47 protein-coding genes (1 of these 47 cut by a window edge) are annotated in these 57,469 nt (G+C 67.2%); 33 read left to right on the plus strand and 14 right to left on the minus strand.

Annotation, left to right across the window (positions count from 1 at the left end):
- Positions 1–561: 561 nt before the first annotated feature.
- From G0A00_RS05420 to G0A00_RS05440, 5 genes are all read left to right on the plus strand, one after another.
- Entirely contained in the window at positions 562–1,347 is a 786-nt protein-coding gene (locus tag G0A00_RS05420; protein WP_164179157.1) for a class II aldolase/adducin family protein, read from the plus strand.
- Positions 1,348–1,538: 191 nt separating this feature from the next.
- The gene (locus tag G0A00_RS05425) at positions 1,539–2,369 is read left to right on the plus strand and encodes a MaoC family dehydratase N-terminal domain-containing protein (RefSeq protein ID WP_164179159.1); all 831 of its coding nucleotides are present in this window, start codon (positions 1,539–1,541) and stop codon (positions 2,367–2,369) included.
- Positions 2,370–2,495: 126 nt separating this feature from the next.
- Complete coding sequence (locus G0A00_RS05430) at positions 2,496–3,044, plus strand: PAS domain-containing protein (RefSeq protein WP_164179161.1); 549 nt, start codon at positions 2,496–2,498, stop codon at positions 3,042–3,044.
- A gap of 36 nt (positions 3,045–3,080) precedes the next feature.
- Positions 3,081–6,527: a chemotaxis protein CheB gene (locus tag G0A00_RS05435; RefSeq protein ID WP_164179163.1), complete on the plus strand. Its 3,447-nt coding sequence runs from the start codon at positions 3,081–3,083 to the stop codon at positions 6,525–6,527.
- Positions 6,508–6,939 (plus strand): response regulator, encoded by a 432-nt coding sequence (locus G0A00_RS05440; RefSeq protein WP_235952907.1) that lies wholly within the window; start codon positions 6,508–6,510, stop codon positions 6,937–6,939. The genes G0A00_RS05435 and G0A00_RS05440 overlap by 20 nt, the downstream gene beginning before the upstream one ends.
- Before the next feature lie 20 nt (positions 6,940–6,959).
- Here the strand turns inward: G0A00_RS05440 and G0A00_RS05445 are convergent, their stop codons facing one another.
- The 3 genes from G0A00_RS05445 to G0A00_RS05455 form a co-directional block, all read right to left on the minus strand.
- Complete coding sequence (locus G0A00_RS05445; RefSeq protein ID WP_164179165.1) at positions 6,960–7,553, minus strand: HupE/UreJ family protein; 594 nt, start codon at positions 7,551–7,553, stop codon at positions 6,960–6,962.
- Positions 7,550–8,149 (minus strand): HupE/UreJ family protein, encoded by a 600-nt coding sequence (locus G0A00_RS05450; RefSeq protein ID WP_164179167.1) that lies wholly within the window; start codon positions 8,147–8,149, stop codon positions 7,550–7,552. Before G0A00_RS05450 ends, G0A00_RS05445 begins: the two co-directional genes overlap by 4 nt.
- A 190-nt stretch (positions 8,150–8,339) precedes the next feature.
- Entirely contained in the window at positions 8,340–8,984 is a 645-nt protein-coding gene (locus G0A00_RS05455) for a GntR family transcriptional regulator (RefSeq protein WP_164179169.1), read from the minus strand.
- A gap of 220 nt (positions 8,985–9,204) precedes the next feature.
- On the opposite strand from G0A00_RS05455, the gene G0A00_RS05460 reads away from it, so the two are divergent.
- From G0A00_RS05460 to G0A00_RS05495, 8 genes are all read left to right on the plus strand, one after another.
- Positions 9,205–10,812 carry an ABC transporter substrate-binding protein gene (locus G0A00_RS05460; RefSeq protein ID WP_164179171.1) on the plus strand — a complete coding sequence of 536 codons (1,608 nt, stop codon included), beginning with the start codon at positions 9,205–9,207 and terminating at the stop codon, positions 10,810–10,812.
- On the plus strand, positions 10,812–11,765 hold the full coding sequence (locus G0A00_RS05465; RefSeq protein ID WP_203595290.1) for an ABC transporter permease: 954 nt from the start codon (positions 10,812–10,814) through the stop codon (positions 11,763–11,765). The genes G0A00_RS05460 and G0A00_RS05465 overlap by 1 nt, the downstream gene beginning before the upstream one ends.
- Positions 11,762–12,685 (plus strand): ABC transporter permease, encoded by a 924-nt coding sequence (locus G0A00_RS05470; protein ID WP_164179173.1) that lies wholly within the window; start codon positions 11,762–11,764, stop codon positions 12,683–12,685. Before G0A00_RS05465 ends, G0A00_RS05470 begins: the two co-directional genes overlap by 4 nt.
- Positions 12,682–13,662: an ABC transporter ATP-binding protein gene (locus G0A00_RS05475; RefSeq protein ID WP_164179175.1), complete on the plus strand. Its 981-nt coding sequence runs from the start codon at positions 12,682–12,684 to the stop codon at positions 13,660–13,662. The genes G0A00_RS05470 and G0A00_RS05475 overlap by 4 nt, the downstream gene beginning before the upstream one ends.
- Complete coding sequence (locus G0A00_RS05480; protein ID WP_164179177.1) at positions 13,659–14,675, plus strand: ABC transporter ATP-binding protein; 1,017 nt, start codon at positions 13,659–13,661, stop codon at positions 14,673–14,675. Before G0A00_RS05475 ends, G0A00_RS05480 begins: the two co-directional genes overlap by 4 nt.
- Before the next feature lie 75 nt (positions 14,676–14,750).
- Entirely contained in the window at positions 14,751–16,340 is a 1,590-nt protein-coding gene (ggt, locus tag G0A00_RS05485; RefSeq protein WP_164179179.1) for a gamma-glutamyltransferase, read from the plus strand.
- Positions 16,341–16,562: 222 nt separating this feature from the next.
- Positions 16,563–17,765 (plus strand): efflux RND transporter periplasmic adaptor subunit, encoded by a 1,203-nt coding sequence (locus G0A00_RS05490; RefSeq protein ID WP_164179181.1) that lies wholly within the window; start codon positions 16,563–16,565, stop codon positions 17,763–17,765.
- Positions 17,766–17,775: 10 nt separating this feature from the next.
- Positions 17,776–19,710: a MacB family efflux pump subunit gene (locus tag G0A00_RS05495; protein WP_164179183.1), complete on the plus strand. Its 1,935-nt coding sequence runs from the start codon at positions 17,776–17,778 to the stop codon at positions 19,708–19,710.
- A gap of 63 nt (positions 19,711–19,773) precedes the next feature.
- On the opposite strand, the gene G0A00_RS05500 is transcribed toward G0A00_RS05495, so the two are convergent.
- Positions 19,774–20,562, minus strand: coding sequence for a MurR/RpiR family transcriptional regulator (locus G0A00_RS05500; protein ID WP_164179185.1), 789 nt, complete (start codon positions 20,560–20,562; stop codon positions 19,774–19,776).
- Positions 20,563–20,791: 229 nt separating this feature from the next.
- On the opposite strand from G0A00_RS05500, the gene G0A00_RS05505 reads away from it, so the two are divergent.
- From G0A00_RS05505 to G0A00_RS05525, 5 genes are all read left to right on the plus strand, one after another.
- Positions 20,792–21,763: a TAXI family TRAP transporter solute-binding subunit gene (locus G0A00_RS05505; RefSeq protein ID WP_164179188.1), complete on the plus strand. Its 972-nt coding sequence runs from the start codon at positions 20,792–20,794 to the stop codon at positions 21,761–21,763.
- Between the two features lie 90 nt (positions 21,764–21,853).
- Positions 21,854–24,490 carry a TRAP transporter permease gene (locus tag G0A00_RS05510; protein WP_164179190.1) on the plus strand — a complete coding sequence of 879 codons (2,637 nt, stop codon included), beginning with the start codon at positions 21,854–21,856 and terminating at the stop codon, positions 24,488–24,490.
- 11 nt (positions 24,491–24,501) lie between these two features.
- Positions 24,502–24,930 carry a universal stress protein gene (locus G0A00_RS05515; RefSeq protein ID WP_066108145.1) on the plus strand — a complete coding sequence of 143 codons (429 nt, stop codon included), beginning with the start codon at positions 24,502–24,504 and terminating at the stop codon, positions 24,928–24,930.
- A 13-nt stretch (positions 24,931–24,943) separates the two neighbouring features.
- Positions 24,944–26,266 carry an aspartate aminotransferase family protein gene (locus G0A00_RS05520; protein ID WP_164179192.1) on the plus strand — a complete coding sequence of 441 codons (1,323 nt, stop codon included), beginning with the start codon at positions 24,944–24,946 and terminating at the stop codon, positions 26,264–26,266.
- Positions 26,263–27,054, plus strand: a complete 792-nt coding sequence (locus G0A00_RS05525; RefSeq protein ID WP_368667664.1) for a 3-keto-5-aminohexanoate cleavage protein — start codon at positions 26,263–26,265, stop codon at positions 27,052–27,054. Before G0A00_RS05520 ends, G0A00_RS05525 begins: the two co-directional genes overlap by 4 nt.
- A gap of 33 nt (positions 27,055–27,087) precedes the next feature.
- On the opposite strand, the gene G0A00_RS05530 is transcribed toward G0A00_RS05525, so the two are convergent.
- A complete protein-coding gene (locus G0A00_RS05530) occupies positions 27,088–28,329 on the minus strand; it encodes a multidrug effflux MFS transporter (protein ID WP_164179194.1) in 1,242 nt (413 codons plus the stop codon).
- Positions 28,330–28,466: 137 nt separating this feature from the next.
- Between G0A00_RS05530 and G0A00_RS05535 the strand changes: the two genes are divergently transcribed.
- The 4 genes from G0A00_RS05535 (at position 28,467) to G0A00_RS05550 (ending at position 32,083) form a co-directional block, all read left to right on the plus strand.
- Positions 28,467–29,045 carry a TetR-like C-terminal domain-containing protein gene (locus G0A00_RS05535; RefSeq protein WP_164179196.1) on the plus strand — a complete coding sequence of 193 codons (579 nt, stop codon included), beginning with the start codon at positions 28,467–28,469 and terminating at the stop codon, positions 29,043–29,045.
- Positions 29,046–29,223: 178 nt separating this feature from the next.
- Positions 29,224–29,802 carry a TRAP transporter small permease gene (locus G0A00_RS05540; protein ID WP_164179198.1) on the plus strand — a complete coding sequence of 193 codons (579 nt, stop codon included), beginning with the start codon at positions 29,224–29,226 and terminating at the stop codon, positions 29,800–29,802.
- The gene (locus G0A00_RS05545) at positions 29,799–31,088 is read left to right on the plus strand and encodes a TRAP transporter large permease (RefSeq protein WP_164179200.1); all 1,290 of its coding nucleotides are present in this window, start codon (positions 29,799–29,801) and stop codon (positions 31,086–31,088) included. The genes G0A00_RS05540 and G0A00_RS05545 overlap by 4 nt, the downstream gene beginning before the upstream one ends.
- A gap of 11 nt (positions 31,089–31,099) precedes the next feature.
- Entirely contained in the window at positions 31,100–32,083 is a 984-nt protein-coding gene (locus G0A00_RS05550) for a TRAP transporter substrate-binding protein (RefSeq protein ID WP_164179202.1), read from the plus strand.
- A 46-nt stretch (positions 32,084–32,129) separates the two neighbouring features.
- Here G0A00_RS05550 and G0A00_RS05555 read toward each other — a convergent pair whose 3' ends face one another.
- Genes G0A00_RS05555 through G0A00_RS05570 form a run of 4 tightly spaced genes read right to left on the minus strand, consistent with a single transcriptional unit; the run spans position 32,130 to position 35,584 of the window.
- Positions 32,130–32,672, minus strand: coding sequence for a cytochrome b (locus tag G0A00_RS05555; protein ID WP_164179204.1), 543 nt, complete (start codon positions 32,670–32,672; stop codon positions 32,130–32,132).
- 22 nt (positions 32,673–32,694) lie between these two features.
- Positions 32,695–33,480: an ABC transporter ATP-binding protein gene (locus G0A00_RS05560; RefSeq protein WP_164179205.1), complete on the minus strand. Its 786-nt coding sequence runs from the start codon at positions 33,478–33,480 to the stop codon at positions 32,695–32,697.
- Positions 33,477–34,520, minus strand: coding sequence for an iron ABC transporter permease (locus G0A00_RS05565; RefSeq protein ID WP_066108170.1), 1,044 nt, complete (start codon positions 34,518–34,520; stop codon positions 33,477–33,479). The genes G0A00_RS05560 and G0A00_RS05565 overlap by 4 nt, the downstream gene beginning before the upstream one ends.
- Positions 34,517–35,584: an ABC transporter substrate-binding protein gene (locus G0A00_RS05570; RefSeq protein WP_368667665.1), complete on the minus strand. Its 1,068-nt coding sequence runs from the start codon at positions 35,582–35,584 to the stop codon at positions 34,517–34,519. The genes G0A00_RS05565 and G0A00_RS05570 overlap by 4 nt, the downstream gene beginning before the upstream one ends.
- A gap of 166 nt (positions 35,585–35,750) precedes the next feature.
- Here G0A00_RS05570 and G0A00_RS05575 point away from each other — a divergent pair, with 166 nt between their 5' ends.
- The gene (locus tag G0A00_RS05575) at positions 35,751–36,629 is read left to right on the plus strand and encodes an alpha/beta hydrolase (protein WP_164179209.1); all 879 of its coding nucleotides are present in this window, start codon (positions 35,751–35,753) and stop codon (positions 36,627–36,629) included.
- Between the two features lie 2 nt (positions 36,630–36,631).
- On the opposite strand, the gene G0A00_RS05580 is transcribed toward G0A00_RS05575, so the two are convergent.
- The 4 genes from G0A00_RS05580 to G0A00_RS05595 all read right to left on the minus strand — a co-directional run bounded on the left by G0A00_RS05580 (position 36,632) and on the right by G0A00_RS05595 (position 43,459).
- Positions 36,632–40,513 (minus strand): non-ribosomal peptide synthetase, encoded by a 3,882-nt coding sequence (locus G0A00_RS05580; RefSeq protein WP_164179211.1) that lies wholly within the window; start codon positions 40,511–40,513, stop codon positions 36,632–36,634.
- A 1-nt stretch (position 40,514) separates the two neighbouring features.
- On the minus strand, positions 40,515–40,751 hold the full coding sequence (locus G0A00_RS05585) for a phosphopantetheine-binding protein (RefSeq protein WP_066108181.1): 237 nt from the start codon (positions 40,749–40,751) through the stop codon (positions 40,515–40,517).
- Complete coding sequence (locus G0A00_RS05590; RefSeq protein ID WP_164179213.1) at positions 40,748–42,376, minus strand: (2,3-dihydroxybenzoyl)adenylate synthase; 1,629 nt, start codon at positions 42,374–42,376, stop codon at positions 40,748–40,750. Before G0A00_RS05590 ends, G0A00_RS05585 begins: the two co-directional genes overlap by 4 nt.
- A gap of 168 nt (positions 42,377–42,544) precedes the next feature.
- The gene (locus tag G0A00_RS05595; protein ID WP_164179215.1) at positions 42,545–43,459 is read right to left on the minus strand and encodes a LysR family transcriptional regulator; all 915 of its coding nucleotides are present in this window, start codon (positions 43,457–43,459) and stop codon (positions 42,545–42,547) included.
- A gap of 158 nt (positions 43,460–43,617) precedes the next feature.
- Between G0A00_RS05595 and xdhA the strand changes: the two genes are divergently transcribed.
- From xdhA to G0A00_RS05625, 6 genes are all read left to right on the plus strand, one after another.
- Positions 43,618–45,069: a xanthine dehydrogenase small subunit gene (xdhA, locus tag G0A00_RS05600; protein WP_164179217.1), complete on the plus strand. Its 1,452-nt coding sequence runs from the start codon at positions 43,618–43,620 to the stop codon at positions 45,067–45,069.
- A gap of 12 nt (positions 45,070–45,081) precedes the next feature.
- The gene (gene xdhB, locus G0A00_RS05605; protein WP_164179219.1) at positions 45,082–47,406 is read left to right on the plus strand and encodes a xanthine dehydrogenase molybdopterin binding subunit; all 2,325 of its coding nucleotides are present in this window, start codon (positions 45,082–45,084) and stop codon (positions 47,404–47,406) included.
- Positions 47,403–48,230, plus strand: a complete 828-nt coding sequence (gene xdhC, locus G0A00_RS05610; RefSeq protein WP_164179221.1) for a xanthine dehydrogenase accessory protein XdhC — start codon at positions 47,403–47,405, stop codon at positions 48,228–48,230. Before xdhB ends, xdhC begins: the two co-directional genes overlap by 4 nt.
- Before the next feature lie 67 nt (positions 48,231–48,297).
- On the plus strand, positions 48,298–49,881 hold the full coding sequence (locus G0A00_RS05615) for a xanthine/uracil/vitamin C permease (protein WP_164179224.1): 1,584 nt from the start codon (positions 48,298–48,300) through the stop codon (positions 49,879–49,881).
- 83 nt (positions 49,882–49,964) lie between these two features.
- Complete coding sequence (gene guaD / locus G0A00_RS05620; RefSeq protein ID WP_164179226.1) at positions 49,965–51,302, plus strand: guanine deaminase; 1,338 nt, start codon at positions 49,965–49,967, stop codon at positions 51,300–51,302.
- 177 nt (positions 51,303–51,479) lie between these two features.
- Positions 51,480–52,355 (plus strand): bifunctional allantoicase/(S)-ureidoglycine aminohydrolase, encoded by an 876-nt coding sequence (locus G0A00_RS05625; RefSeq protein ID WP_164179228.1) that lies wholly within the window; start codon positions 51,480–51,482, stop codon positions 52,353–52,355.
- Here G0A00_RS05625 and bhcR read toward each other — a convergent pair.
- Positions 52,336–53,178, minus strand: a complete 843-nt coding sequence (bhcR, locus tag G0A00_RS05630; RefSeq protein ID WP_164179230.1) for an HTH-type transcriptional regulator BhcR — start codon at positions 53,176–53,178, stop codon at positions 52,336–52,338. The two genes, G0A00_RS05625 and bhcR, sit on opposite strands and share 20 nt — an antisense overlap.
- 168 nt (positions 53,179–53,346) lie before the next feature.
- On the opposite strand from bhcR, the gene bhcA reads away from it, so the two are divergent.
- From bhcA to bhcD, 4 genes are all read left to right on the plus strand, one after another.
- A complete protein-coding gene (gene bhcA, locus G0A00_RS05635; protein ID WP_164179232.1) occupies positions 53,347–54,546 on the plus strand; it encodes an L-aspartate--glyoxylate aminotransferase BhcA in 1,200 nt (399 codons plus the stop codon).
- Complete coding sequence (bhcB, locus tag G0A00_RS05640) at positions 54,546–55,517, plus strand: beta-hydroxyaspartate dehydratase BhcB (RefSeq protein WP_164179234.1); 972 nt, start codon at positions 54,546–54,548, stop codon at positions 55,515–55,517. The genes bhcA and bhcB overlap by 1 nt, the downstream gene beginning before the upstream one ends.
- 3 nt (positions 55,518–55,520) lie before the next feature.
- Entirely contained in the window at positions 55,521–56,684 is a 1,164-nt protein-coding gene (bhcC, locus tag G0A00_RS05645) for a 3-hydroxy-D-aspartate aldolase BhcC (RefSeq protein WP_164179236.1), read from the plus strand.
- Positions 56,685–56,793: 109 nt separating this feature from the next.
- A protein-coding gene (gene bhcD, locus G0A00_RS05650) for an iminosuccinate reductase BhcD (RefSeq protein WP_164179238.1) crosses the window boundary here: on the plus strand, positions 56,794–57,469 show its 5' portion. Its footprint extends 290 nt past the window's final position; 676 of the gene's 966 nt are visible here — the first part of the coding sequence; its start codon is at positions 56,794–56,796; the stop codon falls past the right edge of the window.

The raw sequence follows: 57,469 nt of genomic DNA on the forward strand, positions 1-57,469 counted from the left end.
CGCCGCCCCGTCTGGCGTCCCGTCTAGCACCTCAGCGCCGCCGGTGAGGGGCTTTTACGGATACCCACCGGGACCCGCAAGCGGTTTTTCGAAAGACCCGTGAAGTTTTTGCGAAATTCATGAGAACACGCATGAAAACAGAGACTTAGAGTGTGAATTTTTTGGCGGCACCCCTGCGCGGCGTAGGGTGCCGCAGGGTGAGGAACCCACCTCGGGGACCAGATATTGCGGCGTCCACAGAGTTATCAACAAGGAGGTGAAAAGCCGGGCCAGACTCGGGCCCGAGTCACGCCAGAGTCGCCCCAGACTCGCCGACTCCCGCAGGCACACTCCATGCACAACGTATGCACAACCCATGCGCATGATGTGCGTCGCATCAGACCGGGCGCCCCACGCAGCCCATAAACTCAGCAGCCCGGCAGGAAAGCCGCGCCCTAAGGTGGGGAATGCGGTGCGGCGGCTTGCGGTGCGGCGTGAAACCCGGCTTCGTCGCGGCGCGCCGGTCCGCTGCGCTCTTCTCCCCGGAGGGATGACACAGGCGGTGCCCGCAGAGACGGCGGCATGGCCGCATCCTTCTTGCCCAAGTGCAGGACCAGACGAAGAAAGACCAAGATGTCCCCCGAAGAGAAACAGACCCGCGAAGACCTGGCCGCCTGCTACCGGCTGGCCGCGCTGCACAAGTTCACCGACCTCATCTACACCCATATTACTGCGCGCGTGCCGGGCGAGGACGGGCATTTCCTGATCAACCCCTACGGCTGGCGCTGGGAAGAGATCACCGCCTCGTCGCTGGTGAAGATCGACGTGAACGGCAACAAGGTGGACGGCAGCCCGCATCGGGTGAACCCGGCGGGCTTCACCATCCATTCGGCGGTGCATATGAACCGGCACGACGCGGCGTGGATCATGCACACGCACACGCGCGCGGGCGTGGCGGTGTCGTGCATGGAAGAGGGGCTGCTGCCGCTCAACCAGATCTCACTGCAGTTCCACAACCGCATCGGCTATCATGACTTCGAGGGCATCGCGCTGGATCTGGAAGAGCGCGAGCGCATCGTCGCGGACCTTGGCGATCACCCGGTGCTGATGCTGCGCAACCACGGGCTCATCGCCACGGGCCGCAGCGCCGCCGAGATGTTCAACAACATGTTCTATCTGGAACGCTCGTGCGAGATTCAGATCGCCGCCACCTCCAGCGGCCAGCCGCTGCGGCTGGTGGAGGACGCGATTGCCGCGCGGGTCTATCAGCAAACCGTGCAGATGAACGAGGATGACGGCGATCTCGAGCTTGAGTGGCAGGCGCATCTGCGCTCGATCGAGGGCATCGGCGGCGACTACCGCGCCTGACTATTGGGCCGAACCACTGGGCCGAACCACTGAGCCTGAGACCGGGGAGCAAGACCCGGTACATATGACATGGCGTGGGGCCGATCCGCCCCGCGCCCGCCATTGCGCCCTTCGGGGCATCCTTGCCGCAGGATGGTGAGGCTGGGTGATGAGGCTGGACAGAGGCGCCGCGCGGGTATCCTATCGCGCGCATGACCCTAGACCTCGATCATCTGCGCGACTGGATCGGGCGCGAAGAGCGCCAGTCCGAACTTCTCACCGCGGCTCAGGTGCAGCGGTTCAATGCGACCTTCGACCGTGAAGGCCCGCTCGAGGACGGGGCCGAGGCGCCGCTGCTCATTCACCTGTGTCTGTGTCAGCCCGCCGTGCCCGGCGCGCAGCTTGGCCCGGACGGGCATCCGGCGCGCGGAGGCTTTCTGCCGCCGGTGCCCCTGCCCCGCCGCATGTGGGCGGGCGGCGCTTTTGAGTTTCATGACGCACCGCGCATCGGCGAGACGATCACCCGCCGCTCGGTGATCGAGGATGTGACCCTGAAACATGGGCGCAGCGGTGTGCTGTGTTTCGTGACCGTCACCCATCATATCAGCGCAGGCCCGCGCCGGCTGCTCACCGAGCGGCAAGACATCGTTTATCGCGAGGCCGGTGGGGCCGAGCCCCCTTCCATGCCGCCCGCGCCCGCCGGGGCCGCGCGGCGGATGCTGCCGCCCGATCCGGTTCTGCTGTTCCGCTACTCGGCGCTGAGCTTCAACGGCCACCGCATACATTATGATGCCCCCTATGCGACCGGCGAAGAGGGCTATCCCGGTCTGATCGTGCACGGCCCGCTGCAGGCCACGCTGCTGGCGCAATTCGCTGCCGATCTGCGCGGCGCGGTGCCCGCGCGCTTCAGCTTCCGCAGCCTTGCGCCGATCTTCGACACCCATGCCTTCTCGCTCAACGCCTGCGCCGAGGGCGACGGGCTGGGCCTGTGGACCGCTGCCGAGGATGGGCCGCTGGCGATGCATGCCGAAGCCGTGTGGTAGGCGGCGGTGCGTGATGCATTATCGTGCCGCAGGCAGCGGCGGGGCATGATTATCGCTCATCTTCCTTGCCTTGCACGCACTCCGATGCATCTTCTGCAATGTGTCCACCTTTAGCCCTACGCCGAGATGACAGCCCCAGAGACCCTGCCCCCGTCGCTTCGCGACTATATTCTAAAGTCCAACATCGCGCTTGCGGTGTCCCAGACCGAAGACGACGCGCCGCTCATCTTAGTAAATGACGCTTTCTGCAAACTGACCGGTTACAGCAATGAAGAGGTGGTCGGACACAACTGCCGCTTCTTGCAGGGCCCGGACACCAGCGAAGAGATGCGTCAGCCGCTGCATGATTTCGTGCATGGCGAGGGCCCGGACAATGGCCGCTTTCCGATCCTGAATTATCGCAAGGACGGCAGCAGCTTTCTCAACTTCGTCTTCATGACGCGGCTGCTTGGCGCGGAGCGCAAGCCGCGCTTTATTCTGGCCTCGCAGTTCGACATGACGACGGCGCTGCGCCGCTCGGGGCTGGCACAGAATGATGAGACGCTGCGCCGCGTTCTGAGCGATGTGGAGCAGATCGGGCGCGAGTTCGGGCTGGCGATGGTGGGCTCGGCACAATTGATTGCGGACTCGATCGCGATGATGGCAAAGCTGTCACTCGACGAAGACGAGCGCTGAGACGACAGGCGCGAACAGGCAGCGAGCGGACCCCAGATGAAAGACAAGGATCTCCAGCAGGGCGAGATGACCCGCGACGAGCGCGAGCGCCTCTGCATTGTCGGCATCGGCGCGTCTGCGGGCGGGCTCGAAGCGATCCGCGAGATGCTGGCGGAGGCGCGGGCCGAGAGCAATCTGGCCTATGTGGTGATCCAGCACCTCGATCCGAACCACGAAAGCCTGCTGGCCGAGCTTCTGGCGCGCCATACCGAGCTGCGTGTGCGGCAGGCCTCGGGCGGCGAGAAGATCGAGGTGGGCAACGTCTATATCATCCCGCCGGGGCATGGGCTGTCGGTGACGGATGGCGTGCTGAACCTGACCGAGTTCGCGCAGCCGCGCGGGCTGCGGCGACCGATTGACGATTTCTTTGAAAGCCTCGCGGTTGATCAGGGGCGCTTTGCCGCCTGCGTGATCCTGTCGGGCACCGGGGCGGACGGCAGCGCCGGGCTGCGGGCGATCAAAGAGCATGGCGGGCTGTGCCTCGTGCAGGAGCCGGGCACCGCGAAATATGACGGCATGCCGACCTCGGCGCAGAACACCGGGCTGGTGGATTTTGTGCGGCGTCCTGACCAGATCGTCGAGGCGATCGAGCAATTCTATGCGCATACGCTTGTTGATACCGCCGACCGGCAGCTGGCGAACACCGTCGAGGCGCATCTGGAAGACATCTGCTCGGTGGTGCGCAACTTCGTCGGGCATGACTTCTCGGGCTACAAGAAGTCGACGCTGATCCGCCGGGTGCAGCGGCGCATTCAGGTGCTCGACCTGCCCGACGCCAGCGCCTATCTCAAGCGGGTGCGGGCGGACTCGCGCGAGTGCGAGGTTCTGTTCCGCGAGTTGCTGATCAACGTCACCCGTTTCTTCCGCGATCCGGCGCATTTCGACCGGCTGCGCGAGACGGCGGTGAAGCCGCTGATCCGGGATGCGGGCAGCGATGACGAGATCCGCATCTGGGTGCCGGGCTGCTCCAGCGGCGAGGAAGCCTTTACCATCGCGATGATGTTCGCCGACGAGGCGCGGCAACAGCAGCGCACGGTCAATATCCAGCTTTTCGCCACCGACATCGACGAGCAGATGCTGCGCATCGCGCGCGAGGCGACCTATCCGCAGGCGGCGCTGGCCGACATCCCCGAGGCGATGCGCGACAGTTACACGATCGCGCTGGACGGGCGGTTCCGCATCTCGGCCAAGATCCGCGACATGATCCGTTTCTCGGTGCATTCCATCGTGCGCGATCCGCCGTTTTCGAACATCGACCTGCTGTCCTGTCGCAACCTGCTGATCTACTTCGGCGACACGCTGCAGTCCTCGGCGCTGCCGATCTTCCATTACGCGCTGAAGCCCGGCGCGACGCTGTTCCTTGGCCCGTCCGAGACCGTCGGGCGCTATGACCATATCTTCAAGCCGCTGGATCAGAGCGCGCGGATCTTTCAGCGCAACAACAGCAGGCCGGAATATCCGCTGCATCTGCGCAGCCCGCAGCGCACCCAAAGCGCGGGCCGCCGCCACGCGGAAACCGATTCCGAGCCGCCGACCCGCCTCGATTGGGGCCAGAGCGATGTCGCCGAGCGGATCCTCTCGGCCTATGCGCCGGCGACGCTGCGCGTGACGCCGCGCGGCGAGATCCTGCGCTCGACCGGCAAGCTGGGCAAATATCTCGAAATCACGCCCGGACAGGACAGCGATAACTTCGCCCCCTCGCTGGCGCGCGCGGGCGTGCGCGAGGCGCTTTCGGCGATCCTGCGGCAGGTGGCGCGCGGCAAGAAACGCACCATTTCGCGCGATCTTTCGGCGCGCTCGGAGTTCGGCCAGCAGTCGTTTGACCTGATCGCCGACCCGCTGGAGGATGGCACGATCCTTCTGGTGTTCCGCGACCGTGACCGCTTCGAGGCGCTGGACGACGACGAGTTTGAGGATCTCGACCCCACCGACAGCCATGTGCAGAGCCTAGAGCACGAACTGCGCGACACCCGCGCCCGGCTGCACACCACAGTGGAGGAACTGGAGACCGCAAACGAGGAGCTGAAAAGCTCCAACGAAGAAATGATGTCGATGAACGAGGAGCTTCAGTCGACCAACGAAGAGCTTTCGACGGTCAACGACGAGCTCAAGAGCAAGGTCGACGAGCTGTCGGTGGCCAATGCCGATCTGACCAACTTCTTCGTGTCGACCGCGCTGCCGCTGGTGGTGGTCGATCAGCGCATGGCGATCCGCAATTTCACCGATGCGATCCAGTCGATCTATCCGTTCCGCGGCACCGACCGGGGCCGCCCGCTGACCGAAGTCACCAGCACGCTGCGCCAGAACGAAGAGGTGCTGACCGCCATCGGCGAGGTGATGCGCGACGGCGACGTGCGCCACATGCGGGTCAACGACCGGGCGGACAGCCGCACGTGGTCGCTGGTCATCACGCCCTATCGCAGCCGCGATGGCGATCTGAACGGCGCGACGCTGGTCTTTACCGAAGTGACCGACTCGCTGCGGCTTGAGGCGGCGCTGAAGCATGAGGGCGAACGCCTGCGGCTGGCGCTCGACGTCTCGGGCCTTGCGGTCTGGGAGTGCAATCCGAAGGCGGGCACGCTTGCGCTCGACGACAGTGGCAGGCGGATCCTGGGCATCGACGCGCAGCAACTGTCGGTGGAGCAGTTCCTGCACTTGGTGGAGCCGGGGCAGCGCGACGCCGTCGCCGGTGCCCTGCAGAACGCGCTGACCGGCGGCGAGGTCATCGACGTGATCGCCAAGCTGGCCTCGGACGGGCCGCACGCGCGCTCTATCCAAGTGGTCGGGCGCCGCATCGCGACCCAAAGCGCCGAGCGGGTGCTGGGCGTGCTTTTCGACGTGACCGAAGAGCAGGACGCCAAAGACGTGCGCGAGATGATGCTGCGCGAGATGAACCACCGCGTGAAGAACATGTTCTCGATCATCTCGAGCATGGTGCGCATGGCGGGGCGCCGAGCGGAGTCGATCCCCGGTCTGGTCGAGGGGGTGCAGACGCGGATCAACGCTCTGGCGCGGTCGCATGACCTGACGCAGCGCTCGCCGCGCGCCCGTCACTTCAGCCTAGAGGATGCGGTCCGCGCCTCGATCGAGCCCTATCAGGGCGACGCCGAGGTGACGATTTCCGGCCCGGCGGTGCCCGTGGCCAATCATGAGCTGACCTCGCTCTCGCTGCTGCTGCACGAGTGGTCGACCAACGCGTCGAAATACGGCGTCTTTGGGCATTCTCCGGGCCGACTTGAGGTGAATTGGACACAGGACGGCGGCGCTGTGGAATTGATATGGAACGAAATCCATGAAGCGCGTGTTGAACCTGACACCGGAGCCGAGGGCTTCGGCTCGACGCTGGTCCAACTTTCGGCCGTGCAGCTGAACGGAACGGTCTCTGTCGAATACGGTGATCACGAACGAAGGATGGTGCTGCGCTATGTCCCCGATGAGCGGTGAGACGACCCCGGCTAAGGGCCCGGCTGAAGGCCCCGGAAAAGGCAAGGTGATGATCTGCGAGGACGAGGTGATCGTCGCGATGGATCTGCAGATGCTCCTCGAGGATTTCGGCTATGAGGTGATCGGCCCCTTCCCCAGCGTGGCACAGGGGTTCGCCGCCATCGAAGGGCTGCGCCCTGATGTTGCGCTGCTCGACGTGCGGCTGAAGGATGGCGAGGTCTATCCGCTGGCGGACCGGCTGCAGGAGTTGGGCGTCGGTCTGGTGTTCCAGTCCGGGCACGTCAACGAAGAAGAGATCGCCGCGCGCTACCCGCAGGCGCGCTGCAGCCTCAAGCCGATCAACCCGGCGGGCCTGCAGATGGCGCTGACCAAGGCGGCGATGACGGGCACGACCTGCGGCGCGACTGGCTAACGGCGCTTGCCGGTGGCGCTTTAGGCGGGCAGCACCGCCGCCATGGCGCTCATCGCGACCACCCAAGAGGCGAGCACCGCTCCGGCGACACGGCCCAGCTTCGCCTGAGCGATATCAGCCATTCCCCAGACCAGCAGGCTGAAGGCGGCGATCCCCAAGAGCCCGCCCAATCCCGCCAGCAGGCCTTGTTGCGACAGACCCGCCGGGTCCCCGGCAAGTCCGGCGAGCGCCCCTGTGGCCGCCGCCAGCACTGTCACCAGAACACGCGGCAGCGCCGCGCCCCAGAGCGCCAGCGCCCCCAGCAGCAGCGCCGACAGCGCGATGACGCGCAGCGGCAGGCTTGTTCCGGGCCAGAGCGGATGCAGGATTATTGCGGCGGCGGAGGCCAGCAGGAGGACCGGCAGGGCGATGCGCACATTGGCAATCGGCTGGCGCGCCAGAAAGATCGCCAGCGCGGCCAGCAGCAGCGTCTGTTCGGGCGCCATCAGCGGATGCAGCAGCCCTGCGTAGAACGGCCCCAGATCGCCAAACGCGTCATGCGCCGAGGCCGCGCCCGGCAACGCCAGAAGCGGCGCCGCGAGCAGCGCCCGCCGCGCCGCGGTGCCGATGCTCACAGCGCGCCGACCAGAAAGACCGCACCGAAGGCCGCGATCACCCCGCCAGCGCCGCGCACGGCCAGCGTGCCCAGCTTGGTGCGGGTGAGCATCCCGAAGGCGATCCCGGCAAGGTGCAGCAGCCCGGTGCCAATCACGAAACCGCCCGCATAGGCCAGCGGATGCACCGCGCCCGGCATCTCGGCGCCGTGGGCGTGGCCGTGGAAGATCGCAAAGACCGCCACGACGATTGCCGCCACCGTCAGCGGCGGGCGGGCGGCGAAGAGCACCGCGAGGCCGATCACCACGCCCGAGGCGGCGATGCCGATCTCGATCCCCGGCAGCGGCACGCCGGTGGCGCCCAGCATACCGCCAAACGCCATGACCAGCGGGAAGGTCACCGGCAGCAGCCAGATCGCGGGCGCGCCAAGGAACGCGCCCCACAGGCCCACGGCGACCATGGCGATGACGTGGTCCCAGCCAAAGATCGGATGCAGGAAGCCGGTGATGAACCCGCCCGCGGCGACATCCCCGGCATGCGCCAGCGCGGGCGCGGCGGAGATCAGAGTGATCAGGGTGAAGCTCGCCGCAGCGGCGGCAATCTGTCTGGAATGCATGGCAAAAATCCTTTCCCGCCCGAAATAGCCGGACCGGGCGAAGAGTGCCACGCACAAAAGCGAAAGGCGAGCGATTTACTCTGGCTTCTGCGCTTGGGCGAGCATCGCCCTTTCCGGGATCATTGGCCCGACCGCAACCTCGGCGAACCCGGCCCGCCCAAGCGCCAAACGAAAAGGCCGCAAAGCGCGCTTAGGGGTCGCGGCGCGAAAGGATGTCGGCGAGCACGATATAGGACGCCGCCACATGGCTGCGCATGAGCCCGCGCGCGGCCTCGGCATCCTGCGCGAGGATCGCTTGGGCGATGGAGTCATGCTCGGCGCGCGAGCTGTCCAGACGTCTGGTGTCCACATGGAAGTTCGCCGTCCGCCACGCCTGCGTGCGCAGGTTGAGCTCATCCAGAACCGAGGACAGCGCGGCGTTGCGCGCGCCGGTCTTGAGCGTGGCGTGGAAGCGCGCGTTGATCGCGCTGTAGCGCTCGGCGTCGTCGCCGCAGCTTTTGCCCTCTTCGAGAATGGCCTGCATGTGCTGGCGCTCGATCTCGGTCATCCGATGCGCCGCGAGCGCGGCCAGAACGCTTTCCACCTCGCCCACCGCTTCGAAAAGCTCGGCCAGATCGCCGGCCTTCATCTTGCGGACCACAAAGGCCCGGCGCGCGCCGCGCTCGGCAAGATTGGCCTGCTCTAGCCGGTGAAGCGCTTCACGGACCGGGGTGCGCGAGACGCCGAACTGTTCGGCCAAGGCCTGCTCGGCCAGCGGCTCACCGGGCTGCATCCGGCCCGCAACGATCCGGTCCACAAGCGTGTCGAAAATGCTTTCTGCTGTCCGGATAATCACCAGCCGCTCGCCTTCGTCGAAATGAACACTTTTATCTTGTTTATGTATACATGTCCTCGCAACCTGAAACCACGAGACGACAGGTCGGCACCGGAGGAAACAGAAAAAATGCCGCCCATTTGGGCTGAAACGCCAAGAAACCCGGGGAAAACCGGGCAGATTCAGCCCTTTGCACTCGTCCGTACAAGGGAGGAGATCATGCCAACAGGAGAGACAAGATATGACGCAAGTCGACCACAAGAAAGTGCTCGCCGAGCGCCTCTCGGCCCGCTTCGGCCGCCGGGCGGTCCTCAAGGGTCTCGGGGCTGGCATCGTCGCCGCCACCAGCGCCGGCAGCTTCCCGGCCATCGCGCGCGCGCAGCAAAGCGGCCACCTGAAGATCGCCTCGGTCAAGGTGATCGACACGCTTGATCCGCATTTCACCGGCTTCCTGTCGGCGATCCAGATCATCAACAACATCCACAACGGCCTGCTGAAGATCGCCTATGACGGCGAGCAGGTGACTTTCGAACCCGATCTGGCCGAGAGCTGGGATCTCGAAGACGACAAAACCCATGTGTTCAAGCTGCGCGAGGGCGTGAAATTCCACGACGGCACCCCCTGCGACGCCGAAGCGGTGAAATTCTCGCTGCTGCGCGTCAAGGAAGGCGAGCCGAAATCGCCGCACGCGTGGAAGCTGGAACTGCTCGAAGAAATCGAGATCGTCGACGATCTGACCGTGAAGCTGCACTTCTCGCAGCCCTATGCGTTCCTGCCCGTTGCGCTGAACGGCTCGACCGGCCGCGCCGGCACCATCGTCAGCCCCGCCGCCGCGCAGAAATACGGCACCGACTATGGCCGCAACCCGGTCGGCACCGGCCCGTTCAAATTCGTCTCGTGGCGCGAGAATGACGCCATCGAGCTGGAGGCCAACACCGAGTATTTCGAGGAGGGTCTGCCCAAGCTCGAGCGCGTCACCTTCGTGCTGATGAACGAGGCTTCGACCGCGCTGGCGGCGCTGATGTCGGGCCAGATCGACGGCATGACCGACTGCCCGATGCAGCTGGTGGATCAGGTCGACGCCTTCCCCAAGGCGACGCTCTACGGCGAGATCGAAGGCAACTACACGTTCGTCGGCATGAACTGCAAAAAAGGTCCGTTCACCGACATCAACCTGCGCCGCGCCGTCGCATGGGCGCTGGACCGCGAGAAACTGGTGAAACAGGCCTATTTCGGACGTGCCCAGCAGGCCTATACCCCGATCTCGCCGCCGATGACCGGCTTCTTCGATCCCGACATCGCCACCTCGGGCCGCGGCCAGTGGTTCGACCTCGAGAAAGCCAAGGAATTCCGCGCCATGGCGGAAAATCAGGACGAGATCGAGGTCACTTACATGATGGCCGAGCGTGGCCCGGTGGGCACCCGCGTGGCACAGACCGTGGCACCGATGCTGGCCGAGATCGGCATCAAGGTGAACCTCGAGCTGATCGAGCCCGCCGCATGGGTCAAGCGCCGCAACGAGGGCGACTTCGACCTTTACGACTTCGAGTGGGTGGCCGACCTCGACCCCGACGAGACCATCTACCCCGAGTTCAAATCGGATGGGGCGTGGAACTTCTGCGGTTGGGTCAACACCGACTTCGACGACCTGTGCAAGCAGGCGCAGGTGATCCTTGAAACCGAAGAGCGCGCCAAGCTTTACCATTCGGCAGAAGACCTACTGATGGATGAGGCGCCGATCGCGATCATGGCGCATATGCCGATCTACAAGGTGTTCTCGGACAAGGTGCAGGGCTTCAACTACATCCCCGCCGACCTCGTGAACCTGCATACGGTCAGCCTCGCCTGATGATACTGGTCCAGACTCTCGGAAAGATCGGGCAGACGCTCGTCGTGCTGTTCATCGTCTCGGTGGCCACCTTCGGACTTCTGAAGCTGGCGCCGGGCGACCCGGTGCAGATCATGCTCGGCTCGGAATACTCGCAAGAGGCCTATGAGTCGCTCACCGCCGAAATGGGTCTGGACCGGCCCTTTCTGGCCCAATACGCCGATTGGGCGGTAAACTTCGTGTCGGGCGACTGGGGCACCTCCTTTGTCGCCCGCACCGACATCTTTACCTATGCCTTCAAAGAGGCGCTGCCGGTGACGCTGACGCTGGCGAGCTTTTCGCTCGCCTTCGCGGTGCTGATCGGGGTGCCGCTTGGCGTGCTGTCGGCGGTCAAGAAAGACACCGCCTTTGACGCGGGCTCGGCGGTGTTTGCGCTGACCGGCACCGCCTTTCCGTCGTTCCTGCTTGGCATCCTGCTGATCTGGTTCTTCGGGGTAAAACTGGGGCTGTTTCCGGTGATGGGATATGTCTCGCCGTGGGAGGATTTCTGGGGCGGCATCTATCACATGATCCTGCCGGGGCTGACGCTGTCGACCTATTTCATCGCGATGATCACCCGCCTCACCCGCGCCACGCTGATCGAAGTGCTCGACCAGCCCTATATCGCCGCCGCCCGCGCGCGCGGCGAGCCAAGCTGGCGGGTGATCTGGGTGCATGGCGTGCGCAATATCGCCATGCCGCTGGTCACCATCCTCGGGCTGCAGTTGGGCACGCTGCTGCAGGGCACCGTGTTGACCGAAACCGTGTTCAACCTGCCGGGCATCGGCCAGATGCTGACCTCGGCGGTGCTGGGGCGCGAGTACATGGTGGTGCAGGCGGGCGTGATGATGACCGCCTTCCTGTTCATCGCGGTCAACCTGCTGGTGGACCTGTCCTACCCGATCCTTGACCCAAGACTGAGAGACCGCAAATGAGCGCAGAGGCCACCAATTCCCCGGCCCCCGCAACGCTGCCGCCCGCCGGGCCGCAGCCCGGCCACAGAAGCCCCGGCAAGGCGCGCCGCGCCCGGCGCTCGATCTTCCTGCGCCGCCCGTTCTTCACCGTGGCGCTGATCGTGGCGCTTGGCTATGTGCTGGCCGCCGCCTTCGCGCCCTTCGTCGCGCCTTATGATCCGGTCATGCAGTCGATGGAGGCGATGATGCAGCCGCCCAGTGGCGCGCATCCGCTGGGCACCGACAGCTATGGGCAGGACATCCTCTCGCGGGTCATCTATGGCGCGCGATACGCGCTGGTGATCGGCATCTTCTCGGTGCTCATCGGCGCCGCCGGTGGGCTGGTGATCGGCCTTGCCGCCGGGCTGTCGGGCGGTTGGGTGGAATGGGCGCTGATGCGGCTCATCGACTCGATCCTCGCCCTGCCCTCGCTGATCCTCGCCGTCGCCTTCATCGCCATTCTCGGGCAGGGCGTCGACAAGGTGGTGATCGCCGTGGGGCTTTCCATGGTCGGGCCGTTCTCGCGCACCGTGCGCGCCGACGTCATGCAGGTGAAAGTGCAGGGCTTTGTCGAGGCGGCGCACCTCATGTCGATCCCCTCGCTGCAGGTGATCCGCCGCCACATCCTGCCCAATGTGATCTTTCCGCTGGCGGTGCAGGTGACAATCCGCATCTCCGAGGCCATCCTCGTGTCGTCCTCGCTGTCCTTTCTTGGCATCGGCGTGACACCCCCCACCCCCGACTGGGGCCTGATGATCGCCGAAGGGCGCGATTTCGTCAGCTTCGCGCCGTGGATGTCGGCGATGCCCGGCTTCGCGCTCGCGCTGCTGCTGATCGCGCTGTCGATCGTCGGCGATGGCATCCGCGAAGAATACGACCCCAAGAGCCGGAGGGGCGCATGAAGGTGCAGCAGATAAACGCCGAGGCGCTGCTGAGCGTCTCGGATCTGACCGTGTATCGCGGTCCGGCGAAGATCCTCGACCGGGTGAGCCTGTCGCTCGCCAAGGGCGAAACGCTGGCCTTGGTCGGCGAAAGCGGCGCGGGTAAATCCACCATCGCCACCGCGCTGATGCAGCTGCTGGACGGGGCCGATGTGGAGGGCAGCGCCGAGTTCGAAGGCGCGGGCGATCTGCTGTCGCTGCGGCCACGCCAGATGGTGAAGCTGCGCGGCCAGCGCCTGTCGATGATCTTTCAGGACGCGGGTGCGGCGCTCAACCCGGCCTATACGGTGGGGCGGCAGTTGATCACCACACTGCGCCGCAACCTTGGCCTTTCGCGCGACGAGGCGCGGACCCGTGCCATCGAGCTTTTCACCCAAGTCGGCATCAATGACGCCGAGGCGCGGCTTTCGGCCTTCCCGCATCAGCTGTCGGGCGGCATGCAGCAGCGGGTCATGGTGGCCATCGCGCTGGCCTGTAACCCCGATCTGCTGCTGGCGGACGAGCCCACATCCGCGCTCGACGTGACCATTCAGGCGCAGATCATCCGGCTGATCCTGCAGCTCACCCGCGAGCGCGGCGCGAGCTGCATCTTCGTGCTGCACGATCTGGCGCTGGCGAGCCAGTCCTGCGACCGGATCGTGGTGCTCTATGCCGGGCAAGTCGTGGAATCCGGCCCCGCCGAGGAGGTGCTGAAGCGGCACCGCCACCCCTACACCCGCCAATTGGAAAGCTGCGTGCTGGAGATCGGGCGCAAGGATCTGGTGGCCCCCGAGGGCACCGTGCCCTCGCATGACCAGATGCCCGCCGGATGCCGCTTTGCCACCCGCTGCCCGCGGGCGCTGGCGAAATGCGCCGGAGACGCGCCGCCGCTGACCCCCGCCGATCCGGCGCGCAGCGGCGCGCGTGACCATCTCTTTGCCTGCTGGAACCCGGAATGATGCTTGATACCGCCAAAGCCGACACCGCCCCGGCCCGCACCGCGCCCGTCTTCGAGCTCATTGAGGTCGAGAAGGTCTTTCAGGTGCGCCCGCCGGGCCGCCGCTTCACCCGCGAGAAAGTGGGGCTGCGCGCACTCGACGGCGTAAGGCTCAGCGTCGAGAAGGGCGCGTCGCTGGCGCTGGTGGGCGAAAGCGGCTCGGGCAAGTCCACCCTGCTGCGCGTGCTGCTGGGGCTTGATGCGCCAAGCGGCGGGCGGGCGCTCTATCATGGCCGTCCGATCCGCGAGGTGCGCGCCGAAGGGCCGGGCTTTGCCCGCGATGTGGCCATGGTCTATCAGGATGCGCGCGGCTCGCTCGATCCGCGGATGACCATCGGCGCGCTGATTGCCGAGCCCTTGCGCCATTTCGGCATCGTGCCGAAGGCGCAGGAAGAGGCGCGAGTGGCCGAGCTTTTGCAGCGCGTCGGCCTGCCCGCCGATGCGGCGAAACGCTATCCCTCGGCGCTTTCTGGCGGTCAGGTGCGCCGCGTCGCCATCGCCCGCGCGCTGGCCTCCGAGCCTTCGGTGCTGGTGGCCGACGAGGCGGTCTCGGGGCTGGATGTCTCGACGCAGGCGCAGCTTTTGACGCTGCTGCGCAGGCTGCAGCAGGAGATGGGGCTGACGCTGGTCTTCATCACCCATGATCTGGGCGTCGCCAGCTACCTCTGCGAGCAGATCGCCATCATGTACCTTGGCCGCATCGTCGAGACCGGCCCCACCGACGCCGTGCTGAACGCCCCCGCGCATCCCTATGCCGCCGCGCTGCGCGGTGCCGCGCCGCGCTTCTTCGAGCCGATGCCAGAGCCGCTGCCGGGCGAGATCCCCAGCCCGCTCGATCTGCCCAAGGGTTGCCGCTTCTCGACCCGCTGCCCCATGGCGCGCGAGGATTGCCGCGCCCGCGACCCGCAGCTTGGACGCTACGGCACCGGCCGCGCGGTGGCCTGCCTGCATCCGCTCAGCCCATCAGACACTTGACGAGACTCTGCCGAGACCGCCATCACTCACGGAAAAACACTCGGCACCTTTTATCACCGACAGGACGACCCACGCATGTTCGACTTCTTCTCTGCCCGACGCCCCAGCACGCTGGCCTCGCAGGCGATGATCGCCACCTCGCATCCGCTGTCCACCGCCGCTGGCCTCGAGGTTCTCTCGGCGGGCGGCAATGCGGTCGATGCGGCCATCGCCGCCGTCGCGGTGCAATGCGTGGTGGATCCGCTGATGACCGGCATCGGCGGCGATTGCTTTGCGCTCTATGCGCCGAAGGGCGGCGCGGTGAAGGCGCTGAACGGCTCGGGCCGCGCGCCCGCCGCCGCCACGGTCGCGGCGCTGAAGGACGCGGGCCTCGGCGATGAGATCCCCCAGACCAGCCCGCATTCGGTGACCATCCCCGGCGCGATCTCGGCATGGTGCCGCCTGCATGAGGACCACGGCTCGATGCCGCTGGCGAAGCTCTTCGAGCGGGCCATCGGCTATGCGGAAAACGGCTATGCGGTGACCCCGCGCGTGGCGCAGGACTGGGCCGAGACTGCCGAGTTGGTTGGCAAGGACGAGCACGCCGCCAAGGTTTTCCTGCCCGGCGGGCGCGCTCCGGTGGCGGGCGAGCGCCACGCGCAGCCGCTGCTGGCGGACCGCCTGCGCGAGATCGCCGAGAAGGGCGCGGCGGGCTTCTATCAGGGCGAGACCGCCGCGAAGATGGCCGCGCATCTGCAATCGCTGGGCGGGCTGCACACGACCCAGGATTTCCACGACGGCACCGATCAGGCGTTCTGGACCGATCCGATCTCGGCCCCCTACGGCGGCTATGACGTGGTCGAGTGCCCGCCCAACGGGCAGGGGCTCGCGGCGCTGCTGATCCTGCGCATCCTGTCGAAATTCGACATGGCCGCCGAGATGTCCGAGGCCGACCGCATCCATCTGCACGCCGAGGCCACCAAGCTGGCCTACCACCACCGCGACGCGCTGATCGCCGATCCGGCGCATTGCGAGGGCGTGGTGGAAACCCTGCTGTCGGATGAGGTCATCGACACGCTCGCCGCGCGCATCGACATGGGCCGCGCCATGCCGCCCGCGCTCTGGGACGAGCCCGAGCACAAGGACACGATCTATCTGTCGGTGGTCGATGCCGAGGGCAATGCGATCTCCTTCATCAACTCGATCTTCCACGGCTTCGGCTCCACCCGGCTCGACCCCGAGACCGGCGTGCTGTTCCACTCGCGCGGCGCGTCCTTCCGGCTGATCGAGGGGCACCCGAACGCCATCGCGCCGCACAAGCGCCCGATGCACACGATCATCCCCGGCATGCTGTGCAAGGACGGCGTGGCGGTGATGCCCTTCGGCGTGATGGGCGGGCAATATCAGGCGGCGGGCCACGCGGCCTTCTTGTCGGGCGTTCTGGACCTCGGGCTGGACCTGCAAGCGGCGATGGACGCGCCGCGCAGCTTCGCCTTCGGCGATGAGTTGCAGATCGAGCCGAGCGTGTTGCAGGATGCGCGCGCCGAGCTTGAGGCGCGCGGCCACAAGCTCAAGGTCATGGACAGCCCCATCGGCGGCAGTCAGGCGATCCGCATCAGCGAGGAGACCGGGCTGCTCTCGGGCGGGTCGGACACGCGCAAGGACGGCATGGCGCTCGGCTTCTGACCCCTTGCCCTGCGGCGCAGGGCAGCCATGCACAAAGCGCGCGGGGGCGGCCATTGAACCGCCCCTCTGCCGACAATAAATAGACTGCAGTCTACGAGGCGCCCGCAGACCGGGCGCCTTTTTTCGTTGCATGACCCCCAGCGCGTTTCTGAAGGCAAAGTTTTTGCGACGGAAGCCGCGGCGGTCCCCGTGTAACCCTCTGAAAGCAATTCGGAGCAGCCCATGAGTTTGCGCAAAACAGCCGTGATCATCGCCCTGCTCGCCCTTGCTGGCGCAGGGGCGGGCTGGGCCTATCTGGACCATAGCGCCGCCCCCGCCGAGACCGCGCCGCAGACCGTCGCCGTCTCCAAGGGCACGGTCGAAAGCACCGTTCTGGCCACCGGGCTGATCGAGGCCGAGAACCTCGTTTCGGTGGGCGCCCGCACCTCGGGGCTGATCGAGGAACTGGCGGTTTCGGTCGGCGACGAGGTGGCGCAGGGCGATCTCATCGCGCGCATCGACTCGCTGGAGCAACAGAACGCGGTGGCGCAGGCCAAGGCCGATCTGGCGCAGATCGAGGCGGAGATCGAAGCCAAACAGGCCGAGATACGTCAGTCCGAACTGGACCTAGAACGCCAGCAGGGATTGAGCGCGAAGCGCCTGTCGGCCACATCCGACCTTGAAGCCGCCGAGGCGACGCTGGCGATGAACAAGGCCAACCTGCAATCGCTGGACGCACAGCAGGTGCGCGCCGAGATCGAGGTGTCGACCGCCGAGCTTGATCTCGAGCGAACCAAGATCACCGCGCCGATCGATGGCACCGTGGTGGCGGTGGTCAATGGCGAAGGCACCACGGTGAACGCCTCGCAGGAGGCACCGACCATCGTCAAACTGGCGCAGCTTGACCGGATGGAAGTGAAGGCCGAGATCTCCGAGGCTGATGTGGTGAACGTGAAGCCGGGCCAAGAGGTGGAGTTCACCCTGCTCGGCGCGCCGGATCTGACCTATCGGGCGGAACTGGCCTCGGTCGAACCGGCGCCCTCGTCGATCGAGGATGACGACGAGATAGATACCGACAGCGCGATCTATTACAACGCCCGCTTTTCCGTCGAGAACGCCGACCGGCTGCTGCGGATCGGCATGTCGGCGGATGTGACGATCTTCCTTGGCCGCGCCGAGGATGTGCCGACGCTGCCGCTGGCGCTGCTGCCCGATGCCGGGCCCGACGGTCGCACCATGCTCGACGTGCTGGGCGCGGACGGGCGGCCCAAGCGGCAGGTGATCGAGGTCGGGCTGAAAGGCGCCACCTCGTTCGAGGTCACCGCCGGGCTGGAGCCGGGGGATGAGGTGATCTCTTCCGCCCCGCCCGCACCGCCAAGCGGCGCGCAGGACAGCGGTCGCGGGCCGGGTGGCCGAGGCGGCCCGCCGCCGATGATGGGCCTGTAAGGAGCACGTCATGGCACTCATAGAGCTTTCCGATATCGAGCGGTCCTTCACCGCAGGCGAGCAGACCGTGCGCGTGCTGCGCGGCATCGACCTTTGCATCGAGGCAGGCGAGATGGTCGCGATCATCGGCCAGTCCGGCTCGGGCAAGTCGACGCTGATGAACATCCTCGGCTGCCTCGACCGACCCACCACAGGCAGCTACCGTTTCGACGGGCGCGATGTGCAGCAACTGAGCGATCTCGATCTGGCCGAGCTGCGCCGCGACCACTTCGGCTTCATCTTCCAGCGGTATCAGCTGATGGCCGAACTGGATGCGGTGGGCAACGTCGAGATCCCCGCCGTCTACCGCGGCGCGGCGCGCAAGGCGCGGCGCGAGCGGGCCAAGGCGCTGCTCACCCGGCTGGGCCTTGGTGAGCGGCTCGGTAATAAGCCCGGCGCGCTCTCGGGCGGCCAGCAGCAGCGGGTCTCGGTGGCGCGCGCGCTGATCAACGGCGGCGAGGTGATCCTTGCCGACGAGCCCACCGGCGCGCTCGACAGCGCCTCGGGGGCCGAACTGATGGCGCTTCTGCGCGAGCTTCATGCCGAGGGGCACACGGTGATCCTCGTCACCCACGACCCGCAGATCGCCGAGGCCGCCGACCGCGTGATCGAGATCTCCGATGGCGAGATCACCGCCGACACCCGCAAGCGCCCGCACAATGCACCCGCTCGCGTGGAGACGGATCACCCCGCCGCTTCGGGTCTTGGCGCGCTGGCCGACCGGCTGCGCGAGGCGACGCGCATGGCGCTGAAGTCCATGGCCTCGCACAAGCTGCGCTCGTTCCTGACCATGCTCGGGATCATCATCGGCATCACCTCGGTGGTCTCGGTGGTGGCGCTTGGCAATGGCAGCCAGCAGAAGGTGCTGGAGAATATCTCGTCGATCGGCACCTCGACCATCGACATCCGCCCCGGCACCGGCTTCGGCGACCGCCGCGCCAACCGCGTCGACACGCTGGTCGGCGGCGATGCGGATGCGCTGGACGGGCGCGCCTTCGCCGCCTCGGTCTCGCCCGAGGTCTCGACCACCGCCACGGTGATCCACGCGGGCACCAGCGCCTCGGCCTCGGTCAAGGGCGTCTCGGCGGGCTATTTCCGACTGGGCGCCTACTCGGTCACCGAGGGCGCGACATTCACCGAGGCCGACCTCAAGGCCCGCGCGCAGGTGGCGGTGCTGGACAGCGACGCCGCCGAGACCTTCTTTGGCACCGAAAGCCCGCTCGGCCAGCGCGTGATGATTGGCCGCGTGCCGCTGCAGGTGATCGGCGTGGTCGAGGCCTCGGGTGCCAGCTTTGGCCCGCAGTCGATCAAGGTCTTCACCCCCTACACCACCGCCATGGCGCGGATCACCGGCGGCGAGACGGTGGATTCCATCTCGGTGCAGGTGGTCGATGATTACGACATGGATCAGGCCGAGCAGGAGATCACCGCGATCCTCAGCCAGCGCCACGGCACGGTGGATTTCTTTCTGACCAACACCGACACGATCCGTGAGACCATTCAGAGCACCTCGCAGACGCTCACATGGCTGATCTCGGCCATCGCGCTGATCTCGCTTTTCGTCGGCGGCATCGGGGTGATGAACATCATGCTGGTCTCGGTCACCGAGCGCACGCGCGAGATCGGCATCCGCAAGGCGGTGGGGGCGCGGCAGTCGGACATCACCGCGCAGTTCCTGATCGAGGCCGTTCTGGTGTGCCTGATCGGCGGCGCGCTGGGGGTGGTTCTGGCCTTCGGCTTCGGCGCGCTGATGGGCGTCGTGGCCCCCTCGATGCGGCTGGTCTATTCCGGCGCGACCGTGGCGGCGGCCTTTGGCTCGGCAACGTTGATCGGCGTGGTGTTCGGCTATCTGCCCGCGCGCTCGGCCTCGAAGCTCGACCCGGTGGTGGCGCTGGCGCGGGAGTGAGGCGCAGCCCGCCCGGATTCAAGGCGACGCCGCCGGGCGCGATTGCGCGCTGTCCCAGTCAGCCTACCGATATGCCCCTGCCTCGTGCAGCCCCTGCTCGAAGCGGGTGATATGCGAGAGCGCCCCGTCTGACTGCACGATCATCGCCGCCACAATGGCCTCGGCCATGGCGAAACTGCCCAGCATGCTTGGCAGCGGCTGCGGCCCATGCATCTGCGGCATCAGCACCACATCGGCGCCATGGGCCAGCGGACTGTCCGTGGTATCGGTGATGGCGATGGTCCGCGCGCCTTGCCGAAGGGCCAGCTCATGCGCCGCGATGGTCTCGACCGAGTAGTGCCGGAAGGAGATCGACAGCACCACATCCGCCGGACCCGCAAGCGCGATCCGGTCGCGGATATCACCGGGCGCGGAGGCGCGCGGCGCGATATTGTCAAAGGCCATACGGGCGACATAGCCAAGATAGTCGGCGATGGCGTAGCAACTGCGCACCCCGAAGACATGCACCTGCCGCGCGTTCAGCATCAGGGCCGCTGCCGCTTCGATTGCGGCGCAGTTCTTTTCGGTAAAGGCGCTGTCGAGATTGCGATGACCCGACTCGTGGATGGCTTCCAGAACCGACGCGGCATCATGCCCCGAGAGCGCTCCGGCGCGGGGTCCATAAAGATCGCCGCCCCGGCGCAGCGCATCCTGAAAGGCGTTGCGGCAGGCCTCATAGCCGGAAAATCCCAGCGCCTGCGACAGGCGCACAACCGTGTTTGCATTCGCCCCGGACCGGTCGGCCAGCCCGCGCACGGAGTTCAGCGCGATCTCTTCGGGTTGCTCCGCGGCCCAGCGGGCCAAGGCCGCCACGCGCGGCGCCCCGGACTCTCCGAGCCGCCGCAGCGCACCCGCAAGTTCATCGAGGGAAAGGGACGTTGTCAGAGCAGTCTCCCCAAGGCTTTACCCGGCTGATTTCCGTCCTAGGTAAACGGTATTGGCGAAACGATACAAATGTTTTGTTTTGCTTGACCGGACTGAATGAAATGTTTCACTGACACGTGAGATCCGAATCTCGGACAAACTCAGGGAGACATTCAACATGACCAAACCGCTGATCGGCGCCCTCGTCGCTGCCGCAACGGCCTTTGGCGCAGGCGCAGCCGCCGCGCAGGACCAGACCTTCATTTCGATCGGGACCGGCGGCGTCACGGGCGTTTATTACCCCACCGGCGGCGCGATCTGCCGTCTTGTGAATCGTGGCCGCTCCGAGCACGGCATCCGCTGCGGCGTGGAGTCGACCGGCGGCTCGGTGTTCAACATCAACGCCATCCGTGGCGGCGAGCTGGAATTCGGCGTCGCCCAGTCCGACTGGCAGTACCACGCCTACAACGGCACCTCGCGCTTTGAGGAAACCGGCGCCTTCGAAGGCCTGCGCGCGGTCTTCTCGGTGCACCCCGAGCCCTTCACCGTGGTCGCCCGCGCCGATGCGGGCATCGAGACCTTTGAGGATCTCAAGGGCAAGCGCGTGAACGTCGGCAACCCCGGCTCGGGCCAGCGCGGCACGATGGAAGTGCTGATGGACAAGCTGGGCTGGACGATGGACGATTTCGCCGTGGCCTCCGAGCTGCAGGCGGCCGAGCAGTCGCAGGCGCTCTGCGACAACAACATCGACGCGATGGTCTATACCGTCGGCCACCCGTCGGGCTCGATCCAGGAAGCCACCACCGCGTGCGACTCGGTGCTCGTCGAAGTGTCTGGCGAAGCGGTTGATGAGCTTGTCTCCGAGAACCCGTTCTACCGCACCGCCACCATCCCCGGCGGCATGTATCGCGGCAATGACGAAGACACCCACACCTTCGGTGTCGGCGCGACCTTCGTCAGCTCCGAAGACGTGCCCGAAGATGTGGTCTACGAAGTGGTGAAAGCCGTGTTCGAGAACATCGACCAGTTCCGCGGCCTGCACCCGGCCTTCGCCAACCTCGACCCCAAGGAAATGGCGTCTGCCGGTCTGTCGGCGCCGCTGCACGCCGGTGCCGAGCGCTATTTCAAGGAAGCTGGCCTGATCGAGTAAGATCGGCACAGCTTTCGCAACGACAGTCGGCCCGGGCGCTCAGAGCAGCGCCCGGGCCTTACCGGAAGACGGCATCAGAGGGGCCTCAGCATGAGCGACAATCCACAGCAGGGCGGACGCCAGTTCAGCGACGAGGAGCTTCAGGACCTCGTTGCCAGCACCGACAGCGGCGCGCGCGCGCCGAGCAACCGCTACGTCGCGATGCTGATCGCCGGGTTGGCGCTGGCGTGGTCGCTGTTCCAGCTTTGGATCGCGCAGCCGCAGCTTTGGTTCGCCGACATCCTGCCTGCGCTGAACTCGTCGCAGACCCGGCCCATTCACCTGACTTTCGCCATCCTTCTGGCCTTCCTCGCCTATCCGGCGCTCAAGTCCTCGCCGCGCGACCGCGTGCCGCTGACTGACTGGCTGCTGATGGCGGTGGGCGGCTTCTGCGCCTTCTACGTGTTTCTCTTCTCCGACCATCTCGCGATGACCGCCCGCTCCGGCTTGCCGACGCAGCTGCAGGTGATCATCGGTGCGGTCGGCCTGCTGATCCTGCTCGAAGCCAGCCGCCGCGCGCTGGGACCGGCGCTGACCATCGTCGGCGCGCTGTTCCTGCTTTACGCCTATATGGGCACCGGCTGGCTGATCCCCGAGCTCATCGAGCACGAGGGCCTGTCTTTCACCGCGCTGATCAACGCGCAATGGCTCGACACCGCGGGCGTCTTCGGCATTCCGCTGGGGGTTTCGACCGCCTTCGTCTTCCTCTTCGTGCTGTTCGGCTCGCTGCTCGATAAGGCGGGCGCGGGCAATTACTTCATCAAGCTGGCCTTTGCCGGCCTCGGCCACCTGCGCGGCGGCCCGGCCAAAGCCGCGGTGGTGGGCTCGGCGATGACCGGGCTGATCTCGGGCTCGTCGATCGCCAACGTGGTGACCACCGGCACCTTTACCATCCCGCTGATGAAACGCGTCGGCTTTTCCAACGAGCAGGCGGGTTCGGTCGAGGTCGCCTCTTCGGTCAATGGCCAGATCATGCCGCCGGTGATGGGCGCCGCCGCCTTCCTGATGGTCGAGTTCATCGGCATCTCTTACGTCGAGGTGATCAAACACGCCTTCATCCCGGCAGTGATCTCCTACATCGCGCTGGTCTACATCGTGCACCTTGAGGCGCTGAAAAAGGACATGCCCGCGCTTGGCGAGGCCAAATCCTTTGCCGGGATGATCCTCAAGTTCTTCATCGGCTTTGCCGTCGCCGGTGCCGGGTTCACCGCGCTGATCTACGTCGTCGGCGCGCTGAAGGGCGCGATGCCCGCGCTGGCCGCGCCGATCATGATGCTGGTGCTGGCGGGGCTCTACCTCTGGCTCGTGGCCATCGCCGCGCGCCGCCCCGATCTCGAGGTCGACGATCCGAGCAACCCCAACATCAAGCTGCCCACGGTGGGCGAGGTCTATGCCACCGGCCTGCACTACATCCTGCCCATCGTGGTGCTGGTGTGGTTCCTGATGGTCGAGCGTCAGAGCCCGGCGAAATCGGCCTTCTACGCCACCGCGCTGATGCTGCTGATCATCATCACCCAGCGCCCGCTGAAGGCGCTGTTCCGCGGCCAAGGCGCGCATCTGGCGGCCGAGTTCAAGGCGGGCTTTGGCGATCTGATCGAGGGGCTCATCGCCGGGGCGCGCAACATGATCGGCATCGGCGTCGCCACAGCGGCGGCGGGTATCATCGTCGCCACCGTCACCAAGACCCCCATCGGCACCGAGCTTGCAGGCCTCGTCGAGCAGCTTTCGGGCGGCAGCCTGATCATCATGCTGATCCTCGTGGGTCTTTTCTCGCTGATCCTTGGCATGGGCCTGCCGACCACTGCCAACTACATCGTGGTCTCGTCGCTGATGGCCAATGTGGTGGTCTCGCTCGGCGCCCAAGAAGGGCTGATCGTTCCGCTGATCGCGGCGCATCTTTTTGTGTTCTACTTCGGCATCATGGCCGATGTGACGCCGCCCGTGGGCCTTGCCTCCTTCGCCGCCGCCGCCGTGTCGGGGGGCGATCCGATCAAGACCGGCTTTACCGCCTTCTTCTACTCGCTGCGGACCGTCGCGCTGCCCTTCCTGTTCATCTTCAATCCCACGCTGATCCTCTATGGCGTCGACCTTGGCACTGCCTCGGGAATCTTCCACGCGGCCTTCGTCTTCGTCGTGGCGACCTTCGCCATGCTGCTCTTCGCCGCCGCGACGCAGGGCTATTTCCTTGCCCGGTCGCGCATTTGGGAAAGCGTGGCGCTGCTCTTGGTCGCCTTCACCCTCTTCGTGCCCAACGTCTGGCTGAACTGGGTGCAGAGCCCGTTCGAGAATGTGCCCCCCGCGCAGTTCGAGCAAGTGCTGGCCGAACTGCCCGAGGGCAGCCGCATCCGGCTGGAAATCGCAGGGCCGGACTTCAACACCGGCGAGACCGCCTCGACCACGCTGGTCATGGACGCCCATGGCGACAGCGCGCAGGAGCGGATCGACAATTCAGGCCTGATGCTCTTCCCCGAGGGCGATGTGGTGAAGCTTGACGAGCCGATGTTCGGCACGCCCACCGCCGAGAAACTGGCGAACTTCGACTTCTACGCCGATACGCCGGTCACCCTCGCCTCGGTTCTCGTGCCGCAGGATCGTCTGCCCGCACAGATCTTCTACATCCCCGCGCTGCTGCTGCTGGGGCTGGTCATCCTGATGCAACGCCGTCGCCAGACCAAGCCGGCCTTCTGAGGAGCGAAGCCATGTATAAGACGATCCTTCTGCCCGTCGATCTCTCGGCCCCCACCAGTTGGACCAAGGCGCTGCCCACCGCGCTGCAACTGGGCGGCGAGGGCGTGGTGCTGCATGTGGTGACCGTGCTGCCCGATTTCGGCATGTCGGTGGTCAGCGGCTTCTTCAAGGAGGGCTTCGAGAAGGGCGCTCTGCAAGAGGTCGGCGAAAAGCTGAAAACTTGGGTGAATGAGAACGTCCCCGACAGCGTCACCGTGCATCCGCATGTGCTGCACGGGCGCATCTACGACGAGATCCTGCGCGCCGCCGACAAGCTCTCGGTCGATGCCATCGTGCTGGCCTCGCACACCCCCGAACTTGCGGACTATCTGCTGGGGCCGAACGCCGCCCGGGTGGTCCGCCATGCCAAACAATCTGTCTTCGTCGTGCGCGGCGAATAATCGGAGAACTTCAATGGGACATGTCTTCGGACGCTCGAACGCGCAGCTGCCTTTGGCGGTGCGCGGCGAGGGATGCTATATCCACGACGCGGAGGGCCGCGCCTATCTCGACGGCTCGGGCGGCGCGGCGGTGTCCTGCCTCGGGCATTCCGACCTGGACGTGCGGGCCGCGATCCATGCACAGCTCGACCAGCTGGCCTTTGCCCACAGCGGCTTTTTCACCTCCGAGCCCGCCGAAGGGCTGGCCGATCTGCTGATCCAGAACGCGCCGCAGGGGATCGACAAGGTCTACCTGCTGTCGGGCGGGTCGGAGGCGGTTGAGGCGGCGATCAAGCTCGCGCGGCAGTATTTCCTCGAGACCGGCCAGCCGCAGCGCCACCGGGTGATCGCCCGCCGCCAGAGCTATCACGGCAACACGCTCGGGGCGCTGGCCGCCGGAGGCAACGCATGGCGGCGCGAGAAATACGCGCCGCTGCTGGTCGAGACCTCGCATATCGCGCCCTGCTATGAGTACCGCCTGCGCGAAGACGGCGAGAGCGCCGAGGCCTACGGGCTACGCGCTGCCGATGAGCTGGAGGCGGAGATCGAGCGCCTCGGGGCAGAGTCGGTCATGGCCTTCATCGCCGAGCCGGTGGTGGGTGCCACGGCGGGCGCGGTTCCGGCTGTCGAGGGGTATTTCAAGCGCATCCGCGAGATCTGCGACCGCCACGGCGTGCTGCTGATCCTCGACGAGGTGATGTGCGGCATGGGCCGCACCGGCACGCTGTTTGCCTGCGAGCAGGATGGGGTCTCGCCCGACATCGTGACCATCGCCAAGGGCCTTGGCGCGGGCTACATGCCGATCGGGGCCATGCTCTGCAGTTCGGCTATCTACAATGCCATCGCCGAAGGCTCGGGCGCGTTCCAGCACGGCCACACCTACCACGGCCACCCGCTTGCCGCCGCCGCCGGGCGCGCCGTGCTCACCGCCATTCTGGAGCGTGATCTGCTGACGCAGGTGCGCAGCCGGGGCGCCTCTCTGCAGGCGGCGCTGACCGAGGCGCTCGGCCAGCATCCGCATGTGGGCGATATCCGCGGGCGCGGCCTTTTCCGCGGCGTCGAACTGGTCGAGGACCGTGCCAGCAAGACCCCCTTCGACCCGGCGCTGAAGATCAACGGCAAGGTGAAGAAATTCGCCATGGACGAGGGGCTGATCTGCTACCCGGCGGGCGGCACGCTCGACGGCAAGCATGGTGATCACGTGCTGCTGGCGCCGCCCTTCATCATCTCCGAGGATCAGATCGGCGAGTTGGTCGGCAAACTGAGCCGCGCCATCGACCGGGCCATCGCCGCATGAGCCGGTTGGCACATCTGCCGCGCATCATGCTGGCCCCCAACGGCGCGCGCCGCACGCGCGCCGACCACCCCGCCCTGCCCGAGACGATCCCGCAGATCGTCGCTGCGGCGAAGGACGCTTTCGCCGCCGGTGCCGAGGCGCTGCACGCCCATGTGCGCGACGCCGAGGCCAAACACGTACTCGACGCCGGGCTCTACCGCGAACTGCTGGCAGAGATGGCGCGCGCAGTGCCCGACATGCCGGTCCAGATCACCACCGAGGCGGTCGGGCTCTACAGCCCCGAGGCGCAGCGCGCTTTGGTGCGCGCGCTGAGGCCCGAGGGTGTCTCGGTCGCCCTGCGCGAGATGTGGCCCGATCCCGGCCCGGACGCCGAGGCGCAGCGCTTCTATGCAGAGACCGACGCCGAGGGCATCGCCCTTCAGCACATCCTTTATGCCCCCGAGCAGGTGACACGTCTGGCGCATCTGGCAAGCGACGGTCTGATCCCGCCGCCCCGGCAGGTGCTCTTCGTTCTTGGCCGCTACGCGCCGCCGACACTGGCGCAGCCCGAAGACCTCGATGGTTTCCTGCGCGCGGCAAAGGCGCTGCCGCAGGGTGTGCAATGGGCCGCCTGCGCCTTCGGGCGCACCGAAGAGGCCTGCCTGCTGCGCGCGACCGAGCTGGGCGGCGGCATGCGGATCGGTTTTGAGAACAACATCGAGCGCCCCGATGGCAGCCCGGCCAAGGACAACGCGGGACAGGTCGCCGCGCTTGTCTCGGCGCTGGCCGCGCGGGCGGAAAAGGTCTGAGCCGGAACCGGCCCAGACCAAACGCGTAAGCGCTCAGGCCTCGACCATCTCCGCTTCGGCACCCTGCCCCCGGCGCCCGACCGTCCACAGCAGCCACGCCAGCGACGCAGGCACCAGCAGCCCCAGCGCCATCGGCAAGGGCGTCCCGCTGCCCCCGAGTGCCACGCAGGACGACACCGAGAAGGCCAAGCCGAACTGGATCGCCCCAAGCAGCGCCGAGCCGATGCCCGCGCCCTCGCGCGCCGCGCCCATGGTGATCGCCATGGCGTTGGCGCTCAGCAGGCCGACCATGCCGATCGCCAGCCACAGCGGCGCCACGAAAACCCACAGCGCCTCGGTGCCCGACAGCACGACCAGCGCCAGCCCCGCCAGCGCGTAGACCGGCAGTCCCGCCGCCATGATGCGGGCCGGATCGAACCGGTCGAGCAGCTTGTTGTTGAGCTGACCCGACAGGAAAAGCGCCGCCGCAATCGCCGCGAAGAGCAGGCCGTAAGACAGCGAGCTGAGCCCGAAGACGCCCTGGAACACGCCCGACGAGCCGGTGATGAAGGCGAACATGCCGCCTTGGATCAGCCCCGCGACCAGCGCCGGGACGACGAACTCACGCCGCGACAGCAGATGACCCGCGGTGCGGGCGGCGCTGCGGAACGGCGCCGAGACCCGGCGCTCGCGCGGCAGCGTTTCGGGGATCACCAGCGCCGAGAGTGCAAGCGCCAGCAGACCCACCAGCACCATCGCCACGAAGATCGCACGCCAGCCAAAGCCTTCGAGCAGCAGACTGCCCAGCGTCGGCGACACGATCGGCCCGAGGGTCATCAGCATGACCAGAACGGTCATCGCCTTGGCCGCCTGTCGCCCCTCGTAAAGATCGTTGACCACCGCGCGGCCCACCACCATGCCCGCGCAGGCCCCGACCGCCTGCAGCAGCCGCAGCGCGTTGAAGACCGCGATGTCCTCGACCATGAGCAGCGCCACCGAACAGCCCGAGAAGAGCGCGACGCCCGCCAGCAGCGGGCCCTTGCGCCCATAGGCATCAAGCAGCGGCCCCATCACCAGCTGACCAAGGCAGAGCCCCAGAAAGAACAGCGACAGCGACAGTTCGATGGTGGAATGGCTGGTGCCGAAGGCCTCGGCGATATCGCCCATGGCGGCAAGATACATGTCGGTCGCAAGCGGCGGAAAGATCGACAGCAGCGCCAGCGTCGCGGTGATCGCGGTGCGGCGGCCTTGGCTGAGCGAAATGGGTGGAGAGCTTGCGGGCTGCGGTTGCTGCATGGCGAATTTTCCGATCTGTTATGAACGCCCGCTCCGGCGCCGGCTGAATAATGGACTTGAGTCTAGAAAGCACTTAGTAGACTGCAGTCCATAAATCAATGCGGTCGGTCTGTGCGGCTGCAGACAGGAGGATGTGCATGTCGGACGAGGCAAGGCAGGGCGGCAGACCGCGCGACGAGGAAGCGGGCCGCGCGTTGAAGGCGGCGGCGCTGCGCCTCGTGCGGGAACGCGGCTATGCGAAGATGTCGATCGCCGCCATTGCGCAGGCCGCCGGGGTGGCGCGACAGACGCTCTACAATCGCTGGAACACCAAGGCCGATCTGGTGCTCGACGCGGTGTTCGAGGAAGCCGGGCGCAATGTCGCTTTCCCGGCTGCGGACGAAACCAGCAGCTCTGCCGCGCAGCTCGAAGCCTTCCTCGCGCAGGTCTTCGCGCATCTCACCGAGGATGGCGACACGCTCTGCGCGCTGATCGCCGCCGCTCAGGAAGACGACGGGTTCCGCGCGGCGCTGCACACGCGGTTTGTGGCGCCACGCGAAGCGATCGTCACCGACCTGCTGCGCCGGGCGCAAGCGCGCGGCGAGCTTGCCGCGGGGCGTGATCCGCTGATCCTGTCGCAGATGATCCACGGCGCCTTCTGGTACCGGCTGCTCAATGGTGCGCCGGTGGATGCGGATCTGGCCCGCGCGCTCGCCGCCGAGGTTTTTGCGCACTGACGTCGGGGACATCGGCCTGCCACGCCCGGGGATTTGTCACCGGTTCACCACAACTTGACCGGGATACCGGGGATCAGTCTGACGCCACGGCAAAACTTGATTGAAACGCTCATCTATGCGCGCGATACCGCCCGCAACGCCCGCGCGTTTCTTTTGATGATTGCCGACCCGAGCCCTGATGCCCCTCGCCCAAACCCTTTCTTCCTGCTGCGCCGACCGCCCGCCGCGTCTTGCCACGATGAACGCACGTCTGGCCCGGCTCGAGGCCGGGCTCGCAGGGCTCATGCTCGCGGCGGTGCTGTTGATCAGCTGTGCTGGCGCTGTGGCGCGCAGCCTTGGCACGCCGCTGATCTGGGCCGATGAGGCGGCGGTGGCTGCGATGGTCTGGTCGGGCTTTCTCGGCGCTGCGGCGCTGTTTGGCCGCCGCGGACATATGGCGCTGACCTTCCTGCCCGAGCGCCTTGGCCGCCGCGGCACCGCAGCCCTGCGGGTGCTGGTGGATGCGCTGCTGCTGGCGGGCTTTGCCGGGCTCGGGCTTGTGGTCTGGCGCTGGTTCGATCTGCCGGGGCTGCTCGCCGCCGGTTCGGCGCAGGCGCTGGCGGATGCGAGCTTCAACTTTCTTTACCTCGAACCGACGCAGACGCTGGGCATCCGCAAGATCTGGATCTGGCTGGTACTGCCGCTCTTCACCCTTGGCGGCACGCTGCACGCCGCGCTGCTGCTGGCCATGGACCTGCGCGGAGAGACCCCGCAATGATCCCCGTCTTTGCCTTTGCCGGAATGCTGACCCTTGCCGTGCCGATCGCGGCGGCGCTGGCGCTGAGCGCGGTGCTGCTGATCGTCCTGCGCGGCGACATGATCCTTTTTGCCAGCCTGCCGCAGCAATTCATCGCCGGGATCGAGAGCTATGGCCTGCTGGCGCTGCCGCTCTTCATTCTGCTGGGCGAGGCGATGAACGCGGGCGGCTCGGGACGGCGGCTGATCGCGCTGGCCGGGCTGCTGGTCGGGCCGGTGCGCGGCGGTCTGGCCTATGTGAGCCTCATCGCCAACGTCATGCTTGCCGCGATCCTTGGCTCGACCGTCGCCCAGCTGACGGTGATGAGCCGTATGGCGGTGCCGCAGATGGTCCGCGCGGGCTATCCGCGCGCCGACGCCGTGGCGCTCACCGCCGCGGGTGCGATGCTGGCGCCGGTGATCCCTCCGTCCATGCTGTTCATCCTCTACGGGGTGATCGCGCAGGTGCCGATTGGCGATCTCTTTGTCGCCGGGCTGGTCCCCGGCGCGCTGATGGGGCTGGCGTTCTTCGGCGTGATCTACTGGCGGGCGCGGCGGGTGCCATGGCCGGGAGGAGCGGCAGGCAATGCCGCCTCTGGCGAGGTGGAAGCTGCGTATTTGGGGAACAATGAAAGGGCGCGGGTGCTGCGCGAGGCGCTGCCTGCGCTGCTGATCCCGCTCTTTGTCGTGGTCTCGATCCTCTGCGGGTTTGCCACACCGACCGAAGCTGGCGGGCTGGCGGCACTGCTGGCATTGGGGCTGGGGCTTTTTGTCTACCGCGAGATCACCCTTTCGGATCTGCCGGGACTGTTCATCCGCGCGGCGCTCGGGGCGGCGGTGGTGCTGTTTCTGGTGGCCTGCGCGCAGCTTCTGGCGTGGGTGCTGGCCTATGCGGGCATCCCGGCGCAGCTGGGCAGCTGGCTTTCCGCCAGCACCGAGAGCCCGCTTGTCTTCCTGCTGCTGCTGAACCTGCTGCTGCTCGGCGTGGGCATGGTGATGGACCCGATCCCGGCGCTGCTGCTGACGGTGCCAGTGCTGCTGCCGCTGGGGACAGGGCAATACGGGCTCGATCCGGTGCATCTGGGGCTGGTGATCTGCATGAACCTGTCGCTTGGCCTGCTGACGCCGCCCGTCGGTGCCGGGCTCTTCGCCGCGGCGAGCCTTTCGGGCGAGCCCGCCGGACGCATCGCCGCGCGGCTGATACCCTTTCTCGCAGCCGCTTTCGCGGTGCTGATCGCCGTGTCGATCTGGCCGCTGCTGACCATCTAGGAGGACCCCCCATGGACCGTCGTACGTTCGTGAAAACCGCCATTGCGGGCAGCGCGCTGAGCGCCGCCCCTGCCCTGCCTGCGCTGGCCGGTCCCGGCACGCTGCGGATCGGGCTGATTACCCCGCCGAGCCACCAATGGAGCAAAAGCGCCGAGGCGCTGGCCGCGCGGCTGGCAGAGGCCAGCGGCGGGCGGATTGCGCTGTCGGTACATGCGGCGGGTCAGCTGGGCAGCGAGGCGCAGATGCTGCAGCAGTTGCAGGCAGGCGCGCTTGATATGGCCTTCCTGACGCTGGGCGAGCTGTCGAACCGCAACGCGCAGTTCGGCGCGCTCACCGCGCCCTATCTGGTGCGCGATATGGGTCAGGCGCGGCGCTTGCTGGCAGGCGCCACGGCGCAGGAACTGCTGGCCAAAGCCGGGCGGCTGGGGCTGGTCGGGCTGGGCTTTGGCATGGCGGGGATGCGGCAGGTGCTGCTGCGCGAACCGGCTCCGGCCGGGGAGGCGCTGCAGGGACGCAAGATCCGCACCGTGCCGCTGGCGCAAGAGCTGGACTTCTGGCGCCGCGTCGGGGCCGCGCCGACGCCCCTACCGCTGCCCGCGCTTTACGATGCGCTGGCCAACGGCCAGATCGACGGCATGCAGATCGACTTCGAAGGCACGTGGAACAGCCGCTATTTCGAACATGCCTCCGAGATGCTGGCCTCGGATCACATGATCTTCCCGATGATCGCCGTGGGGTCTGGGCGGCGATGGGCGACGCTGTCGCATGAGGACCGCGCGCTGATCGACGGCGCGGTGGCAGAGACGCTGGAAGAGTTGCGCGCGACCTATGAGGAAATCGACGCGATCTACCGCGCGAAGATCGAAGAGGCGGGTTTCCCGGTTCGATCGGTGGACCGCAGCTATTTCAGTGGCGCCGTCGACGCGTGGTATAGCGAATGGCGGGTCAAAACGCCGGTACTGGAACGGCTCGAGGCCGAGGCAGCCAAGCTTTGATAGGCCGCGCGGGGCATCGCCATGTGGCGGCGCCCCGCGCCAGGTCTCAGCCGCGGCCCGCCATGCGGCGCAGCGTGCCATCGCGCCAGAGCCCTTCGTGCAGCGCGACCATGGCGATGTGACCGGCGATCACCACGGCCATGACCCAGCCAAGCTCGCCGTGCAGCAAGTTGCCCGGGGCCGTGGCCCAAGCCAGTTCCGCCTCACGCGGGGCGAAAATCTGCGTCCCGAAAGGGGCAAAGCCGCGGGTGCCGCCCCATGCCCGCAGCAGCGCCAGCGTCGGGATCGCCAGCATCAGCAGATAGAGCACCCCATGCCCCGCCGCTGCCGCCTTGCCCAGAGCGCCCTCGCCATGCGACGGACGGCGCTTACGGCTCAGGATCGCCCAGACCACCCGCAGCACCACCAGCAAGAAGATCACGAAGCCCACGCTTTGGTGCGTGCCGACGAAAAATCCGGTGAACCCGTTGCGTCCAAAGAGCAGCTTCAATCCCATGCCAAGGAACTGCCAGAGGATCAGCGCCGCCAGCGCCCAGTGCAGCAGCCGCGAGATGGCGCCATAGCGCGTTTCACTGTCGAGCAATTGCATGTGTCTAATATCTCCGAGAAATTTAGGGGCCCGAGAGCCCGTCTACCATGACCATGACGCGCCCTTCCGAGCAGCGTTCGACCCGCGCGTCGATGCCGTAGACCCGCGACAGGCTGTCCGGCGTCAGCACCTCCGAAGGCGCGCCCGCCGCGTGCAGCGCGCCGCCCTCAAGCAGCACCACCCGGTCGGCCCATTGCGCCGCCAGCGCCAGATCGTGCAGCACCGCGATCACGATGCGCCCCTCGCGCGCCAGCTTGCGCGCCTCTGACAGCAGGTGGAATTGCCGCGCCAGATCAAGCGCCGAGGTCGGCTCATCGAGCAGCAGAAGCTGCGGATCGCGGATCATCGCCTGCGCCAGACCCACCGCCTGCCGCTGCCCGCCCGAGAGCGCCGCCATCGGGCGCATCGCCAGATCGGACAGCCCGAAACGCTCCAGCACCTCCAGCGCGTGGCGTGCCGCCGCCGGGCCGCGCAGCGTGCGCCCGGTCAGACCGCCGCCCGCATTCATCGCAACCATCAGGCTGTCGAGCACCGAAAGCGCCGAGCGGCTTTCCAGCGTCTGCGGCATGAAGCCGACGCGCTTGGCCTGTTCGGCGCGGGAAAGTCCGTGCAGCGCTTGCCCTTCCAGCGTGATCTCGCCGCTCGAAGGCAGCAGCCCGGCGATGGCCCGCAGAAGCGTGGACTTGCCGGCGGCGTTGGGCCCGGCGATCACCGCGAAGTCGCCCATGGCAAAGGGCGGCAGCGTCAGCCCGTCGATCACCTTGCGCGCGCCGCGCGCCACCGAAAGGCCCTTGATCTCGAGGCTCATCGCATGTCCTTCCGCAGCACGAGGGCGAAGAACACCGGCAGGCCGACCAGCGAGGTCACGATGCCCACCGGCAGCAGGATGCCCGGCACCAGCAGTTTCGAGGCGACCGAGGCCAGCGACATCAGCAGCGCCCCGGTGAAGAGGCTCGCAGGCAGCAGGAAGCGGTGATCCTCGCCCACCGCCATGCGCGCGATATGCGGCCCGGCAAGGCCGACGAAGCCGATCACCCCGACCATCGAGACCGAAGCGGCGGCCAGCAGGCTCACCCGCACCAGCGTCCAGCGCCGCAGGTGCGCCACGTCGAGGCCAAAGCCCTGCGCCTGATCATTGCCAAGCCGCAGCGCGGTCAGCCGCCACGAGGCGGCCAGCGAAAACGGCAGGCAGGCGGCCAGCACCAGCGCCAGCACCGCGATGCCCTCCCATCGCGCGTTGACGAGGCTGCCCATGGTCCAGAACACCAGTTGTTGCAGCGCGTCGGGGGAGGCGACGAATTGCACCAGCGCCAGCAGCGCCGCGGCGGTGAAGTTGACCGCGATGCCAAGCAGGATCACCACCTCGGAGCCGCCGCCGCGCAGGGCCGAGGCCAGTTGCAGCAGCCCCAGCGCCAGCAGCGCAAAGAGAAAGGCGTTGCCCGAGACGGCCCAGAGCGCCGGAATGCCGGGGATCGCAAGGCCGAGCACGATGGCGACGCCCGCGCCAAGCGCCGCCGAAGCCGAAATGCCCAGCGTGAAGGGCTCGGCCAGCGGGTTGTCGAGCACGGTCTGCATCTCGGCCCCCGAGAGCGACAGCGCGGCGCCCACCAACAGCGCCATGACCGCCACCGGCAGGCGCACCTGCCAGACGATCACCTCCGCCGCCTTGGGCACCTCGCCCAGCCCGGTCAGCGCGCGCAGCACCTGATCGAGCGGCAGGCCAGAGGGGCCCGACACCAGATCGAGCAGCACCGAGGCCAGCGCCCCCAGCCCCAGCAGCACCACCAGCAGCACCCGCCGCTGGCTGCGCCGGGACTGCTCGGCCAGAATGGTCTCGATCGCGGTCATTCGCTTTCGATCCAATAGCTTCCGGTCATATCGACGGGCGAGAACCGCGCTTCGAATTCGGCCATGGTGGCCTTGGGATCGAGATCGGCGAAAAGCTCTGGGTGGAAGCGTTTGGCCAGCGCCTCGATGAGCGCGATATGCGCCGGGAAATCGTTGAACAGATGCCAGATGCCGATGGCGTGCCCTTCGGAGACCGCGCGCAGATCGGCAAAGCCGGGTGCTGCGAGCAGCTGCGCAAAGCTTGCCTGCGCGGTGGCTTCGTCGATGCCCGCGCCCAGCACCAGCCCGCCGCGCGCCTGCATATGGGCACCGCCCGTGGCGAGATAGACGTCCGGATCAGCCGCCAGAAGGTTCTCGAGCCCGACGTTGCCCATCACCCCCGGCACGCTGTCGCGGCCGATGTTGTAGCCGCCCGCCGCCTCGACGAATTCGTCAAACACGCCCGGCCCGACGGTGGCGCAGCAATTGGTCGGCGCGGCGTGCACATGGATGAAGACGCGCGGCGGCTCGGGCTGGGCGGCCTTCAGCTTTGCGCGGATCGCGCCCAGATGCTCCTCGTAGAAGGCGGCGAACTCCTCGGCCCGCGCCTCGGCCCCGGTCAGCGTGCCGATGAGCCGCAGGCTGGGCAGCGTGTTCTCGAGCGGCGCGGTGAAGAAATCGACAAAGGCCACGGGGATACCAGCCGCCTGAAGCTGGCGCAGCGGCATCTCCATCTGCGGCGCGGCCGCATCCATCACGCTCAGCAGCACCAGATCGGGCATCAACGCGATGGTCCTCTCGACCGAGAGCAGCCGGTTGCCCGCCCCCACCGGCGCCACATCCTTCAGCGCCGGAAACTTGGCGAGATAGGCGTCATAGGTGGCCGGGTCGAGCCCCTTGTCCTGCCGCCAGCCGGCGAGCAGCGACACCGGATCGTCGTGCAGCATCCCCAGCACCGCAAGATGCCGCCCCTCGCCCAGCACGATGCGCTTCGCGGGCGCATCCAGAACCACCTCGCGCCCGGCGATATCCGTCACCCGGATCTCGGCCTGCGCCGGCAGTGCCAGAAGCGTCAGCAGTGGCACGAGAGCCAGAAACAGAGCTGGGAGCCATCCCCCCCGAAAAATGCGAGGATGCCTGAGACTCAGTGTCATGGGGGTCCTTTCTTCAGCGCGATCGGCCATTGCAGCCGGCGCCAAGGGAAATTACTTGAGTGGTATTGTCAACTAATAAGCCCGCGAGCGGAATGTCATGCGCGACCCTGCCCCTCAGCCCTCCCTGCCGCCGCATCGCGGACAGGCAGCCACGCTGCAAATCCTTGCGACTCCGGTCTCTTCCCATGTGCTGAGCAGCCGGGTGCTGCCGCGCGAGACCTGCGGCCCCGAGGCCGAAGAGGCTCCGGCGACGCGCGTCTTTCTCGCGCTGCCCAAGGCCCCGGCGCCCGCGGGCGGCTGGCCGATCCTCTATATGCTTGATGGCAATGCAGCCTTCGATTTCCTGACGCCCGCACTGCTCGAAGCGGTTCCGGGGCTGATCGTCGTCGGCATCGGCTATGACACCGACAAGCAATTCGCCCGCGCCCATCGCATCTTTGACTATTCGCCGCCCGAGACGCCGGGCGCCAGGCCGAGGCCCGACCCGCATCACACCGAGCGCATGGCGGGCGGCGGCGAGCGGTTCCTTGACCGGCTGACCGGCGGCATCCGCACAGAGATCGAGCAGGGCCTGCCCGTGGACGCAGCGCGCCGCACGCTCTGGGGGCACAGCTTCGGCGGGCTCTTCACGCTGTATACCGCGCTGAGCGTGCCCGGCGCCTTTGCCCGCTACGCCGCGATCAGCCCCTCGGTCTGGTGGGACGAGGCTTTGGTGACCCGGCTGATCGACACGCGCGAGATCACCGATGGCCCTGCGCGGGCGCTGCATTTCGGCGTCGGCGACCGCGAGAAACGCACCGGCAGCGCTGGTGCGCAGCCCGACGGGCCGCCGCCGCCGACCCTGCGGATGATCGAGCGGCTGCGCGGCACCCCCGCCGGGCTGGAGATCAGCGCGCAGGTCTTTCCCGGCGCTGTGCATATCGCTTCGCTGCCCGCTTCGCTGCCGGGCACGCTGGCGCTGGCCGCCCGCGCCTGAGCTCAGGCGCGGCGCGCATCCGGGACACATGCGGCCTCCTCGGCCTCGGCCATACGGGCCGAAAACTCCGGTCCGAGCCGCTCTGCCGCCACCTGCGAGACCATCTCGGGGTGCAGCAGCGGCAGGTCGAGCGTATCGACCGCCGCGACATGCGGCTGCCACAGACCCGCGTGCAGATCGCGCCCGGCATGATCACGCGCGGCACGCACATGCAGCACGCGCCCGCCATAGTGGCGCTGCTCGTGACCCCGGATCAGCCTGTTGGTGCCGGTGACCAGTTGCACCACCGCGTCGAGCACGCCATCGGGCAGACTGCCGAGCGGCGTGCCGCCCTGCTTGAGGAAGCCCACCACCGCCGCCCGGCTGTCGAGCTCCGGGTGGCTGTCGGGGTCATGCCCGGCGATGGCCAAGAGCGCACGCAGCGCCTCGGCGTCGGTGAGTTCGGGCTCTGCCTGCCAACATTCCGCCGGATAGGAGTCGAGCATCGCCACCAGCCCGACCGCGCGTCCGCGTGCCGAAAGCTCCACCGCCACTTCCTGCGCGAGGATGCCGCCCACCGACCAACCGGCGAGGTGGATCATCCCGTGAGGGGCCTGCGCCGCGATCCGCTCGGCATAATCGGCGGCAAGGCTGCGCAGGCTGCCCGGCAGCGGCTCACCGGTCAGCAGCGGCGATTGCAGCGCGTAGACCGGACGGGGCTCGGTCAGCGCCCGTGCCAGCCGCCGGTAGCCCCAGCCAAGCCCTCCTGCCGGATGCAGGATGAAGAGCGGCGCGCCCTCGCCGCCCGCCAGCGGCAGCAGCGGCGCCAGACCGGCGCGGGCGGTGTCGGCCATCTCTAGCGCGCGGGCCAGCTGCGCCAGCCCCGGCGTCTCGAAGATCTGCCCCAGCCCCGGATCCTGCCCGAAGGTGGCCTCGATGCGGAAACTCAGCGTCAGCGCGGTCAGGCTGTCGCCGCCAAGGTCAAAGAAATCCGCCTCGCGGCTCGGCGTGTCGGGCAGATGCAGCACTTCGCGGTAGAGCGCGGCGAGGCGCTCTTCGACCGGACCGACCGGCGGCGCGCCCTGCGGCATCTCCAGCAGCGGCGCGGGCAGCGCCTTGCGGTCGAGCTTGCCCGAGGTGGTCATCGGCCAGCTGTCCAGCGTGACAACCGCAGAGGGCACCATATGCGCGGGCAGCGCGGTGGCCAGCTCGGCGAGCAGCGGCGCGCTGTCGAAACCGGGCGCGGCGAGCACATAGGCCACCAGCCGCGGCTCGGCACCGCCATCGCTGCGGGCCAGCACCACGGCGTCGCGCACGAGGCCGGTTTGCTTGATCGCCGCCTCGATCTCTCCTGGCTCGATCCGCATGCCGCGGATTTTCACCTGATGATCGGCGCGCCCGGCGTAGACCACCGCGCCATCGGGGCGCAGGTAGGCCACATCGCCGGTGGCATAGAGCCGCTCGCCGGGGCGGAAGGGATCGGGGATGAACCGCTCTTCGGTCAGGTCGGGCCGCGCCAGATAGCCGCGCGCCAGTTGCACGCCACCCAAGTAAAGCTGCCCATGCACGCCCGGTGGCACCGGGCGCATGCGCCCGTCCAGCACCTGAACGCGGGTGTTCCAGACCGGAAAGCCGATCGGCAGCGGCGCGCTGCGATCCTCCGGCGCGGCGTCCCAATAGGTGACATCCACCGCCGCCTCGGTCGGGCCGTAGAGGTTGTGAAGCTGGGCGCTGATCCGTGCATGGAAGCGCTCGCGATGCTCGGCGGTCAGCGCCTCGCCCGAGCAGAACACGCGGGTCAGCGCCAGACCTTCGGAGGCCGGGGCTTCGAGGAAGGCCGAGAGCATCGAGGGCACGAAATGCATCGTGGTGATCGCCTCGCGGCGCACCAGCCGGGCGATGGCCGACGGGTCGCGATGCGCTCCGGGCGCGGCAAAGACCTGCGTCGCGCCGCAGAGGAAGGGCAGGAACAGCTCCCAGACCGACACATCAAAGGTGGTGGGGGTCTTCTGCAAAATCCGGTCGCTGAGCCCAAAGCCATAGTGATCGCGCATCCACAACAGCCGGTTCACGATGGCGCGGTGCTCGATCATCACCCCCTTGGGCTCGCCGGTGGAGCCGGAGGTGAAGAGAATATAGGCCAGATCATCCGGGGTGATGCCGGGCTCGGGCGTTGCGCCGGTCGCGGGCCAGTCTTCGGGCGCGAAGGGCGCCATGCCGCCCGCGTCGAGACCACGTTCCGCCAGCAGCGCCACCGCGCCCGTGCGCTCAATCAGCGCGGCAAGGCGCGGCGCCGGGTTCTCGGGGTCGAGCGGCACATAGGCGGCCCCGGCGCGCAGGATCGCCACCAGCGCCACCGCCAGATGCTCCGAGCGCGGCAGCGCCACACCCACCACCTTGCCCGGTCCCGCGCCGCGCGCGCGCAGCGCGGCGGCCAGTGCGGCGGACCGGCGGTCCAGCTCGGCATAGCTAAGCGTCCGGTCCTCGAAGACCACGGCGGGCGCCTCCGGCGTCGCTGCCATCTGCGCGGTGATGAGCGCGGTCAGCGTGGTCTCGGGCAGCGGATGGTCCGTGGCGTTGACCTGATGCACCGCCCAGTGCTGCTCGGACGCGGTCAGCGTCGGCACCTCGGCGAGCGTTTCCGCCGCAAGCGCGGCGGTGAGGAACGCCGCCAGCCGGTGCAGATGCGCGCGGGCGTCTTCAGCGGTGTAGAGCGCCGGATTGCTGTCGATCTCCAGCGACAGCGAGGTGGTCGCGTCGCCGCGGAAGGTGGCGGTGATGTCATCAACCGCTCCCGCGCCGAGGATGTGCAGATGTGCTTTGAGTCCTGCAAAGCGCGGCGGCATGTCGAAGGGCTGCACGTTGATCATCGGCCCGTAGAGCCGCGCGTCGATGGCGGTGCGGCGCAGGTCGCGGCGCAGCTGTTCCGAGCGGTAGCGGCCATGCTTGCGCAGCGCGGCAAGGCGCTGTGCCTCTGCCTTCAGAAGGCCCTCAAGCGGCGCATCCTCGTCCGGCGCGCAGCGGTAGGGCAGCACGTTCATCCACATGCAGGGCACGCGGGCGGCCTTGGAGCCCATGCGGGCCATGAACGGCAGGCCAAAGACCCGCTCGCCGCTGCCCGAAACGCGCGAGAAATAGGCCGCGCTCAGCACGGTCAGCGCATCGGGCCAGCCAACGCCAGCGGATTTGGCGCGCGCCTTCAGCGCGGTGCAGACCTCGGGCGGCAGATCGAGCCGCGCGCGGTCGAAACGGGTGGAGGTCACGGCGCGGCCCTCGGCGGGCCCAGCGACGGTTTCCAGCCCGCGCATCTCGCCGCGCCAGAAGGCCCCATCCTCGGCGCGCCGGTCCGAGGCACGATAGGCGTCCGCATCCTCGAGCACCGGCTCCAGCCCCGGAAAGGCGGAGGGCGCGGGCTTGCCCAGCGTCTCGGCGGAATAGACCTCGCCCACCCGGTTGGTCAGCAGCACAATGCCAAAACCGTCGGTGGCCAGATGGTGAATCCGCTCGTACCAGAAGGCCCGGTCCGGCCCAAGCAGGTAGAGCGCGAAATGCCCGGCCTGATCGGCAGCGAGATCGATGGCGCGGCCACTGTCGGCCTGCATCCGCGCCATCGCCTCACCGGCCGGATCGCCCTGCGCCGAAAGATCGACCACTTCGAGCCGCGGCCCCTGCTCGGCCAGCCATTGCCGGGGCGCGCCCTCCACCATGCCGAAGCGCAGACGCAGCGCCGGTGTCTGCGCGACAGCGGCATCAAAAGCGCGGGTAAATCGGGCGACATCGAGCGGGCCGCAAAGTTCGATATACTGCCCGCAGTTGAAGATCGGGTTCGCGCGGTCGAGCGCCTGCGCGTACCAAAGCCCCTCCTGCGCCTCGGTCAGCGGGAAGGCCTGCGCCGCGGCCCCCATATCAGGCCCCCGCGCGCTGCGCGGCGACCACGCCCCACCATGCGCCGAAGGTCTGATGCTCCCAAATCTCCGAAAGATCGCCCTCTTCGCCCTCGTCCTGCCATGTCATCACCAGCGACATCAGTCGCATGGAATCGAGCCCCAGATCGAAGAGGTTGGCCTCATCGGTGATCTCTTCGGGGGCGATCTCCAGCGCTTCGGCGATATCGGCGCGCATCTTGTCCTTGCTGAGGCTCATGCGGCGTCTCCTTTGTTCAGGTAGTTGTCTTTCAGCGCCGCGCGCAGCGCCTTGCGGCTGACCTTGCCCACGGCGGTGGTCTGGAACTCGGGCACAAAGACGATCTGGTCGGGCACCTTGAACTCGGCGATGCCGCGACCGCGGACAAAGGCCTTGAGGTCTTTGGACTGCACGTTCCCCGCTTCCGCGCGCACCACGAAAGCGCAGGTCTTCTCGCCAAGGAACTTGTCGGGCAGCGACACCACGGCGGCGTCAAAGACGCCCTCATGGGCGATCAGGTGATCTTCGACCTCTTCGGCAGAGATCTTCTCGCCCGCGCGGTTGATGTGATCGCCAGCGCGGCCCCGCACCTCGAGATATCCGCCGGGCAGACGCCGCACCACATCGCCGGTGCGATAAAAGCCGTCGGGGGTGAAGCTGCGGGCGTTGGCCGAAGGCTCGGCGTGGTAGCCGCGGATCGTGTAGGGCCCGCGGGTGTAGAGATTGCCGGGCTCGCCCTCGGGCACCGGCTTGCCGTCGTCGTCGAGCACCAGCACCTCGTCATCGGGGCTGATCGGGCGGCCTTGGGTGTTGATGATGATCTCTTCGGGATCGTCGAGCCGGGTGTAATTCACCAGCCCCTCGGCCATGCCAAAGACCTGCTGCAGCGTGCAGCCCAGCACCGGGCGCACTTTCGCCGCCGCCTCGGGGATGAATTTCGCGCCGCCGACGCCCAGCACCTCAAGGCTCGACAAATCGTGGTTGCTGCGCGGCGCGGCCTGCATCCACAGCAGCGCCAGCGGCGGCACAAGGCCGGTGATCGTCACGCCATGTTCGGCAATCAGCCGGAAGGCGACGTCGGGCTGCGGATTCGGGCTCATGACCACGGTGCCGCCCACATGCAGCACGCCTAGATAGCCGGGCGAACTCATCGGGAAGTTATGCGCCGCGGGCAGCGCGCAGAGATAGACGCTGCGCTCGCTCAGCCCGCAGATCTCGGCCGAGGCGCGGACGCTGTAGAGATAATCGTCATGGGTGCGCGGGATCAGCTTCGGCAGGCCGGTGGAGCCGCCGGAGATCTGCAGAAAGGCCACCGCTTGCGGATCGCGCGGCACCGGGGCGCTCAGCCCCTCCCCGCCCAGCGCGTCAAACGCGGTGAACTCGCCCGGATCGCCTGCAACGATCACATGCTCGACGCCGTCGACCTCGGCCAGAACGCGGCGGGCGAGCGGCAGATAGTCGAACCCGTCATGCCGGTCAGCGACCACATAGGCGCGCGCGCCGGATTTGGCGGCAAGATGCAGCACCTCGGTTTCGCGGTGCGCGGGCAGCGCGTAGACCGGGATCAGCCCCGCATAGAAGAGGCCAAAGGCCGCGGCGAGGAACTCGGCCCGGTTCGGCATCTGCAGCAGCACCCGCTCGCCCGGCTCCAGTCCCAGCTCGGCAAAGCCCTCCGCAGCGATCTGGGCGCGGCGCGCCAGTTCGGCATAGCTCCAACGGGCCTCACCAGCGATCACGGCCATGCGATCGGGATACGCCTGCGCCAGCCGGTCGAGCATCTGGCCGAAGGTTTCGCCCTGCCAATAGCCCTTTTCGACGTAGGTTTGCGCCAGTTTCTCGGGCCAAATTTGCTCGGGGGTCGTCATGCTCGATGCTCCGGCGTTGCAATGCAGGGAGGCGCCGCAGGCGCCGTTCCTTCGCGCTACCAATCACTACAAGTTTGGTCAACTTACAATACCGTGTATTTTAATCAGGTATTGATCTGCAAGAAACCGCCTGACAAAGCGCAGAAATTTTCAAGTTTTGGCGCGCGGTCAGCTGTCGAGCCCCGCGATCCGCTCGCGGGCAGCTTCGGCCATGAAGTCGACGAAGAGGCGGATTTTGGGGTCCTGCAACTTTCTGTGCAGGAAGAGGCAGCCAAAGGTCGACGGCAGCGGCGGCGTCGCGGGCAGCACTTCGACCAGCGCGCCGCTGTCCAGGTGGCGCGCCACCTCGAGCCGTGGTCGATTGGCGATCCCATGCCCCTCCAGCGCCCAGGCGGTCAGCACATCGCCGTCGTCGGCATCGAAGCGGCCAGCGACCTCAAGACGGCGCAGCCCGGTCTCGGTCTTCAGTTGCCAGAAGTATTCGGGCGAGCGCGGGTAGCGCAGCAACAGGCAGTTGTGCCGCCCGCCTAGAAGGTCCTCGGGCGTTTCGGGCATGCCGCGCTTTTCGAGGTAGGCAGGCGCTGCGCAAAGCACGCGCGGGCAATCGTAGATCTGTCGCAGCTTGAAGTTGGAATCCTTCGCCACCCCTAGGAAAAACGCCACATCCAGCCGCTCTGCCATCAGGTCGACCTGCCGGTCCGACAGGCGCATCTGCACCTGCACCTCGGGGTATTTCTCGGTGAAGGCGGGCACCAGCGGCGCGATGATCCGGCGTCCGATGCCAAGCGGCGCGGTCACGCGCACCGCCCCGCGCGGGGTTTCCGAGAAATTGGCCACCACCGCTTCGGCCTCGTCGACCGAGGCCAGCACCGTCTTGGCCTGATCGTAGAACACCCGCCCCACTTCTGTCGGGCTGATGGAGCGTGTGGTGCGGTTGAACAGGCGCACGCCAAGGCGGCTCTCAAGCTCCTTGATCCGCTTGCTGGCCACCGCGGGCGTCAACCGCAGGTCGCGCCCGCCCGAGGTGATGCTGCCCAGTTCGACCACCCGGACAAAGACCCGCAGGCTTTCGATATATTGCATGGCTGACCTCCGTGCCCCCGGCATACTACGGCGGGCGACAGATTATTATCAACAATCCGTATAAAGTCCTTGGCGAAACCACGCGTATTCAGAGAGAGTGTGCGCTGCTAGCGTCCCCCTCCGTAAACCCAGCCACATGCTCAGCCACGGAGGGATGCATGACGCACCGGAGCGAGATCCGTTTTCTGCTCAACGGAAGGACCGTGAGCCTGCCTCAGGTTCCGGCGACGCAGACCCTGCTCGATTTCCTGCGGCTTGATCGTCGCCTCACCGGCACCAAGGAAGGCTGCGCCGAGGGCGACTGCGGGGCCTGCACCGTGCTGGTCGGGCGTCTGCATGAGGGCGCGTTGCGGTATGAGGCGGTCAACGCCTGCATCCGCTTCGTCGCCTCGCTCGATGGTTGCCACGTGGTGACGGTCGAGCACCTCTCGGGCCCGGACGGCGCGCTGCACCCGGTGCAGCGGGCGATGGTCGAGCATCACGGCGCGCAATGCGGCTTTTGCACGCCGGGCATCGTCATGTCGCTCTATGCGCTCTGGATGCAGACCCCGCAACCGAGCGAGGCGCAGGTGGAGACGGCACTGCAGGGCAACCTCTGTCGCTGCACCGGCTACGCGCCGATCATCCGCGCCGCCGTGGCGGTGAGCGAATACGGAACGCCTGAGGCGGATCATCTGATGCAAGAGCGCGGGCGCGTTGCGGCGGACCTGCTGGCCCTCAAGGATGGACGCCGGGTTGAGACCGGCCCCGATGGCGACCGCGCGATCCTGCCCGCCGATCTGGATGATTTCGCCGACGCCTATGCCGCGCATCCGCAGGCGACGGTGATTGCCGGGTCGACCGATGTGGGCCTCTGGGTCACCAAGTTCCTGCGCCCGATCTCGCCCGCGATCTTCATCGCCCATCTCGACGCGTTGAAAGCGGTGGAGGTCACCGACGGCGCGATCACCCTTGGCGCAGGCGTCAGCTATTCCGAAGTGCAGCCGCTGATCGCCGAGCATCTGCCGCATCTTCAGGAATACTGGGACCGTATCGCGGGCTGGCAGGTGCGCAACATGGGCACGGTCGGCGGCAATATCGCCAATGGCTCTCCCATCGGCGACACGCCCCCGGTGCTGATCGCGCTTGGAGCCGAGGTCACGCTGCGCCATGGCCGAACCCGCCGGACTCTGCCGCTCGAAGCGTTCTTTATCGACTACGGCAAGCAGGACCGCCGCCCCGGTGAGTTCGTCGAAAGCATCCGCGTGCCGCTGCCATCGCCCGCCACGCGCTGCGCGGCGTATAAAATCTCCAAGCGCCGGGACGAAGACATCTCTGCCGTCGCCGCCGGGATCAGCGTCACCGTCGAGGGCGGTGTGATCCAGAGCGCCCGCATCGCGCTTGGCGGCATGGCGGCCACCCCGAAACGCGCCGGAAAGGCCGAGGCCGCGCTGCGGGGCCAGCCGTGGAGCGAGGCCAGCTTTGCCGCTGCCGCCCGCGCCATGGCCGAAGATTTCGCCCCGCTCAGCGACTGGCGCGCCTCGGCCGACTACCGGATGCGCGTCGCCCAGAACCTGCTGCGGCGGTTCTTTCTCGAACAGGATGGCCAGCCCGTCCGTCTGAGCGCCTGAGGGAGGAAAGACATGAAACATCAGCCCAACATCCGCGGCGCGGTCCACGAGGATCGCCAGCACGACAGCGCGATCAAGCATGTGCGCGGCCTCGCCGAATACACCGACGATATCGCCGAACCCATCGGCACGCTGCACGCCTATCTTGGGGTCTCTTCGGTGGCCCATGCCACGCTGAAGGGGCTCGACCTTTCCGCCGTGCGCGCCGCGCCGGGCGTGGTCGATGTGCTCACCGCCGCCGACATCCCCGGTCACAATGACATCAGCCCCACCGGGCGCGGCGATGAGCCGGTCTTCCCCACCGAGAAGATCGAGTTTCACGGCCAGCCGCTCTTTGCGGTGATCGCCGAAACCCGCGATGCCGCCCGCCGGGCCGCCGCGCTTGCCAAGGTCGAGGCCGAGGTGCTGCCGCATGCGCTGGGTCCGATCGAGGCGCAGGAGGCGGGCTATCCGCATATCACCGACCCGCTGAAGCTCGAACGAGGCGAGGTCGAGACCGCGATGGCCACGGCGCCGCACCGGCTGCAGGGGCGGCTCGCGGTGGGCGGACAGGACCATATGTACCTCGAAGGGCAGATCGCCTTTGCCCTGCCGGGCGAGGATGAAGACGTCATCGTGCATTGCTCGACCCAGCACCCGAGCGAGGCGCAGCACATGGTGGCGCATGTCTTGGGCGTGCCTTCGAACGCCGTGGTGGTCAACGTACGGCGCATGGGCGGCGGCTTTGGCGGCAAGGAAAGCCAGATGAACCTTTTCGCCGTGGTCGCGGCGATGGCCGCCAAGCGCCTGAACCGCCCGGTGAAGATCCGCCCCGACCGCGATCAGGACATGACCGCCACCGGCAAGCGGCACGACTTCGTCATCGACTACGACGTGGCGTTCGACGGCGCGGGCCGCATCCGCGCAGTGGACGGCAGTTTTGCCGCGCGCTGCGGCTGGTCCTCGGATCTGTCGGGTCCGGTCACCGACCGCGCGCTCTTTCACGCCGACAACGCTTATTTCTACCCGCACGTCCGGCTGCAGAGCCGCCCGATGAAGACCAACACCGTCTCGAACACCGCCTTCCGCGGCTTCGGCGGGCCGCAGGGCGTGGTCGCCGCCGAGCGGATGATCGAAGAGATCGCCTATGCGCTCGGCAAGGACCCGTTGGAGGTCCGCAAGGCCAACTTCTACGGCGACGCGCATGATGGGCGGAACCTGACGCCCTACCATCAGGAAGTGGCCGACAACATCATCGGCCGCGTGGTCTCGGAACTGGAAGAGAGCTGCGACTACCAGCAGCGCCGCCGTGACATCCTCGCGTTCAACGCGCAGGGCGGCGTGCTGCGCAAGGGGATCGCGCTGACCCCGGTGAAGTTCGGCATCTCCTTCACCGCGACCCACTACAATCAGGCGGGCGCGCTGATCCACGTCTATTCGGACGGCTCGATCCACCTCAACCACGGCGGCACCGAGATGGGTCAGGGGCTCAACACCAAAGTCGCGCAGGTGGTGGCCGACGCCTTCCAAGTGGATTTCGAGCGCATCAAGATCACCCGCACCACCACCGAGAAGGTGCCCAACACCTCGGCCACCGCCGCGTCGTCGGGCTCGGATCTCAACGGCATGGCGGCGCTCGATGCTGCCGATCAGATCAAGGCACGGCTGGTCGACTTTGCCGCCGGACATTGGGGCGTGCGCCCCGAAGAGGTGCGCTTTGTGCCGGGCCATCTGCAGGTGGGCGCGCAACTCCTGCCATGGGACCAGGTGATCAAGGCCGCCTATATGGCGCGCGTGCATCTTTCGGCGGCGGGGTTCTACAAGACGCCCGACATCCATTGGGACCGCGCGGCGGGCAAGGGGCGGCCCTTCTACTACTTCGCCTATGGCGCGTCCTGCTCGGAGGTCACCATCGACACGCTGACCGGCGAGTACCGCGTCGAGCGCACCGATATCCTGCATGACGTCGGACGCTCACTGAACCCGGTGCTCGACCGCGGGCAGGTCGAAGGGGCCTTCGTGCAGGGCATGGGCTGGCTGACCACCGAAGAGCTGTGGTGGGACGACAAGGGCGCGCTGCGCACCCATGCGCCTTCGACCTACAAGATCCCGCTCGCCTCGGACCGGCCGCGCGTGTTCAACGTGAACCTCGCCGAATGGTCGCAAAACCGCGAGCGCACCATCAAGCGCAGCAAGGCCGTGGGCGAGCCGCCCTTCATGCTGGGCATCTCGGTCTTTGAGGCGCTGTCGATGGCCGTCGCCAGCGTCGCGGACTACCGCGAATGCCCGCGCCTCGACGCGCCCGCGACGCCCGAACGCGTGCTGCTGGCGGTCGAACGGCTGGCGGGGCGGTCATGAGCACGCTCGACGCCTTCCTGAGCGCGCCCCGCCCGCTCGCGCGGGTGCGGCTGAGCCGGGTGCGCGGCTCCTCGCCGCGTGAGGCAGGGTGCGAGATGTATGTCAGCGAGACCTCCCGCCATGGCACCATCGGCGGCGGCCAGCTTGAACACCGGGCCATCGCCGCGGCGCGGGCGCTGCTGGCGCGCGGCGATCTGGCCGAGACGCTGGATGTGCCGCTCGGTCCCGAGATCGGGCAATGCTGCGGCGGGCGGGTCGAGGTCGCGCTGAGCCGCATGAGCGCAAAGGACCGGCACGCGGCGCTAGCGCGGGCGGCAGAGGAGGCCGCCGCGCTGCCCATGGTGCAAATCCACGGTGCGGGCCACGTGGGCCGGGCGCTGGCGGATCTGCTGCAGCACCTGCCGGTGCGCTGCGTTCTGATCGACAGCCGTGCCGAGGAACTGGCGCTGAGCGCCGCGCGGGTCGAGACCCGTCTCACCCCCCTGCCCGAGCTTGAGATCGCCATGGCTCCGCCCGGCAGCGCCTACGTCGTGCTGACACATGACCATGCGCACGACTTTCTCTGTGCCTCAGCCGCGCTGCAGCGGGATGATGCGCGCTACGTCGGGCTGATCGGTTCCGCCACCAAGCGCGAGAAGTTCCGCCGCTTCGCGCGGGATCAGTGCGACGGGCTGGAGACCCACGCGCTCACCTGCCCGATCGGCGCGCAGGGCAGCCGCGACAAACGCCCCGAGGTGATCGCCGCCTTTGTCGTGGCCGAGGTGCTGACCGCCCTCACCCGCCAGCAGGGCGCGGCGCAGCCCGTGGCCTTCGCCGCCGAGTAACCCCCGCGCCCGCCCGAAGAGGAGCGGGCGGCGCGGGACAATCGCAAGCAACCCGAGGAGATCCCACATGCGGGAAGGGAGTTACACCTACAAGCTGTTCTCACGCAGCGATTTCAGCGCCTTCTGGGCGCTGTTCACCGACAATTTGATCAACCTGATGGTGCTGGCGGGTGTCTGCCAGTTCGTCTTTGGCATGCCGTCCGAGATCGTCTATGGCCGCATCCTGCCCGGCGCGGCGGTGGCGATCCTGTCGGGCGTCGCGGCCTATGTGGTCCTGGCCAAACGCGCCGCCGCGCGCCACGGGCGCGATGTCACGGCCCTGCCCTACGGCATCTCGACGCCGGTGATGTTCGTCTATCTCTTCGGGGTCATCGGCCCGATCTACTGGGCCACCAACGATCCGACGCTGGCGTGGCAGGTGGGCATCGGCGCGGGTTTCATCGGCGGCATTGTCGCTGCGCTCGGGGCCATCGTGGGGCCTTGGCTGAAGCGGGTCACCCCGCGCGCCGGCATGCTTGGCACGCTCTGCGGCATCGCGCTGGTGTTCATCGGCACCGTGCCGCTGGCGACGATCTTCGAGCAGCCCTACATCGGTTTTGCCTCGTTGATCATCATCCTCTGGGGGCTTGTCGGGCGCTTCCGCCTGCCGTTCAACATTCCTGCGGGCCTGCTGGCGCTGATCGTCGGCACCGCCGTGGCCTTCAGCATCGGCGAGGCACGGATCAGCCTCGAGGGCACCGGCTTTTATCCGCCGCTGCCCTATGTGGGCGATCTTATCGCGGGCATTCAGCACCTCTTTGCCAACCCCGAGCTCTTCCTCGTGCTGGTGCCGGTGCAGATCTACAACTTCATCGAGACGATGAACAACGTCGAGAGCGCCGAAAGCGCCGGGGATCACTACCCGGTCGGCGTCTGTCAGATCACCGACGGGCTTGGCACGATGATCGGCGCGGTCTTCGGCTCGCCCTTCCCCACCACCGCCTACATCGGCCACCCGGCCTACAAGCGTATGGGCGCGCATGCGGGCTATATCATCGGCGTCGGCACGGTGATCCCGCTCGCCGCCTTCCTTGGCCTGCTGGCCTTTCTCAACAACCTGATCCCCGAGGCCGCCGCCGCGCCGGTTCTGGTCTTCGTGGCGCTGAGCCTGATCACCAACACCGCCCATTGCGTGAAGCCCGCGCATATGGCTGCCGTCACCATCGCGATGATGCCGCATGTGTCGTCCTTCCTGATGATCAAATGGGGGGCGCTGATGGGCGCGCTGCAGGCGACCGGCGTCGAGGGCCTGCCGCAGCTTGGCGACGAGGCGCTGACCGCCGCGCTGCTGCAACAGGGCGCGCATTTCGCCGGGCATCTCTCGCTGAGCCAAGGCGCGATCCTGACCGGGCTTATCTGGGGGGCGATCGTCGCCAGCGTGATTGACGGGCGGTTCCGCAACGCTGGGGGCTTCGCGCTCGCGGCCGCGCTGATGTCGCTGGTGGGGATCATCCACGGTGCCAGCCTGCATTGGCCCGCGCTCGGCCCGGTCTCGGCCGGTTACCTGATCGCCGCCGCCTTCCTCTATATCTACCCGCTGTTCCACCGCGAGGGCGCTGCGCACAACGAACATCTGGTGGTCGAAGAACCGCCCGCCGCGCCCGCCGAATAACCGCGACACACTCTCTGGCGGCGCGGGCTCATCCCGGCCCGCGCCGCTCTTTCCCTCCCCGCCCGTTCCCGAAAGGTATCCCCATGAAGACCGACCAAGTGCTCCTGCGCGGACGCATCCTCAGTTTCACTGCCGAACCGCAGGGCCCCGAGGACCATGCCGCCTATCGCTATATCGAGGACGGGGCGATCCTGATCGCGGGCGGGATCATTCGCGGCACCGGCAGCTATGATCAGCTGGCCCGGCAAGCGCCAAGCGTGCCGGTGGTGGACCACCGCCCGCATCTGCTGATGCCCGGTTTCATCGACACCCACATCCATTTCCCGCAGGTGCAGGTCATCGCCTCCTGGGGCGCGCAACTGCTCGACTGGCTGAACAGCTACACCTTCCCCGAAGAGACCCGTTTCGCCGATCCCGCCCATGCCGAAGCCATGGCCGACTGGTTCATGACCCAGCTTTGCGCCCATGGCACCACCAGCGCCGTTGCCTATGCGTCGGTGCATGAGACCTCTGCCGAGGCGTTCTTCAGCGCCGCCGCGCGCCGCGACATGCGGATGATCACCGGCAAGGTGATGATGGACCGGAACGCGCCCGAGGCGCTGCGCGACACGCCGCAGTCGGGCTATGACGCCACAAAGCGGCTGATCTCCCGCTGGCATGGCAAGGGCCGCGCCAGCTATGCCATCACGCCGCGCTTTGCCATCACTTCCAGCCCCGAGCAGATGGAGATGGCGGGCGCGCTCACCGCCGAGCATCCCGAGTGCTATGTGCAGACCCATCTGTCGGAAAACCGCGACGAGATCGCCTATACGCTGAGCCTTTATCCCGAGGCGCCCGACTACCTTGGCGTTTACGAGCGCTATGGCCTGCTTGGCCCCAAAGCGCTGCTGGGCCATTCGATCCACCTCGAGCCGCGCGAGATTGACCTGCTGGCCGAAACCGGCGCGAAGCCGGTGTTCTGCCCGACGTCGAACCTTTTCCTTGGCAGCGGGCTTTTTGACGATGCCGGGCTGCGCGGGCGCGGGATCACAAACGCCATCGCGACGGACGTCGGCGCGGGCACCAGCTACTCGATGCTGCAAACGCTGAATGAGGCCTACAAGGTGCTGCAGTTGCAGGGGCAGAAGCTGCACCCGCTGCGCGCCTTCCACTGGATCACCCGCGGCAATGCCGTGGCGCTGGGGCTGCAGGACAAGATCGGCACGCTGGAGCCGGGGACCGAGGCGGATATCGTGGTGCTCGACAGCGCGGCGACCGAGCCGATGGCGCTGCGGATGCAGCGGGCCGGGACGCTGAGCGAAGAGCTTTTTGTGCTGCAAATGCTGGGCGACGATCGTGCGGTGACCGAGACCTATGTGGCGGGCACCCCGCAGAAGATCGGCGCACGCGCGGCGCAGCAACCGGCGTTGCAACCCGCCTGACGCGCGAGGCCGGCCCGCCGCTGGTGGGCCGGTCGTGCGGCTTTTCCTTCCTGCATTGCCGAAAAACCGGGCGCGATTTTCTTGTTTTCCAAGAAAGACCTTTCGTCTCGCGCCCTGTCGCCCCCGGCGCAGCCGCCGCTCATACTCGGCGCAATGCCTCTCCGACCGGAACCAGAAATGACCCCCAACTACTACGCCCCCACCGGCGGCCACCCGCCGCAGAGCCAACTGCTGACCGACCGCGCGGTGTTCACCGATGCCTACGCGGTGATCCCCAAGGGCACGATGCGCGACATCGTCACCAGCTTCCTGCCGTTCTGGGAAGAAACCCGCCTCTGGGTTCTGTCCCGCCCGCTCAGCGGCTTTGCGGAGACCTTCTCGCAGTACATCATGGAAGTGCAGCCGGGCGGCGGCTCGGACCACCCCGAGACCGACGCGGGCGCCGAGGGCGTGCTCTTCGTCGTGGAGGGCGAGGCCACGCTCACCGTCGAGGGTGAAAGCCATGTGCTGCGCGAAGGCGGCTATGCCTTCCTGCCGCCCGCCACGCTCTGGACCTTGCGCAACAAGGGTGATGACACCCTTCGCTTCCACTGGATCCGCAAAGCCTATGAGGCCGTGCCCGGCCTGCCCCACCCCGAGGTGATCATCGCCAACGAGCAGGACATCGCGCCCACGCCGATGCCCGGCACCGATGGCAAATGGGCGACCACCCGTTTCGTCGACCCGACCGACCTGCGTCACGACATGCATGTCACCGTGGTGACCTTCGAGCCCGGCGCGGTCATCCCCTTTGCCGAGACCCATGTGATGGAGCACGGGCTCTACGTACTGGAAGGCAAGGCGGTCTACCGGCTCAATCAGGACTGGGTCGAGGTCGAGGCCGGCGACTACATGTGGCTGCGTGCCTTCTGCCCGCAGGCCTGCTACGCGGGCGGGCCGGGCCGGTTCCGTTACCTGCTCTACAAGGACGTGAACCGGCATATGGCGCTGCGCCCCTCTGGCGCCGCCCAGCCCATGCCGGCGGCAAAGAAGGTCAGCGCTCCGGCGGAGTGACCCCGCCAATCGCCGACGTCAATTCCCGAGCCGCGCGCATCACCGCGCGGCTCGTTTCATCCGTCATGTCCTCGCGCATGCGGATCGTCGGGCCGGACACGGAAATCCCCGCCACCGCCTCGCCCGAGGCATCGAAGACCGCCGCCGCGATGCAGCGCATCCCGAGGTTCTTTTCTTCGGCATCAATGGAATAGCCCCGCGCCCGGATCGCCGCGAGATCGGCGCGCAGCGCCTCGGGCTCGGCCAGCGTATGCGCGGTGAACCGCTCCATCTTACGCGCCAGCAGCTTTTCCAAACGCTCCCCAGCCATCTCGGCCAGCAGCGCCTTGCCGATGCCCGAGGCATGCAAAGGCGACAGCGTGCCCGGCGGAAAGAAGGCGCGGATGCTCTCATGCGTTTCGACCTGACTGACAAACAGCACCGAGGCCTCGCGCACGATGCCGAGGTTGGCGGTTTCCCCGGTCTCCTCCATCAGTGCGCGCAGGATCGGTCGGGCCCGCTCCACAAGGCTGGTGCGGCGCAGGAAGCGCGCGCCGATGACGAAGGCCTGCGGGCCGATGTGCCAAAGCTGCTCGGCAGGATCGAACTCGACCAGCCGCCGCCCCTCGAGCGTGACGAGGATGCGGTAAACCGTGGCCGGGGACTGCCGCAGGTCGCCCGCCAGTTCCGAGAGGGTCAGGCCGGGATGCGCGCTCAGGTAGTCCAGCACCTCCATCGCCCGGTCGAGCGATTTGATGGTGTTCTGCGCGCTGTTGTCCTCCCAACCGCGCGGCCGGCCACGGGCGCGGCGGGGGCTGGTTTCGGCATCTTTCGGAGAATCCATCAAATCTCTTTCATTATACTTGAAAGCCGAATTCACCATATGAAAAAATCAACCATCTGACAACGTTTGATATTCTTGATCATTACGTTTTTGAAAAACGATTTCAAAAAAATTTCCTCACGCGGATAGCCCGGCTACGGTGGCTTTCAGCGACCAAAGGAGGTGGCCATGAGCTTTCAGAACCCCGTTTTCATTCCCGGCCCGACCAACATCCCCGAGAGCCTGCGCAAGGCCTGCGACATGCCGACGATCGACCATCGCTCGCCGCTGTTTGGGCAGATCCTGCACCCCGCGCGCGAGGGCGTCCGCCGCGTGCTGAAGAGCGCCAGCGCCGAGGTGTTCATCTTTCCCTCGACCGGCACCGGCGGCTGGGAGACGGCGCTGACCAACACGCTCTCCCCGGGCGATACCGTGCTGGCGGCGCGCAATGGCATGTTCAGCCACCGCTGGATCGACATGTGCCAGCGCCACGGGCTGACCGTCGAAGTGGTGGAGACCCCGTGGGGCGAGGGCCTGCCCGCAGACCGCTACGCCGAGATCCTCGCCGCCGACAAAAGCCGCCGCATCAAGGCCGTGCTCGCCACTCATAACGAGACCGCCACCGGCGTGCGCTCGGACATCGCCGCGGTGCGCCGCGCGCTCGACGACGCGGATCACCCGGCGCTGCTGTTTGTCGATGGCGTCAGCTCGATCGCCTCGATGGATTTCCGGTTTGACGATTGGGGCGTCGATGTCGCCGTCACCGGCTCGCAGAAGGGCTTCATGCTGCCTCCGGGCCTTGCCATCACCGGCTTCAGCGAGAAGGCCATGGCGGCGACGCAAACCGCAAAACTGCCGCGCACGTTCTTCGACGTGCATGACATGGCCAAGGGCTATGCCAATGATGCCTACCCCTACACGCCCGCCGTCGGCCTGCTGAACGGGCTCAACGAGGCCTGCCGCATGCTGCTGGACGAGGGGCTGGAAAACGTCTTTGCCCGTCACCAGCGCATCGCCGAAGGCGTGCGCGCTGCCGTCGGCGCATGGGGGCTGGACCTTTGCGCCGCCTCGCCCGATCTCTATTCGGACACGGTCAGCGCGATCCGCACGCCGGAAGGGTTCAACGCCACCGATATCGTTAGCCACGCCGCGCAGACCTATGGCGTCGCCTTCGGCACGGGGCTTGGCGAGGTTGCCGGGAAAGTGTTCCGCATCGGGCATCTGGGCAGCCTGACCGCCGTCATGGCGCTGTCGGGTCTTGCCACGGCCGAGATGTGCATGAAGGATCTGGGGCTGAAGATCACTCTGGGCTCGGGTGTCGCGGCGGCGCAGGAGGTTTACCGCGCCAGCACCGCCACCGCCCGCACCGCCAGTCAGGAGGCCGCGTGATGAAGGATATCGCGCTGAACATCCCCACCTATGACGACATGCTGGCGGCGCATGATCGCATCGCACCGCACATCCATCGCACCCCGGTGCTGACCTCTTCGTTCCTGAACGAGCTCACCGGCGCGCAGCTGTTCTTTAAGTGTGAGAACTTCCAGAAGGCCGGGGCCTTCAAGGTGCGCGGCGCGTCCAACGCGGTCTTTGGCCTGACCGAGGCCGAGGCAGCCAAGGGCGTCTGCACCCACAGCTCGGGCAACCATGCGCTGTCGCTGAGCTACGCCGCCGGGCGGCGCGGTATCCCGTGCAATGTGGTCATGCCGCGCAGCGCGCCGCAGGCCAAGAAGGACGCGGTGCGCGGCTACGGCGGGATCATCACCGAATGCGAGCCGTCCACCTCGTCGCGCGAGGCGGTGTTCGCCGAGGTGCAGGCGGCCACGGGCGGAGATTTCATCCACCCCTACAACGATCCGCGCGTCATCGCGGGGCAAGGCACCTGCTCGCGCGAATTCATGGAACAGACCGATGGTCTCGACATGGTGCTCGCCCCGATCGGCGGCGGCGGGATGATCTCGGGCACCTGCCTGACGCTCTCCACACTGGCCCCCGAGGTGCAGGTCATCGCCGCCGAGCCCGAGCAGGCCGACGACGCCTACCGCAGCTTCAAGGCCGGTCACATCATCCCCGATGACGCCCCCGAGACCGTCGCCGACGGGCTGAAGGTGCCGCTCAAGGATCTGACGTGGCATTTCGTCTCGAACCATGTGACCGACATTCTCACCGCCTCGGAAGACGAAATCATCGACGCGATGAAACTGATCTGGAAGCGCATGAAAATCGTGATGGAGCCCAGCAGCGCCGTGCCGCTTGCCACCCTCCTCAAGAACCGCGACCGTTTCGCTGGCAAGCGCGTCGGTCTCATCATCACCGGCGGCAATGTCGATCTTGACCGCCTGCCGTGGACAAAAGGAGCCTGAGCCATGAACGCACCCGTGACTTTCGACCAACTCGAGGTGGGCTACGACGTGCCGGCGCTGCCCGGTATGGACGAGGCAGACATCCAGACGCCCTGCCTCGTGCTCGACCTGGACGCGCTCGAGCGCAATATCCGCAAAATGGGCGACTACGCCCGCGCCCACAACATGCGCCACCGCGTGCACGGCAAGATGCACAAATCGGTGGACGTGGCGAAGCTGCAGATGCGGCTTGGCGGCGCGGTCGGCGTGTGCTGCCAGAAGGTGTCGGAGGCCGAGGTCTTCGTGCGCGGCGGCATCAAGGACGTGCTGGTCTCGAACCAAGTGCGCGATCCGCGCAAGATTGACCGGCTGGCGCAACTGCCGAAGCTGGGCGCAAAGATCATCGTCTGCGTCGATGACCTCGCCAATGTCGCCGAGCTGTCGGACGCCGCGCAGCGCCACGGCACCACGCTCGAATGCTTTGTCGAGATCGACTGCGGCGCGGGCCGTTGCGGCGTGACCACTGCCAAGGCGGTGGTGGAGATCGCGCAGGCCATCGACGCCACCGAAGGGCTCAAGTTCACCGGCATTCAGGCGTACCAAGGCGCGATGCAGCATCTCGACAGCTATGAGGCGCGGCGCGAGAAACTGGCCGTGGCCATCGCACAGGTCAAAGAGGCCGTGGCGGCGCTGGAGGCGGCGGGCCTGAAGCCCGAACTGGTCTCGGGCGGCGGCACCGGCAGCTACTATTTCGAGAGCAACTCGGGCGTCTACAACGAGCTGCAGTGCGGGTCTTACGCCTTCATGGATGCGGACTATGGCCGCATCCGCGACAAGGACGGCAACCGCATCGACAACGGCGAGTGGGAAAACGCCTTCTTCATCCTCACGCAGGTGATGAGCCACGCCAAGCCCGAGATCGCGGTCTGTGACGCGGGCCTCAAGGCGCAGTCGGTGGACAGTGGCCTGCCGGTGATCTTTGGCCGGACCGACGTGGACTACACCAAATGCTCGGACGAGCATGGCGTGATCGCCGACCCGAGCGGCGTGCTGAAGGTGGGCGACAAGCTGAGGCTCGTGCCGGGCCACTGCGATCCCACCGCCAATGTGCACGATTGGTACGTCGGCGTGCGCGGCGGCAAGGTCGAGACGCTCTGGCCGGTCTCGGCCCGCGGCAAAGCCTACTGATCAAGCATCACATTATTTTGCCCCGTGCCCGGACCGACCTCCGGGCGCGCCTCGCCCGCGCGCTCTCTTGTTCCGGCGCGCGGGCGCTTTTCTTTGAAAGGAGAGCTTCATGCTCATCGTTCCCGAACGCGAGATCGCCAGCCTGATGACCCGCGACGCCGCCTTTGCCGCGGTCGAGAAAGTGTTTGCCGCAATGGCCGCTGGTGACGCCTACAACTTCCCCGTCGTGCGCGAGGCCATCGGCCACGAAGACGCGCTCTACGGCTTCAAGGGCGGCTTTGATCGCTCGGGCCTGACGCTGGGGCTGAAGGCCGGAGGCTACTGGCCCAACAACCTCGCGACGCGCGGAATCATCAACCACCAATCCACGGTGTTTCTTTTCGACCCAAACACCGGCAAGGCCAAGGCGATGGTCGGCGGCAATCTTCTGACCGCGCTGCGCACCGCCGCGGCCTCTTCGGTGTCGATCCGGCACCTCGCGCGCGAAGACGCACGGGTGATCGGCATGGTCGGCGCGGGCCATCAGGCGACCTTCCAACTGCGCGCCGCGCTCGAGCAGCGCGAGTTCGACAAGGTCATCGGCTGGAACCTGCACCCCGAGATGCTGCCCAACCTCGAGAAGGTGGCCGCCGAGGCGGGCGTGCCCTTCGAGGCGGTGGATTTGCCGGGGATGCGCGAGGCCGATGTGATCATCTCGATCACCTCGTCGTTCGACGCGATCCTCATGGCCGAGCATGTCTCGCCCGGCTGCCACATCGCCTGCATGGGCACCGACACCAAGGGCA

It is taken from the genome of Salipiger sp. PrR002 (assembly GCF_010500775.1).
In the GTDB taxonomy this organism is placed as follows: Bacteria; Pseudomonadota; Alphaproteobacteria; order Rhodobacterales; family Rhodobacteraceae; genus Salipiger.

What these genes read in the sequence shown, in the direction of transcription:
- G0A00_RS05550 (WP_164179202.1), top strand. Translation starts at nt 31,100, where the DNA reads ATGGACCGTCGTACGTTCGTGAAAACCGCCATTGCGGGCAGCGCGCTG.
- G0A00_RS05480 (WP_164179177.1), top strand. Translation starts at nt 13,659, where the DNA reads ATGATGCTTGATACCGCCAAAGCCGACACCGCCCCGGCCCGCACCGCG.
- G0A00_RS05515 (WP_066108145.1), top strand. Translation starts at nt 24,502, where the DNA reads ATGTATAAGACGATCCTTCTGCCCGTCGATCTCTCGGCCCCCACCAGT.
- G0A00_RS05595 (WP_164179215.1), bottom strand. Translation starts at nt 43,459, where the DNA reads ATGCAATATATCGAAAGCCTGCGGGTCTTTGTCCGGGTGGTCGAACTG.
- G0A00_RS05475 (WP_164179175.1), top strand. Translation starts at nt 12,682, where the DNA reads ATGAAGGTGCAGCAGATAAACGCCGAGGCGCTGCTGAGCGTCTCGGAT.
- guaD (WP_164179226.1), top strand. Translation starts at nt 49,965, where the DNA reads ATGAAGACCGACCAAGTGCTCCTGCGCGGACGCATCCTCAGTTTCACT.
- G0A00_RS05615 (WP_164179224.1), top strand. Translation starts at nt 48,298, where the DNA reads ATGCGGGAAGGGAGTTACACCTACAAGCTGTTCTCACGCAGCGATTTC.
- G0A00_RS05540 (WP_164179198.1), top strand. Translation starts at nt 29,224, where the DNA reads ATGCCCCTCGCCCAAACCCTTTCTTCCTGCTGCGCCGACCGCCCGCCG.
- G0A00_RS05435 (WP_164179163.1), top strand. Translation starts at nt 3,081, where the DNA reads ATGAAAGACAAGGATCTCCAGCAGGGCGAGATGACCCGCGACGAGCGC.
- xdhA (WP_164179217.1), top strand. Translation starts at nt 43,618, where the DNA reads ATGACGCACCGGAGCGAGATCCGTTTTCTGCTCAACGGAAGGACCGTG.
- G0A00_RS05530 (WP_164179194.1), bottom strand. Translation starts at nt 28,329, where the DNA reads ATGCAGCAACCGCAGCCCGCAAGCTCTCCACCCATTTCGCTCAGCCAA.
- G0A00_RS05525 (WP_368667664.1), top strand. Translation starts at nt 26,263, where the DNA reads ATGAGCCGGTTGGCACATCTGCCGCGCATCATGCTGGCCCCCAACGGC.
- G0A00_RS05465 (WP_203595290.1), top strand. Translation starts at nt 10,812, where the DNA reads ATGATACTGGTCCAGACTCTCGGAAAGATCGGGCAGACGCTCGTCGTG.
- G0A00_RS05510 (WP_164179190.1), top strand. Translation starts at nt 21,854, where the DNA reads ATGAGCGACAATCCACAGCAGGGCGGACGCCAGTTCAGCGACGAGGAG.
- G0A00_RS05450 (WP_164179167.1), bottom strand. Translation starts at nt 8,149, where the DNA reads ATGCATTCCAGACAGATTGCCGCCGCTGCGGCGAGCTTCACCCTGATC.
- bhcR (WP_164179230.1), bottom strand. Translation starts at nt 53,178, where the DNA reads ATGGATTCTCCGAAAGATGCCGAAACCAGCCCCCGCCGCGCCCGTGGC.
- G0A00_RS05565 (WP_066108170.1), bottom strand. Translation starts at nt 34,520, where the DNA reads ATGACCGCGATCGAGACCATTCTGGCCGAGCAGTCCCGGCGCAGCCAG.
- G0A00_RS05420 (WP_164179157.1), top strand. Translation starts at nt 562, where the DNA reads ATGGCCGCATCCTTCTTGCCCAAGTGCAGGACCAGACGAAGAAAGACC.
- G0A00_RS05575 (WP_164179209.1), top strand. Translation starts at nt 35,751, where the DNA reads ATGCGCGACCCTGCCCCTCAGCCCTCCCTGCCGCCGCATCGCGGACAG.
- G0A00_RS05535 (WP_164179196.1), top strand. Translation starts at nt 28,467, where the DNA reads ATGTCGGACGAGGCAAGGCAGGGCGGCAGACCGCGCGACGAGGAAGCG.
- G0A00_RS05470 (WP_164179173.1), top strand. Translation starts at nt 11,762, where the DNA reads ATGAGCGCAGAGGCCACCAATTCCCCGGCCCCCGCAACGCTGCCGCCC.
- bhcC (WP_164179236.1), top strand. Translation starts at nt 55,521, where the DNA reads ATGAACGCACCCGTGACTTTCGACCAACTCGAGGTGGGCTACGACGTG.
- G0A00_RS05590 (WP_164179213.1), bottom strand. Translation starts at nt 42,376, where the DNA reads ATGACGACCCCCGAGCAAATTTGGCCCGAGAAACTGGCGCAAACCTAC.
- G0A00_RS05460 (WP_164179171.1), top strand. Translation starts at nt 9,205, where the DNA reads ATGACGCAAGTCGACCACAAGAAAGTGCTCGCCGAGCGCCTCTCGGCC.
- G0A00_RS05425 (WP_164179159.1), top strand. Translation starts at nt 1,539, where the DNA reads ATGACCCTAGACCTCGATCATCTGCGCGACTGGATCGGGCGCGAAGAG.
- G0A00_RS05625 (WP_164179228.1), top strand. Translation starts at nt 51,480, where the DNA reads ATGACCCCCAACTACTACGCCCCCACCGGCGGCCACCCGCCGCAGAGC.
- ggt (WP_164179179.1), top strand. Translation starts at nt 14,751, where the DNA reads ATGTTCGACTTCTTCTCTGCCCGACGCCCCAGCACGCTGGCCTCGCAG.
- G0A00_RS05440 (WP_235952907.1), top strand. Translation starts at nt 6,508, where the DNA reads ATGTCCCCGATGAGCGGTGAGACGACCCCGGCTAAGGGCCCGGCTGAA.
- bhcA (WP_164179232.1), top strand. Translation starts at nt 53,347, where the DNA reads ATGAGCTTTCAGAACCCCGTTTTCATTCCCGGCCCGACCAACATCCCC.
- G0A00_RS05490 (WP_164179181.1), top strand. Translation starts at nt 16,563, where the DNA reads ATGAGTTTGCGCAAAACAGCCGTGATCATCGCCCTGCTCGCCCTTGCT.
- G0A00_RS05560 (WP_164179205.1), bottom strand. Translation starts at nt 33,480, where the DNA reads ATGAGCCTCGAGATCAAGGGCCTTTCGGTGGCGCGCGGCGCGCGCAAG.
- G0A00_RS05545 (WP_164179200.1), top strand. Translation starts at nt 29,799, where the DNA reads ATGATCCCCGTCTTTGCCTTTGCCGGAATGCTGACCCTTGCCGTGCCG.
- G0A00_RS05505 (WP_164179188.1), top strand. Translation starts at nt 20,792, where the DNA reads ATGACCAAACCGCTGATCGGCGCCCTCGTCGCTGCCGCAACGGCCTTT.
- xdhB (WP_164179219.1), top strand. Translation starts at nt 45,082, where the DNA reads ATGAAACATCAGCCCAACATCCGCGGCGCGGTCCACGAGGATCGCCAG.
- bhcB (WP_164179234.1), top strand. Translation starts at nt 54,546, where the DNA reads ATGAAGGATATCGCGCTGAACATCCCCACCTATGACGACATGCTGGCG.
- G0A00_RS05555 (WP_164179204.1), bottom strand. Translation starts at nt 32,672, where the DNA reads ATGCAATTGCTCGACAGTGAAACGCGCTATGGCGCCATCTCGCGGCTG.
- G0A00_RS05430 (WP_164179161.1), top strand. Translation starts at nt 2,496, where the DNA reads ATGACAGCCCCAGAGACCCTGCCCCCGTCGCTTCGCGACTATATTCTA.
- G0A00_RS05520 (WP_164179192.1), top strand. Translation starts at nt 24,944, where the DNA reads ATGGGACATGTCTTCGGACGCTCGAACGCGCAGCTGCCTTTGGCGGTG.
- G0A00_RS05585 (WP_066108181.1), bottom strand. Translation starts at nt 40,751, where the DNA reads ATGAGCCTCAGCAAGGACAAGATGCGCGCCGATATCGCCGAAGCGCTG.
- G0A00_RS05495 (WP_164179183.1), top strand. Translation starts at nt 17,776, where the DNA reads ATGGCACTCATAGAGCTTTCCGATATCGAGCGGTCCTTCACCGCAGGC.
- G0A00_RS05580 (WP_164179211.1), bottom strand. Translation starts at nt 40,513, where the DNA reads ATGGGGGCCGCGGCGCAGGCCTTCCCGCTGACCGAGGCGCAGGAGGGG.
- xdhC (WP_164179221.1), top strand. Translation starts at nt 47,403, where the DNA reads ATGAGCACGCTCGACGCCTTCCTGAGCGCGCCCCGCCCGCTCGCGCGG.